The organism is Acinetobacter sp. 148 (assembly GCF_031196675.1).
Classification (GTDB): Bacteria; Pseudomonadota; Gammaproteobacteria; order Pseudomonadales; family Moraxellaceae; genus Acinetobacter; species Acinetobacter baumannii.
Genome location: NZ_JAVIMT010000083.1, coordinates 1 through 57,671 on the forward strand (window position 1 = coordinate 1; position 57,671 = coordinate 57,671).

Below are 57,671 nucleotides of genomic sequence, written 5' to 3' on the forward strand. Positions count from 1 at the left end.
CACAAAATAATTTACAGGCTCAGCTCTAGAGTTAAGGGTTGCTTCCCGATAAGCGCCGGGGCTAACACCTGTCCATTTTTTAAAAGCACGGTGAAATGCACTCGGGTCATGGAAATTTAAGTCTTCACTAATGTCTTGTATTGAATCATTGCTTTTGCTTAAACGTTCAATTGCAATATCACAGCGAATTTCATTTTTGATTTGTTGATAACTCACTCCTTCATGTTTAAGTCGGCGTTGAACGGTAGCTTCTGAAATATTGAGCTGCTGTGCGACATCTTTGAGTTCAGGCCATTCGGCTGGGTGAAGTTTCAATAAATGACGCCGAATAACAACACTTAATGCATTTTCATTTTTAAAGCGAACTAAAAGATTTTGTGGAGTTTGCTCTAAAAAATCGTAAAGCGCTTTTTTATCTTTTTTAATTTTTATATCTAAATAGTGCGCATCAAATTCAATCTGATTTATCTCGGCATTAAAGTCTATATCTTCACAAAAGCGTACCAAATAATCTTGAATATCGTTCGGTTTTGGACAACGTACCGCAATACTGTTTAAACTAATTCTTTGATCAACTAACCAACACATAAGCCCATGTACCAACATTAAAAAGGTTGCGTAGGTAAACATACGTTTGGGTTGTTCTTGATCATGAATCACCAAATAAGCTTTTTCTTGTTCTCGAATGAGTTCTCCTCGTATATCGTCAAGCACAAAATTAAAAAACTTCAAAATATCGTAGAGTGCTTTTTCTAAAGTTTCAGCCGTACTGACGAGTTTTGTAAGTAATTTATAACTACCACGGCGCATAGGGTGACTATCCATGCCAAAAAACTCGTCATCCATGGCATTGGCAAGCTCTATCCATAATTGTGCATATGTTGCTACCGGAACACGCGCTTTAGGTGTCATAAATAATTCAGCAGGAATGCCAGCTTTATTCAAAATAATTTGAGTATTTAGTCCTTTAGCATAAGCCGCACTTAATGCTTCATGTACCAGTGCAATCGAAATTGTTCCTTTACTTAAAGAAGATTGGACAACCATGACAAAGACTCATTTTTTACGTATTTCAAGTGAAATATTTCATATTCAAAATTTGGATTGATCAAAAGCTGCAAGCATTTTGAGGTTTTTTGAAATTGTATCGGAAAAAAACAACTTTTACTCTCACTACTAAGCTTAAAGAACATTTCTATAGGACATTACATAATGAAAATTCAAGGAAAACATTTCGTGATTACAGGTGGTGGCTCTGGTTTAGGAGCTGCAACGGCTGAATATTTAGTAAAGCAGGGTGCCTCAGTCACATTAGTAGACATGAATGTAGAAGCAGGTGAGCAGCAGGCGAAACAGTTAGGACCAAAAGCTGACTTTGTAAAACTTGATGTAACCGATGAAGCAGCTGCTGAGCAGTTCTTTAAAGATGTGTTGGTTAAACATGGTCATTTGCATGGTTTGGTTAATTGTGCCGGTATTGGCCCTTCTGCAAAAGTAGTTGGCCGTGAGGGCGTTCATGACTTGGGGTTATTTGCAAAGACTTTAAATATTAATGTCACAGGTACATTTAACATGTTGCGTTTTGCAGCAGATGCAATGAGCAAAAACACGGTTGAAGAAGGTGAAGAGGACCGTGGCATCATTGTGAACACTGCTTCTGTTGCAGCATTTGACGGTCAAATTGGACAGGCAGCTTATTCTGCATCAAAAGGCGCTATTGTGGCGATGACTTTGCCGATTGCTCGTGAGCTAGCACGACATGCCATTCGTATTATGACCATTGCACCGGGAATTATGGAAACTCCAATGCTTAAGGGTATGCCACAAAATGTACAAGATGCTTTGGGGCAAATGGTGCCGTACCCATCTCGTTTAGGAAAACCAGAAGAGTTTGCTCGTTTGGTTGCCCATATTGCTGAAAACTCTTACTTAAATGGTGAAGTCATCCGTTTAGATGGTGCAATTCGCATGGCAGCAAAATAATAAAATAAGGATGTTGAAATGATTCTAAATGCTGAACAAAGTATGGTTCAGGAGATGATGCGTAACTATGCGCAAAATCAGTTAAAACCAACTGCTGCACATCGCGATAAGACCCATGAATTTCCGGCTCAGGAACTAAAAGACTTAGGCGCCCTAGGCGCTATGGGGATGACTGTGCCCGATGAATGGGGCGGTGCCGGAATGGATTATGTATCTTTGGTACTCGCAATTGAGGAAATTGCCGCAGGCGATGGTGCTATTTCGACAATCGTAAGCGTACAAAACTCTTTGATTTGCGGTATTACACTGGCATACGGTTCAGAACAGCAAAAACAAACCTATTTGCCAAAATTTGCCTCTGGCGAATGGCTAGGATGCTTTTGTTTAACTGAGCCACATGTCGGTTCCGATGCGAGCGCGATTTTATGTAAAGCCGAGCGAGATGGCGACCATTGGATTCTCAATGGCGTAAAGCAATTTATTACCAGTGGTAAAAATGCTCAAGTGGCTTTGGTATTTGCGGTTACAGATAAACAGGCTGGCAAAAAAGGAATTTCGTGTTTTCTTGTACCCACGAATACACAAGGCTATTTGGTGACTCGTATTGAAGACAAAATGGGTCAACATGCTTCGGACACCGCAACCATTACGTTAGAGGACTGCCGGATTCCTTTAGAAAATTTGGTGGGACAAGAAGGTGAAGGTTATAAAATTGCGCTATCTAATTTAGCAGCTGGACGTATTGGTATTGCGGCTCAATCTGTCGGTATGGCAAGAGCGGCTTTTGATGCAGCCGTGCAATACGCAAATGAACGTAAGGCCTTTGGTGTAGAGCTGGTTCAGCATCAGGCGGTTGGTTTTCGCTTAGCCGATATGGCAACTCAGATTGAAGCGGCGCATCAGCTAGTATTGCATGCTGCAACTTTAAAAGATGCGGGACTACCTTGTTTAAAAGAGGCCTCAATGGCGAAACTCTTTGCATCAACTATGGCTGAGCGAGTATGTTCGGATGCAATCCAGATTCATGGCGGTTATGGATACGTCAGTGATTTCCCTGTTGAGAGAATTTATCGGGATGTTCGTGTAAGCCAGATTTATGAAGGTGCTTCTGATATTCAGCGCTTGGTGATTGCTCGTGAAGTGGCTCAAGTTTAGATCATAAGGTGTTGAGTTTTTAAACTTAAAACTGCAAGAAGCCGCACACTATGTGCGGTTTCTTGCAATTGAAATGATGCATTTTTGCTATTAGTTTTGTTTGAAATAGATGGAAAAGTTGAAGAAATATTCTTCAAGCTTTAGCTAAAACAATAACAGTCAGGACAGATTTTGTGGCCTTACACAAAATCAATCATCAAACGGAATGAAGGTGAGCATCATGAAAACTTTGGCAGAAGCTTATCAGCAATTTGATCTTACAAGGCTCATCGAAGAGCAACTTGTTGGGCATCCCCAAGCAATAAATGCTTATGTTGAGTGCTGTGAGCGTTATGTAGGAAAAAATAAAACAGCGCTTATCTGGGAAGGAAAAAACGGGCAGGCAGAGCACTATACGTTCGAACAACTTGCTGAACTTTCTGGAAAACTTGCTAACTTCTTTAAAGCACAAGGAATTCAAGCTGGAGATTGTATTGCAGGACTTCTACCAAGAACGCCTGAGTTATTAATTACAATTTTGGCAGCATGGCGTATAGGCGCTATTTATCAGCCTTTATTTACTGCCTTTGAAGCAAAATCGATTGATCACCGAATTACGACCGTTCAAACTAAATTGATTGTGACCAATGATGAACAGCGCCCTAAACTGAATACCTTGAATGTTCCAGTTATTGTAACTGTTCATCAAACAGGTCTTTTATCTGAGCATGACTTTGATTTTTGGCAATCTTTACAACGATATTCTGAGCAATGTGAGCCAGTAAATCGTAGCTTTGATGATGACTTTTTAATGATGTTTACCTCAGGCACAACTGGACTTGCGAAGTCTGTACCTGTTCCACTAAAAGCAATTTTGGCATTTAAAGGTTATATGACTCATGCTGTCGATTTGCGTGAAGAGGATATGTTCTGGAATCTGGCAGATCCGGGCTGGGCGTATGGATTGTATTATGGCATTACCGGGCCTTTAAGCTTGGGGCATAGCATTATTATGGATGAGCGTTCATTTAATGTAGATCAGGCAATAGAATTAATTAAAAAATATAAAGTAAGTAATTTAACAGGATCGCCTACAGCATTTCGCATGTTCTTTGGTTTTAAGGAAAAATTTGACCCTTCAATTAAACAACATTTACGCGTAGTGAGCAGTGCAGGTGAGCCATTAACTCCTGAGGTTGTGAACTGGTTTAAGCAGGATTTAGAGGTCAATATTTTTGATCAATATGGCCAAACTGAGCTAGGGATGGTGATTGCAAATCATCATGCTCTTGAGCATCCATTAAAAGTAGGTTCAGCTGGTTTTGCAATACCTGGACATCGTTTTGCGGTGTTAGACCAAAATTATCAAGAATTGCCAACTGGTGGTGTTGGTATTTTGGCAATGGACTCGGAGCAATCTCCATTGATGTGGTTTAAAGGTTATGGTGGCAATAATCGCAAAGCCTTTGTTGGCAAATACTATTTAACTGGTGACACGGTCACTTTAAACGAACATGGGGGCATTAATTTTGTGGGTCGTGCTGACGATGTCATTACAACTTCGGGCTATAGAGTTGGACCATTTGATGTTGAAAGTACTTTATTAGAGTGTGAGGCCGTATTAGAGTCAGCAGTAATTGGTAAGCCAGATCCGGAACGAACCGAAATAGTCAAAGCTTTTGTGGTACTTAAGCCTGCTTATCAAGCGTGTGAAACATTAAAAGATAAGTTACAGCAATATGTTCGTAACCGTTTATCTCGTCATGCTTATCCAAAGGAAATTGAGTTTGTGGACAGTCTACCGAAAACCACGAGCGGAAAAATTCAAAGAGGACTGTTGAAGCAGCAAGAAATTGCAAAAATGCAGCAAGCCTACGCAAGCTAATTTGAACAAAGGGAAATATTTAGAATTTCCCTTTATTCTTAGCCTAAGTAATACAGAAAAGGGATAGCTCTATTGTTGCAGAAAGCATGTGAGAAGTAATGTAATAGGGGATTAACCGAATAAAAAAGTTGTTTCCATTTTATAGCTTTCCTAATGACGAACTTAGTCATAAAATCACTTGGCTTCTAAGTGAAAGGATTAACGTGTGACCGAGCTTCAAGATATCGATTTTGTAGAGTTAAGTGATGAAGAAATGCATCTCTATAGCCGTCAGATTTTACTTGATGGATGGGATATTGAAGCTCAGGAAAAACTTAAACTCGCCAATGTATTAATTGTCGGTGCTGGCGGAATAGGTTGTAGTAGCGCGGAACTACTTGCACGAGCAGGAGTTGGGAAAATTACCCTCATTGATGCAGATACCATTGAGATAAGTAATTTACAACGTCAAATCGCATTTGGTCATGAAGATATTGGACGTTATAAAGCTGAAGTTTTAGCTAAACGGTTACAGAAAATTAACCCTTATATCTGTGTTGAATACTTTAACGAACGTTTAGACGAACATAACATTGATAAACTAGTTGAACATCAAGACGTCGTTTTAGATGGCTGTGATAACTTTACAACGCGTTATTTAGTGAATGCAGCTTGTAAAAAGCATCAAGTCGCATTAATTAGCGCTTCTGCAATTGGTTTTCAGGCGCAAATGTTTATGGTTGAAGGTGATTCAGCTTGTTATGAATGTTTGTTCCCGAAAGAACAACATGCCAATGAAGGGCTGCGATGTGCGGAATCTGGTGTGCTTGCGACTACACCTGTAATGATTGCGTCATTACAAGCACATCACACTTTATTGTATTTAGGACTAAACAGAACGCCGCTAAAACAAAAACTGTTACTTTGGGATGGGTTAAATATGATGCAACGTATTGTTAATTTTGATAAAGACATAAATTGTCCACTTTGTCAGGCAAGCTAATCAGCAAATAAACCAAAATTTGCTACACTTGATTTGAATATTCTGGTTTTAAAGAAATATGAAAAAAAATATTTTATTTGATGGATTGCGCTCTGTTGCCCGCATCGGTGAAACCGCAGTAGTTGCGGCTAAAGCCGGTATTAAGTATGCAACTGATAAGCCAAGTAATGCCAAACTTATGCGTGAGACTTTTGAGTCGCTTGGCTCAACATATATTAAGCTTGGTCAGTTTATCGCGAGTACCCCATCGCTATTCCCACGTGAGTATGTAGAAGAATTCCAAGGCTGTTTAGACCAGACCCCAACTTTACCTTTTAGCTATATTCAAGGTGTACTTGCGTCTGAGTTTGAAGGGCGTGATTTAAGCCAGATTTTTAGTTATATCGATGAAACACCACTAGCTTCTGCCTCAATTGCTCAGGTTCATGCGGCTAAACTAACTACTGGTGAAGATGTCGTTATTAAAGTACAAAAACCGGGCGTTGAAACCATTTTGTACACTGACCTAAATGTGGTGCATTGGGCCGCTAAATTACTTGAACGTGCGGTACCTAAAATTAAATTTGCCGCTCTTTCTGAAATTGTTGATGAAATTAAAACCCGTATGGTGCGTGAAGTCGATTTCATTGAAGAAGCACAAAATTTAGATGACTTTGTGGAATATTTAAATATTTCCCAAAACCAAGCTGCTACTGCACCTAAAGTTTATCATCAGTTTTCTACGCGCCGTGTTTTGACCATGCAGCGTTTATATGGGGTCCCTTTGACAGACTTTAGCGTGGTTAAACAATATGCTAAAGATCCATCGCAAGTACTCATTACTGCCATGAACACATGGTTTGGTAGCTTAATGCTATGCAAGAGCTTCCATGCGGACTTACATGCTGGAAATCTAATGCTGCTTGAAGATGGCCGTGTTGGTTTTATTGATTTCGGTATTGTAGGGCAGTTAAAGCCGGAAGTTTGGACAGCATGTATTGCATTTATGGATGCTTTACAAAAAACTGATTATCAGGCAATGGCTGAAAACATGCTCAAAATGGGTATGACCCATAATAAAATTGACGTTCAGGTTTTAGCACAAGACCTAGAGCGTTTATTTAATGGTGTGTTAATGGCCGATCCACAGCAGATTTTGGCTTCTAATCCAGCCGATTTAAACGACATCATGATGGATATGGTAGCTGTTGGTGAGCGTCATGGTATTAAATTCCCTCGAGATTTTGCCTTATTATTTAAGCAAATGCTTTATTTCGATCGTTTTATGCGCGTACTCGCACCTTATACTGATATTTATGCAGACCAACGTTTGAAAATGGTTCAAAATATGGAACCTGCTTCGTTGTTAAAGCACTAAGGTCAGTTTAAATTTATGGATGCCATTATTATTGAAGGCTTGAAGGTTGAGACAGTGATTGGCTGTTTCAACTGGGAAAGACAAATCATTCAACCTTTAATGTTGGATTTAACCATCCATAATGATTTGAGCCGAGCTGCAGCGTCTGACAAGCTTGAGGATACACTCAACTATGCCCAGATTTGTGAGTTATCGGCTCAAACCATTCAGAAAGCTAAGCCCGAATTAATCGAGCATGCAGCACATCTCGTTCTGCAATGTTTGTTTGAAACCTTTCCAACAATTGAAAAAATTACCATAACCATCCGTAAGCCAGCCATCATTGCAGAAGCAAACGCTGTAGGAATTCGTCTTGAACGCACCAGAAACAATTTTTGCGCTCGCCCTAGCGAGTAATTTAGACGCAGATCAGCACTTTACTTTTGCTTATACGCAATTAGCAACTTTGGGGAAAGTGCAGTTTTCATCTGTTTATCAAATTCCATGCCGAGATGGTATTGGAGATGATTACTGGAATTCAGCATGTCTATTAAGAAGTACTTTAGCCTGTGAACAAATTGAATCTTTTCTCAAAAAACTTGAGACAGATTCTGGACGTGTTCGTCCGTCGCATCATATTTCTTTAGATGTAGATTTGATTGCATGGGGAAGTGATCTCGACCATATGCAATTTAATTCTAAAAAACTACCTTTAGCACTCGATGTCAAAATCCCTTTATATGAGCTTTGGCATTGTGAAAGTTTAAAGGTTGATAGTCCGCTTTATCCGGTCGTCAATTTTAAAGTTTAAAAGCTTTCAAACTAGATTTTTACGCAAAATTTACGCGGCCTTTGAGTTCCTCAATAGAGAATTTACGAGCATTTTATCCATACTGAAATCCACTAAATTAGTGTTATTTCAGGACAATAAAGATGCTTATAAATTCTCAAATGCGCATCTTGCATCAGTCTGGCATTGTCTTATGCGGACTTAAAACAAATGATATTTCTCCATCTCTCCTTATTTCCAGTTTGGCAAATCAAGCCAACAAGGGGTATAGAGGAGAATAGCCATGTTAGAACTTATACTTGTTTTATTTATTGCTATTTTTCTAGCATGGTGCCTCAGTAAATATCTATCCAAAGTGATGGCAAGTCAGCCGATGTGGGGTGATGGATTATTTCGCTGGATTGAAAATCCTGTATATCGCTTGTTAGGTATATCTCCACAACAACAAATGAACTGGAAACAATATTCTCTAGCATTTGTTGTGAGCTGTATTTTTCTTGCAGTGGCTATTCTTGCTATTTTTATGACGCAAGCATGGCTACCATTAAACCCGAACCATGCACCAAATATGAGTTGGGATTTAGCATTACATACGGTTATTTCATTTTTAACTAATACCAATCAACAGCATTATTCTGGTCAAGCTCAATTATCTTATTTGTCGCAAATGACAGGTATTGTAGGTTTGCAAGTCATTACTCCAATGATGGGGCTGGCTTTGGTTATTGCGACATTAAGAGCTTTCTTTTATCAGCGTCCAAGCCATATTGCGGCCGATGTTGCCGAGCAGCCAGATCAAATTTTAATTGGTAATTATTGGGCAGATGTAATTCGTCCTACAGTTCGCTTTTTGCTTCCACTCTGTTTTGTCTGGTCATTATTGCTTAACAGCCAAGGCGTGCCAGCAACTTTCCAAGGCGGGCCAGAAGTACAGCTTATTGATAAAGCCAATAGCGTTGAAACTCAAAAAATTCCTTTAGGACCAGTTGCGCCAATGGTGGCGATTAAGCAATTAGGTAGTAACGGTGGTGGTTGGTACGGTCCAAATAGTTCTGTGCCTTTAGAAAATCCAACACCATTTTCTAATTTACTAGAAATGATTGCGATCTTACTTATTCCAATCACAGTCATTTTTATTGTCGGGCATTTTACTCAGCGTAAAAAGTTTGCTTACTTTGTGTTTGGTAGCATGCTTTTCATGTCGATTATTTCAGGTGCAGCGGCTGTCTGGTCTGAGAGTATGTCATCGACAGCATCTCAACTTGCCGTAATGGAAGGTAAAGAACAACGTTTTGGACCAGCAGCATCAGCAGTTTGGGCAGCGCTTACTACACAGGTAAATAACGGCTCGGTCAATATGATGCATGATTCTTCTGCGCCGCTTACTGGTTTAGTCGAACTCATCAACATGTTGATTAATGCGATTTGGGGTGGTGTGGGCTGTGGTCTGCAACAGTTTATGATTTATCTATTACTTGCCGTATTTATTGCAGGTTTAATGACAGGCCGTACCCCTGAATTGTTCGGGCGCAAGATTGAAGCAGCAGAAATTAAATTGCTCGCGATTATTATCTTGATTCAACCTTTAGTCATTCTTGCATTCACCGCATTAAGCCTCAGCGTTCCGGGCATATCTGGAATTAGTAATCCGGGACCACATGGTATTAGCCAAGTGTTCTACGAATATGTTTCTGCATTTGCCAACAATGGTTCAGGTTTTGAAGGTCTTGGAGACAACACTGTATGGTGGAATGTCACTTGTAGTATCGCTCTACTGTTAGGACGTTTCCCTACATTAATTTTGCCATTAATGATTGCCACACGTTTAGCACCAAAAAGAAAAGCACCCGAAACATCAGGTAGTCTTCAGGTTGAAACTCCAACCTTTGCTTTAACGCTGATTACGATAGTTGTGTTGCTTACCTTATTACAATTTATGCCAGTTCTTGTCCTTGGGCCTATTGCCGATCAACTTTTGTTGGTTAAAGGCTAAGGAGGCGAGTGAAAATGAATACACAAACTCATGTAAATAGCCATAAACAAACCATGGCAGTGCCAAATTTTGAAGTTTGGAAAAATGCATTTGTGAAACTGCTACCACAGCATGCAATTAAAAACCCTGTAATGGCAATTGTATGGCTTGGAACAGTGGTTACAGGCATTAGTACAATCTTAGGTTACACCACGCTGTTATTTGGTTTAGTGGTTACAGCAATTCTGTTTATTACCATTTTATTTGCTAACTATGCCGAAGCTGTTGCAGAGGCCAGAGGTCGTGGACAGGCATCTTCATTACGTGCAGCAAGAGAAAATTTAACGGCTCGAAGACTTAACTCTTTGACAGACCGTCAAGCGACTCAAGTTGCAGCGACCGAACTTCATTTAAATGATTTTATTGAAGTACATGCAGGTGAGCTTGTTCCAGCCGACGGTGAGATTGTAGAAGGCTTTGCAACTATTAACGAATCGGCTGTTACAGGTGAGTCAGCACCTGTGCTACGTGAAGCTGGAACAGACCGTTCAGGTGTTATTGGCGGAACCAAAGTACTTACAGATCGTATTGTTGTGCAAGTGACTGCTGAATCTGGTCAGAGTTTCTTAGACCGTATGATTGCTTTGGTCGAAGGCTCAAATCGCCAGAAAACTCCGAATGAGATTGCGCTTGGCTTCTTGTTAATGGTGATGACAATCACGTTTTTAATTGTCGTGATTAGCTTGCCATTTATTGCCAAGTATTTGCATATTGAACTTGATCCAGTCGTGCTCGTGGCGTTATTGGTCTGCTTGATTCCTACAACCATTGGTGGCTTGTTACCTGCGATTGGTATTGCGGGGATGAACCGTGCACTCAAAGCCAATGTTTTGGCAAAATCAGGTAAAGCTGTAGAAGTCGCGGGTGACATTGATGTGCTTTTACTCGATAAAACAGGGACCATTACTCATGGTGACCGTCAAGCGACTTCATTTTATCCCTTAACTTCGGTAACCGAGTCAGAGTTGAGAGCTGCTGCTTGGATAAGTTCACTTGCCGACCCAACACCAGAAGGGAAATCGATTGTTAAGTTAGCAAAAGAGCAAGGTCTAAAACAGCAAGAACCTGAGCAAGCCGAATTTATCTCTTTTAGTGCTTCGACTCGAATTTCTGGCGTGAATTTACCGAATGGTGACCAAATTCGTAAAGGTGCATTAGATGCAATCTTAAAGTTTGTAGATGAAGATTATTCGCAAGATTTGGAATTAAAAGCGCGTGTTGAACAAGTTGCCAAAAAAGGAGCAACACCTTTAGTCGTCGCTAATCAACATCATGTATTGGGCGTGATTGAGCTTTCAGATGTGATTAAACAAGGCATTAAAGAACGTTTTGCTCGTTTAAGAGAAATGGGCATCAAAACCGTTATGGTTACAGGTGATAACCCATTAACTGCGGCCGCGATTGCTGCTGAAGCAGGGGTAGATGACTATATTGCCGAAGCAAAACCAGAAGACAAATTGGCTTGTATTCGCACCGAACAACAACGAGGTCGTTTAGTTGCAATGGTCGGTGACGGAACCAACGATGCGCCGGCATTAGCACAAGCTGATATTGGTCTAGCCATGAACTCGGGTACACAAGCTGCAAAAGAAGCCGGCAACATGGTTGATTTAGACTCAGATCCAACCAAACTACTCGCTGTCATTGAGATTGGGAAACAACAGCTGATTACCCGTGGTGCTTTAACAACATTTTCGTTAGCAAACGACGTCTCTAAATACTTTGCCATCTTGCCTGCATTGTTCGCTGCTGCGATTCCACAAATGCAAGTATTGAATGTGATGCACTTAGCAAGTCCAAACAGCGCGATTTTATCTGCATTAATTTTTAACGCGATTATTATCCCGCTATTAATTCCAATCGCACTCCGAGGCGTCAAATTTAAACCTTCAACTGCAACTCAGTTACTACGTCGAAATATGTTGATTTATGGAGTGGGTGGTGTGGTTCTACCATTTATTGCCATCAAAGCGATTGATGTAGTGATTGTTCAATTATTTGGTTTGTAATCTGGAGTTTGAAATGAAAACTTATGCACAAAATTCAGAAGCAAATTTGGGTCAGACCTTAAGAGCATCTTTGGGATTATTAATTTTTACTCTGGTGGGTTGCGGTGCTATTTATAGTGCGATCGCTACAGGTGCGGGACAGGTGTTATTCAAAAATCAAGCAAATGGTAGTTTGATTGAAATAGACCATAAAGTTTTAGGGTCAAAATTAGTTGCTCAGCCATTTGTTGGAGAGGCTTATTTTCATCCACGTCCTTCAGCAGTCGCTTATGACCCGATGGCGATGGCAGGTACAAACTTAGCGCGTACTAATCCTGAGCTACAGCAACAAATTGATGCTCAGATTCTTGCTGTGAAAAAACAAGATCACACGGGCAATACACCTATACCAAGTGATTTGGTGACTAAATCTGGTAGTGGTATTGATCCGCATATTAGTCCTGAATCTGCTCAGTTACAGGTTGCTAGAGTGGCTCAAGCGCGTCATTTAGACCCTAAGGTTGTGGAAGAGCTTTTGCAAAAGTATGTTGAACCGAAGCAGTTTGGTGTATTGGGGCAAGCTCGTGTTAATGTATTAGAGCTAAATATTGCCTTAGATCAATTACAATCTACACATTAACTTAAAAATAAAGTTGTTAGTTTACCGGATGATATCAAGTGCAAAGCAATCGCGAAAATCAGGCTGAGGCCTTATTAAATCATGTCAACAGATATCAAGCCGGTCGACTAACGGTCTTTCTTGGTGCGGCACCTGGTGTAGGAAAAACTTATGCCATGCTCGCCCGCGCCAAAGAATTATTTCAACAGGGCACAGATGTCGTTGTTGGTATTGTTGAAACCCACGGAAGAATCGAAACTCTAAAAATTTTGGAAGGGTTGCCTCAGATTGCTAGAAAGGAAATGCAATATCAGGGGCATACTTTAGAAGAAATGGACTTGGATGCTATTTTACTTAGGCATCCGCAAATCGTTTTGGTTGATGAGTTGGCTCATCGCAACGTCCCAAATAGTCGTCATGAACGACGGTGGCAAGACGTCAATGAATTGCTAGACGCAGGTATTGATGTATTTACGACCATAAATATTCAACATTTAGAAAGCCTGAATGATGTGGTGTACCAGATTACGGGCATTCGAGTAAATGAAACGGTACCAGATCGGGTATTTGATCGTATTCGAGACATCCGCTTAATTGATTTACCCGTCAGTGAGCTCATTGAAAGGCTCCACCAAGGAAAAGTCTATGTGCCAGAGCAAGCAAATCTGGCATTACAAGGCTTTTTTAGCATTTCAAATTTAACGGCATTACGTGAACTGGCAATGCAATGCGTTGCTGAACATGTCGATTCAGATTTAAAAGAGAGCTATGCCTCTAAAGGTTTGAAGTCTATCTCGTTGCAAAATGAATTGATGATTGCGATAGATGGGCAAGGCTCTTCTGAATATTTAGTGCGAGCAGGCTGTCGTTTAGCAGAACGTAATGGTGCTACATGGACTGTAGTAAATGTTGCTAAAAGTTTGGACTTTGGACAGAGTTCAGTGAGTTCTTATAAAAAAGAATATATTGAGATTGACCGTGCGTTTGAGTTGGCTCGACAACTAGGTGGTCGAACTGAAGTTTTATATGGGCCGCGAGTTGCATCAGTGTTAATGGATGCCGCTGTTGATCGAGGTATTTCAAATCTGGTGATTGGCAAAAGTATTTCACCGTGGTGGTTAAAGTTATTTAAGAAAAATTTAGCTCAGCAATTATTAAATCAAGAAAACTCGATTGCTTTAACCATTTTGCATCCAGAACAAGGCACTAAAAAGACAACTCAACTTGAAAAGCCATCATTTTTATCATTAAAAGAAAGCATTTTTGTTTTAGCTGTGACGTGCGGTAGCATTTTTATAGCTCACTTCGCCGAAGTTCTATTTGGTATTGAAGACTTCTCTGTCATTTTTATTATTTCTGTTTTAATTGTTGCAACGAAAACCCGAATGTTAGCTGCCGTAGTGGCAGCCTTAATATGTTTCTTGGCCTATAATTTTTTCTTTATTGCCCCGCGTTATACCTTTCAGATTTCAGCACACCAAGGGGTGGTCACCGTTGTTGCTTTTTTTGCAGCAGCTTTAATTGCTGGGCGTTTGGCTTCTCAGTTACGCCAGCAAGTTTTATCTTTAAAAGCTGCCAATGCCTACACTACGGTAATGCAAGACTTGGCACGTAAGCTTTCTAGTGCAGTGAATCTTGAAGAAGTCATGCAAACAGGATGTATGACTTTAGAAACACAACTTCAAACTAAAGTGTGGATTTCTATTCGAGATAAAATAATTTCATCTGATATTGAGCTAAACGATAAAGAAAAAGTAGCCGCAGAATGGTGTTTGAAACACAAGCAGCCGTGCGGGCGTTTTACCGATACACTTAGTCAATCAAACTGGTGGTTTTTACCTCTTTTAGAGCAGAAAAATAGCCTAGGTATAGTGGGAATTTACTTTAAGGATGAAGTGGTTTCCTTAAATTTTGAGCAAAAAAAATTGACTGAAAGTATAATTGAGTACATTGCACAGGCAGCACTTCGAACCCAATTGGTAAATGAGCTTGAACAAGCAAAAGTCACCAGTGAAACAGAGCGCTTACGTTCTGCTTTATTATCTTCGGTATCGCATGATTTACGCTCGCCACTCGCTTCTATTATTGGAGCAGCAGACACACTTGCCAATTTTAAAGCTGAAATGACAGAACAAGACCAACAAGATCTGCTTGAAACAATTCATTTAGAAGGTGAGCGCTTAGACCGTTATATTCAAAACTTGCTTGATATGACCCGTTTGGGACACGAAGGTCTAACTTTAAAAAGGGACTGGATTGGGGTGGATGAATTAATTGGTTCGGCAACCCGCCGTTTAAAGCGTTATAAACCAGATACGGAAGTGGTCGTTCAGTTACCTGAGCAACCGATTAGTTTGTATGTCCACCCAGCACTGGTAGAGCAAGCTATTTTTGATGTTTTAGAAAATGCGGCAAACTTTTCACCTCCAGATGAGCCAGTCATGATCCGTACTCATCTTTTGTCAGAAGATGAAGTAAAAATAGAAATTGAAGATAAAGGTGTAGGCATCCCTGAAGACGAAAGACATCGCATTTTCGATATGTTTTATACTATGGAGCGTGGAGACCGTGGAAAATTCGGTACAGGTTTAGGGCTAACAATTGTAAAAGCGATTATTGGTGCTCATATGGGTACAATAGAAGCATTTTCAGGGCGCCAAAATAAAGGTACTTTAATTCAAATCAAATTACCCCTTCGTCCAGTAAAAGAATAAGTTGTAAATTCATGATAAGTTCAGAAACATCACCTGTAGAAACACGTATTGTGATTATTGATGATGAGCCTCAAATCCGTAAATTTTTAGACATTGCTTTAAGAACTCAAAAATACAAAACCACGCTCTGTGAAACGGGTTACAAAGGCCTAGAGGCATTAGCAACCCAAGGGGCTGATTTGGTGATTCTAGACTTAGGCTTACCCGATTTAGATGGAAGAGAAGTGCTTCAAGAATTACGTAGCTGGTCGAATGTTCCCGTTATTGTGCTATCTGTACGTGCTGATGAATATGAAAAAGTTGCTTTGCTCGATGCTGGCGCAAATGATTACATGACCAAGCCTTTTAGTGTGCAAGAGCTTCTGGCACGCATACGTGTCATTCTAAGAAATCAACCGATTCAGCAAGAAGCTCATGTGTATGACGATGGTTATCTCAAGGTTGATGTCATGCAACGTTTAGTTTGGATCGAGCAACAGCCAATTACTTTAACTCGAAAAGAGTTTCAACTTTTGACCTTATTAATGCGCTATCAAGGGCAGCTTTTAACACAGCCTCAGCTCTTAAAAGAGCTATGGGGACCCACCCATCAGGAAGATACGCACTATTTACGTATTTTAGTGGGTAAGCTGCGAAGCAAACTGGGGGATAACGCAATTCAGCCACGTTATATTGCTACTGAACCAGGTGTTGGGTTACGTTTTTTAGCTAAACAGAAAAATCATTAATTAGATATAAAAAAACCTTAGGGTATTTCTCCCTAAGGGTTTGCAAAGTAGTTTATAGTTTTTTTGCTTTTTTTATTTATATATCCCAATGTTGTTCTGCTTCAGTCATTTGACTGTAAATATTTTGATATTCAGCTTGCTTAACTGTGTACCAATGTTCGACAAAGTCAGCGCCTAAATATCCTTTTAAAATCAGACTTCCTTTAAATATTTTTAAGGCTTCTGGTTGGTTGTTAGCTAATAAAATGTGCTCGTCTGGAAATTTTAAAAGATGAGCAGGTTTTGGTAGCGGTAACTTATGAGATAAGCCATAAGACGCGCCCGCTAAAATAGTCGCTGTTACTAGATAGGGATTACAGTCCGCACCAGCAACACGATATTCTAAGCGTTGATTTTGTACGTCTGAGCATGGAATTCGGATTGCAACATTTCGGTTGTTAGTATCCCAATTGGCTTCTAATGGCACATGATGACCAATTTTAAAACGTCTATAAGAATTAATATTAGGCGCTAAAATCGCCATAGATGCAGGCATTAACTCAATTAGGCCACTAATCGCGCTCAATAATTTGGCTGAAAGCTCATCTTTTTCTTCTGAGCTAAATATATTTTGATGGTATTGATTCAGCATGCTCATATGAAAATGCATGCCACTACCAGCCTTTGCCAAGTTTGGTTTCGCCATGAAACAAGCGGTTAAGTCATGCTTTCTTGCGACTTGTTTTACAATTCTTTTTAAAGCATTAATTTGATCGCAGAGTTTTAAAATGTCATGGCTGTGTTGAAGATTTAATTCGTATTGTCCAGGGGATGATTCCGCAACAATTGCGGTAATTTCAATTGATTGTAGTAAGGCTGCTTTTTCAACTTCATCTAGGACTTGTTGATAGTTATTTGGCGCATCTATATCAAAACATTGGTTTTCTGAACATGTCTCGAATTGATGCTGAGGTGAGAAAAGATAAAACTCTAGCTCGGCAGCCATGACAGGGAAATAATTATTAGCATGTAACTGATTTAATAGTTTTTTTAATATATTACGTGGTTCATAGCGACAGCCAGAACCATCTTCTTCTTGCATGGATAGGTAAAGCTGAGCATTTAATTCTGGGGATAAGGCACTGGGTTGCAAGCTGCCTAAAATGGGCAGGCAAAGTCTATCTGGTTCACCAATATATTTTCCCAGTCCTGTTTCTTCAATCACTTTTCCATCAAGGCTCATGGCATAAACAGAAAGAGGAAAATAACAACCATTAGATAGATTTTTGAGGCTCTTAACATCAATACGTTTGCCACGAATATGCCCGTTTAAGTCATGTAGACAAATATCAATGTGCTGAGTGTGAGGATATAAACTTAAATATTCATCAACTTCTTTTAAAAAAAGATCTGCGTTGAAAGTATGATCTTGTGTCGGTGGAATAAAATCATCTGATATTTTAAATGCCTTAAAGTGAGGATCTTTTAAGTTTAAATTTGGGTAAATAAGCGTACTCATTATAAAAAACCTTGGTGGTTATTTAGCTCAAATCCTACCGTAGCCTTTGGCGTTAATCCCGTAAAAAAACAGTAAAATAATAAATAGTTTATTTATAAGTGAATTTAGTTTTTTATATTAATAATCAATAAGTTAATTGTTGTTTTTGTGGTAAGGTTTTAAAGTAAAATTAACGTATAAGGGCCATCAAAGAGTTGTCTGATCGTTCATGATTTCGCTTTTAAAATTAAACATAATTAGGAATTGTGATCCTTAAATTTGGTGAGATGGTCAAACTGCTTTAAACTTAAAATCTTATCCAGTTAAACATTTATGTATAAATCTTGAATTGAGCAAGACTTATATAGTGTATGTACTGGAATTTTATTTTTTGCGTTTTTTTTAATTTTTATTTTTGAGTTCTCTTAATATGAAAAATATCGGTTTAGCCATTTTAGCAATCAGCCTTTCAGGTTGTGCTGCAATGAGCGTAGAAGAATGTAAGACTGCAAATTGGTCATTAGTGGGTGAGAAAGATGGTTCGAAAGGTTCTTCACCACGTTTAGATCAATATTACAAAGCATGTGGAAAAGCCAATATTGTTCCAGATCAAAAGTCATATGAACGTGGGTATAAAGAAGGCCTAGGTTATTATTGCCAGCCATCAAATATTTTTTATAACGCTTTAGAGGGTAACGGCAATATTAATGTATGCCCAGTTGAGCAGCGTAATCGTTTAAGACCTTATTATCGAGCAGCTTCCGATTACTACAATGCAAAAGCTGAATATGATCGTTATGACGAAAAGTTTAAGCAGTATTCCGATAATGCTTACAACGAAAAATTAAAGCCAGAAGAGCGTGAACGTTATCGTAAGCTTTTAAGAGAATTACAAATTGATCGTGACCGTATTAACAGAAACTATTGGAACTCAATTCGAGATATCGAACGTTTTAAATATGATCATGGATTAAAATAATATTTTAAAAAAGGATTGATCTGAATGAGATCAATCCTTTGTTTTTTTAAAGATAATAACTCGTTTTTGTCATTAACTTTGAAATAGCAGTCATTGTGATTTTTACTGCATAGGGTAATTCAACACCACCTGCTTCAAGTGCAGTATGACGGTGATGCAATTCATCTTCATTCATTTGCTCTAGAATTTTGCGCGAGCGTTCATCTTGTGCTGGTAACTGATTTAAGTGATCTTGTAAATGTAGACTAACCTGACGTTCAGTTTCAGCAACAAAACCTAAGCTATATTTATCACCTGCAATACCGGCAAGAGCACCCATACCATATGAAAGGCCATACCAAATCGGGTTCAATAAACTTGTATGACTATTTAGCTCTTTTAAACGGTCTTCACACCAAGCTAAATGATCTTGTTCTTCAATCGCTGCCTGTTGCATTTCGCGGCGTACATTTGGCAATTTCGCTGTCAATGCTTGCCCATGATAAAGTGCTTGAGCACACACTTCACCACTATGGTTAACACGCATTAAACCTGCAACATGGCGAGCATCTTCTACACCAAGTTTTGCTTCTACTGTTTCAGCTGGATTTTGGCGCTGTGCTGCTGTTGCACCCGGAACAAGACTACGTAATGCTTGATCAAAAGAGTTAATAAGTTGATCAATTCCAGTATAGTGGCGCATAAATTAGTCCTCCAAAGAAAGATGTGCTGTGGCAAGCATTGGTTTTAGTCGGGCAAGAAGCCATTTACTAAAGATTGCACTAAGTACAGCTGTAATAATAAATAGTATTTTAATATCAATTTTTAAAACACTTAAGATTAAGATTGAGAAAATTGCAGAAGAAACCATAAAAACGGCATTTAAGATGTTATTTGCTGCAACCACTCGGGCACGATGTGAACGTGGTGAGTAAGCCTGCATCATGGCATATAGAGGAACAATATAAAAACCGCCACTAATACCCAATAAAGTCACAGCAATCATGACATGGTAGTAAACCCAGCCTTGGGTAAAAACATCTTTTAAAGTCAGTAATGCTCCAGTTCTTTCTGGTACAAAAGCTAAACTGGCAGCAAGGTAAAGCGCAAAAACAGTAAGACCAACTGCACCGATTGGTACCATTTTAATATTAATTTCTGAACCACCGATTTTGCGGCAAAGAAGAGAACCCACACCAATACCGACTGAAAAGAAAGTGAGTAATAGGCTAACCACATTTTCCGATGCATGAAGGTTTTGCTGAGTCAACTGCGGAATTTGGGTTAAATAAGTTGCTCCATAAAACCAGTACCATGAATTACCTAACAAAATTGTAAACACTAACGGTAAGCTTTTGGCATATTTAATAGTTTGAAAGCTTGTACGAATAAAGTTCCAGTCAATATCTAAATCAGGTGCGGCAACTTTTTGTGGCAAGATGAAACGGCTGAATAAATAACCTATGCAAGCAATCGCTACTACAGTAATACTAATCCACAATAAGTTTCCATCTGATGATGCAATTACGGCACCACCCAAGATCATTCCGAATAAGATGGCCATGGATGTACCAGACTGAAACAGGGCATTGCCAGACATGAGTTCATGTGGTTTTAAGATTTCTGGCAAAATGGCATATTTAATGGGACCAAAGAAAGTTGAATGTGTGCCCATCAAAAATAGGGCTAAAAGAAGCAACCATAAATGCCCCAATAAAAAACCGGCAGAACCGATGAGCATAATAATGATTTCTAAAATTTTTATGCCACGGACAAGTTGTGAACGTTCATACTTATCAGCAATTTGTCCGGCAGTTGCTGAAAAAAAGAAATATGGCAAAATAAACAACAATGCTGCTAAATTATTGAGTGTGCTTACTGGGGCAGATTGTTGCTGAATCCAACCATAAGTAATGACTAACAATAAAGCTTGCTTATAAACATTGTCATTTAATGCGCCAAAAAACTGGGTAAAAAACATCGGTACAAACCGACGTGATGTCATCAGGGATTCATCTTGTTTCATCATGTGCAAGCTTCATTGAGTTTTATAAAAAAATGTGACGGAGTGTTAATTTGCATCTAAAACCATGTATGATATTTTTAACGCTTGATTAAATGAAAAATCAATGGTTTTGAGTGAGTTTTGTCCTCATATTGGTGCGTTTATTAAAAAATAAGTTTAGAGTTTTTCATGCCTTCTAAAATTAAGTTTAAACAGTCAACTCTTTCTCACTCTATGCATTTAATCTTAAAAATGCAGAGTATACCTAAACTTATTTGTAGCAGCTTATTATTAAGTTTATGTGTTACTCCTTGTTATGCTCAAAGTTCGGCTGAGACCGTTACACCAGAAGCAAACCAGACGGTAACAGATTCATTGGTACAACAAACTAATACAAATAACCCAAGTGATGTTCCAATTACCGATGTCGCTACTCTTGTAACTCAAGCACAGCAACAACAAGATAGCTTGGCTATATTGCAACAACAAGAACAATTTCCGAATCAGATTGAAGAATTTAAGCCAATTACGCTTGATAATCTTGAAGACTTACCTGTTATGCCTGTTGACCAGAATATGGCAAATGAAATTTATCGGGTAGCAGAAGAGGCAAAAAACGAGGCTCAAAACTTCCAAAATGGTACGCAAAAACAACCAGAAATGGTGGTGAATGACGCATCACAAGCAGAATTACATGAAATTAATCAGGCCCCTGTAAATATTGACCAGCTCATGCATGAGATTCAATCTGATAGTAAGATTGTGGTTGAAGCCAATGAAACAGGAAAAACTTTACCTGAGCTTACTGCTGCCGTTGAAGAGCCACCCGAAGAAAAAGGCTTCTTTAGACGTATATTCAATAAAATCCGTCCACCGCGGGTAATTCCAATGGAGCAGATACCCCGTATTACTGCTGAGGTTACGGGTGCGCCAGATGATTTAGCTAAAAATATCAAAGGTAAATTATCTACATTTACCCAAGAATCATTTGAAGATTTTAATGCAGCGCTACCGCAACTTAGGAGCTTAAGTAACCAAGCTGCTCAAGCTGTAGGCTATTACAATGCCGAGTTTCGTTTTGAAAAGTTAAGTGCCAGTCGCGTACGCGTTAATGTAACGCCAAATGAACCAGTACGGATTAATGAACAAAACATTGAATTTACTGGTGCTGGTGCAAAACAGCCACAATTTCAGGTCATACGTTTAGTTCCTGACCAAGATGTAGGTGATATTTTTAATCATGGCCTTTACGAAACCACTAAAAGCCGAATTGTCGATGCTGCATCAAATAATGGTTATTTTGATGCGTATTGGCGTTTACATGACGTAAAAGTGAGCCAACCTGAAAATAAAGCAGATATTAACCTCAAGTATGAGACGGGTGAGCGTTATAAGCTTGGTAAGGTTGAGTTTCGCATGAGCGATCCATCAAAACCATTACCTTTAAATATGAATATTCTTGAAAGCATGGCACCGTGGAAAGAGGGTGATGACTATGCTTTTTGGCGTGTAAATGTTTTAGCAAATAACCTGACTAACTCACGCTATTTTAACTATACCTTGGTTGATTCAATTAAACCCGACCCAATTGAAAAACCACTTGAGTTACCACCCGATTTACAAGCGTTAGTCGATCAGCAGAATGTTGATATTGACGAATCGAAGCTGCTTCCTTTAGAGCAACAACAACTTGCCAAAGCACGCCAGTTGGCTTCCTCAAGTAAAGAAGTGACACAAAATGTGGTAGATGAAAAACAATTTGCCGGAACTGAAAGTGTACAAGCCGCACCCGCATCTTTAAAAGCTGCAACTGTACAGCATGAAGAACAAGAGTCTGAACAAGACCGTTTACAGGCTCAAGCTCGGGAAGAAAAACGTATACCAGTGATTGTGACGTTAAATGCCGATAAACTAAATAGTCTGGAAACAGGTATTGGTTATGGTACCGACACTGGCGCCCGTTTACGTAGTCAATATAGACGTTCGATTGTAAATAAATACGGTCATTCATTTGATGCAAACTTGGAGCTTTCCCAAATTCGTCAATCTATAGATGGGCGCTATAGTATTCCTTATAAACATCCGTTAAATGATTACTTTAATATTGTGGGTGGTTACGAACGTGAGACGAGAGATGATATTGGTCCGGATGTAAGCTTACTTACAGAATCGGCAGTTTTAGGGGGTGAGCGAGTTATTAAAAAACCACTCGGAAACTGGCAACATACTATTGGGGTACGTTATCGTCTCGACCGCCTAACTCAAAAGGGGAATGTGGATATCTCTGAGCTACCAGATGCATTTAAAACTGCTGCATCAGAGCAAGAAGCATTATTATTTAGTTATGAGACCTCTAAAACTTCAAGTAATACACGCTTAAACCCGACCAAAGCTTTTAAACAAACTTATAAATTAGAATTAGGTAGCGAAAGTTTACTTTCAGATGCCAATATGGCGATTGCCACAGCGGGCTGGAGATTTATTTATTCTTTAGGTGAAAATGATGACCATCAGTTTGTTGGGCGGTCCGATTTTAGTTATATTTTTACCGATGAGTTTGATAAAGTTCCATACAATTTAAGATTCTTTACTGGTGGTGACCAGACAATTCGTGGTTTTGATTATAAAAGTCTTTCACCAGAAGATAATGGATATAAGATTGGTGGACAGGCTCTAGCAGTAAGCTCTTTAGAATATAACTATCAATTCAAAGAGGGTTGGCGAGCAGCTGTTTTTTCTGATTTTGGTAATGCTTACGATAAGAGTTTTAGTAATCCGACGGCCTATAGTGTGGGTGTTGGTATTCGTTGGAAGTCCCCAATTGGACCAATTCGTTTAGACGTGGCTTCTGGTATTTCTGATGATAACCATCCGATTCGTTTGCATTTCTTTATTGGTCCACAACTTTAAAAATAAAATTTTATTAGGTTTATTTTATGGCGGAAGTAGAACAGCAGCCCACTTCGGCACCTAGCTCTCCTAAGAAGCGACGTATTTTGCGTAGCTTCTTGCTGACAATCTTGATCATACTTTTATTACTTGTTGCTTCCATCATTATTATGATGTCGACTGACCGTGGAAGCCGTTTTTTATTAGATCGTGTTTTACAAGCTCAGCAAGTCATTAAATATGAATATGAGGGGGGTAATTTACTCAGGGGAATTATTCTTAAAAATATTATTGTTCAGTTAAAAGAAGTTGACGTTACTTTAGATAGAGCTGATGTCCGTTTAGGGTGGCGTTCTTTAATATTAGAAAAAGAAGTGCATTTGAGCAATGCAGATGTCCGTAACCTAGTTATTATTAACAAAGCTCCGCCATCGGATAAGCCATTTGAGTTTAAACCCATTAAATTACCATTTGTGCTTCGTGTAGATGTTGGAGATGTTGATCATTTAGAAATTAAAAATTCAGGTTCTGTCGTAAATTTCCATGATGTTCATCTAAATGATGCTTTGTGGTCAGAGACAAAACTGAAATTTGAAAATTCAAGTATGGATATGGGATATCTTTCTGTTCATAACGCAACAGGAAATATGGACTTTAGCGGTAAATATCCACTGAATGCGACTGCAGATTTAAGAGTTCCTTCTTTAAAAAGTTTAAACATCCAAAATATTAAGGTGGCAGCGCGAGGTAGCTTAGATACCTTGCAAGCCGGTGTAGCAACGACAACACCAGATTTATTAACAGGTTGGGTTGTTTTACATCCTGTTCGTCATGAAGTGCCTATGCAAGGTGCATTGTTACTCAAAAATTATCACTTGCCTTTATTGGTTGAGCAAAAATTATTTGCTAAAAACGGTGTAATTAAATTTCAGGGTGATATTAAGCAACTCAACTTAGCACTTGAGACAGATTTAAAAGGGGAGAATTTACCTGAAGGCCAGTACAACGCCTTAATGAATACTGATCTGGTTCATCAGTTGAATATTACTGATTTTAACGGTCAGGTCATGAAGGGTGCAGTTAATCTTAAAGGATTAGTGAACTGGAAAGATCATGTCACTTGGGACATCAAAGGTCGCCTAGATCATGTTAATCCTAAAGACAAAGCTATTCCACAGGTCGTTCAGGATTTCTTGCCGCCAAGTCTAGATGCAGCCGTTTCTTCAACTGGCTCTTTGGAAAAAGGTACGGAAGTATTTGCCAATGTAGACTTTGACCGCTATGAATCTTGGAAACTTAAACTAACCCAAGCACCTGAAAAGAATAAGAAGCCACAACCAATGTTTATGAATGTGGCTTGGGCAAATATAGATCGTGCTATGCCATATATAGGTTGGTTAAGTAGTGATAGTGGTCAAGTTGATTTGACTTTGCGAGATGGTCAGCAAGATATTAAAGTTTCGACAAAAGTATATCAGCATGAACAGACCTTATTACCGGCTGGACAATATTTAGCAACTTTGAATGTTAAAGATAATATTCTTAATGTTCCTAGTTTTAGTTTTGCGGCTCAAAAGGGTAGCCTCACAGGTCAGGCCAAAGTCTTATTACCAAGTGAAAAACGTCAGCTGGCATGGAATGCATTATTAAATGCAAAAGACTTTAATCCACAAAGTATACATACAGCGGCGCCTGTTAACTTGCTCAACGGATCAATTAAAGCCAGCGGTTTTGCAAAGCCAAATCAACAAATTATTCAGCTTGAAAAAATTGATTTAAAAGGTCGCTTGGCTCAAGCAGGTCAAGAAATGGTTGCGCTAGCTGGAAAAAGTACAGCAGCTTTATTATTTAATGGTGTTAAAGCAGGTGGCGGTTTTAAAGGCTTTGCGGTCAATTATGACGGATCTTTAAAAGCGCTTAATCAAGCCAATGGACTATTAAAGTTTTCTATTGCAGGCACCCCAGAATTTATCCGAATTAGTCAGTTACAACATGATGGTGTTGCTGGGAAAATCTATGCGACTGGGTCATTAAATTTAAAAGACCGTATTGCTTGGGATATTAATAGCTCGTTAGTACGCTTTAAACCTCAATATTTTGCCTCTAGTGTAAAAGGTGAAATTTCAGGAAATGTAAAAACACAAGGCATCTGGTCTGACAAGTTAAAGCGTATTGATATTCAACAATTGAACCTTGCGGGTTATTTGAATAATAAGCCAGTCAGAGGTAAAGGTAACTTATCCATACTTATGGATTCGAACCAAAAAGGCTTTTTACCTCAGCAATTTGAAGCAAATAATCTATTTTTAGTTTATGCGCAAAATCAGTTGCAGGCGACTGGTAATGCACAGAATTTAAAAATTAAGCTGAATGCACCTGCACTTTATGAGTTGTATCCGGGTTTAAGTGGGCGTGCATATGGAGACTTGAGTGTCCAATCTCAACCGCGTTTGAAAGCTACGGCGAACATTGCGGTTGATAATTTTGCATTTAATACATTAGTCAGTATTAAAAAACTTCGTATCCAGGGTGAATTGCCTACTTCCGAAACAACACCAACTCAGTTAACAGCAAAATTAGACAATTTACGTAGTGGTAGCCGTCAAATTCAGTCTGCTGAGGTGAATTTAACAGGAACAAGAAAAGCACATTTATTAAAAGTGCAAGGAAATAATAATGTTTCTAAATTCTATGTTCAATTAGCAGGTGGATTTAATGCGAAGAATGATTGGTTAGGGCAAATTCAAAAAGGAAGTTTTGATTCACGCCGAATTCGTCTAGCACAAAATCAAAATGCACCAGTTGTTTTCTCATCGGCACGTTCTGAGTTATATGTTGGGCAACATTGCTGGCAAAGTACAAATAGCCAGTTGTGTCTTGACCAGCCTGTGCGTGTGAGTAAAGCACAAGGTAATATTTCATTTGTTACTCAGAATCTAGATTTAGGTGATTTTGCTGCGTTCATGCCGGAAGGTTTGGCTATAACAGGCCAACTTAATGGTTATGCTAAAGCTTCTTGGGTAAATGGTGGGCATCCTAAGCTTGATGCACGCTTAATGACCAGAAAAGGTGAACTGGGCCTAGCAGCGGAAGATCCGCAAGATCCACCGACTACTTTGGCTTATGATGAACTGAGTGTAATTGCAAAAAGTATTTCAGAAGGCTTATTGTTCCGTGTCGATGTAAAAACACCTGATATTGGTACAGGATATGCGAATATTATTATTAATCCATACCAATCATCTATGCCGATGCATGGAGAGGTAGCTTTTAACGATGTACAGTTAAAAGTGTTAAAACCATTCATTCAAGATGTACGTTCAATGAGTGGTACCTTAGCCTTAGCTGGCAAAGTGAATGGTACTTTGACCCAGCCACAGTTTACGGGCGAAATGCGTTTGAAAAATGGGGCGATCAGTATGATTTCCCTGCCGGTTAATTTAACCAATGTACAGGTGTATTCATCTATTCGTCAGGACATGGCAACAATTGATGGTGCATTCAATAGTGGACAAGGTGTAGGGTTACTTAAAGGTAGTTTTGACTGGAAAAATGCACCGCGTCTACAGTTAAACTTAAAAGGCGATAACTTACTTGTACGTCAAGCTCCATTAATTACGGCTATTGCAAATCCGAATTTGACACTTGATATGTATCCTTTTGATAAGCGTTTAAGCTTGAAAGGATCAGTAGATGTTCCTCGTGCACGTATTTCAATGCCTGAAACAACTGCACCAGTGGTTAACACATCTTCAGATGTTCGTATTGTTCGCCAAGGTCAGGACCCACTTGCAATTTTACGTGCGGCAAAACCGTGGGATATCCGTGCAGATATCTCGGTAAATATTGGCAATCAAGTCATCTTCCAAGGCTTTAACAGTAATATACCTTTAGTGGGGCGTTTGAATTTAACCCAACGCGGTTATGAAACAGCAATGCGAGCAATGGGTGCTATTGGTGTAAGTCAAAAAGTGAAAATTGAGGCCTATGGTCAAAGCCTAGATTTAAACCGTGCAATTGCCCGTTTTAATGGTCCATTAGCAAACCCGACGTTAGATATTGATGCGAATAAAAATGTTCAGGGTAGTATGGTTGGGGTTCGTGTCACTGGTACTGCTTCATCACCAAACATTCAAGTTTATAATGATGCAGGCCTTTCTGAGCAAGAGGCATTAAATGCACTCGTGACAGGGCGTATTAATGAAGGTGCAAGTGGTTTAAGTAATGCAGAAGGCTTTAAATCTGATGTGAACAATACAATTGCTGCTGCCGGTATTAGTATGGGCTTGGGTGGTACTCGTGCTTTAACGAATCAAATTGGACGTACTTTTGGTTTGAGTGGTCTTGCATTAGATGCTCAAGGTACAGGGGATGATACTCAAGTAAGCTTAACTGGTTACATTACACCTGATTTATTTATTCGTTATGGTGTAGGTGTATTTACCCCGGTCAATAAACTGACGTTGCGTTATCAAATGAACCGACGTTTGTATTTGGAAGCAAGTCAATCTTTAGAACGAGCAATAGATTTATTCTACAATTGGCGCTTCTAAAGGTTTGAAGAACACTAAAAACCGAGATGAAAACATCTCGGTTTTTTATTGAATATTGGGCAAAAATAAAGACATATAAGTAGAATTTTTGCAAAGTCTGTCAGATTCAGTATGATGTGGGCAGCATAGTCTGTGTAGAGTAATGATGAAAAAAGTTTTATTTGTTTTAATGGGCATGTTAATAGTCGGCTGTACAGAAAAAAAGCCTTTAACACCTGAAGAGCAATGGCATGGCTATTGTACAAGTGTGGGAAATGCAGCAAGAAGTATTCTATTTGACCGTCAGCAAGCAATTGAGAAGTCTCAAGCTATTGAGCATGCTAATAAAATTGAAGACGAAATTACGAAAAAATTCATCTTTAATATTATTGAAAAAGTTTACGCTATTCCACAAGACGAATTAAAAACGAATCCAGAAGCCTTACAAGAAAAGATTAGAAAACAAATGACAGATGAGTGTTTGGTTACCCCACATGACAAAATGCCAAACTACAAAAAATTCTAAGTGTATAAGACATCGTCAAACACTCCACTAAGGTGGAGTGTTCTTTTAACTTAAAATACCGCATGATAAATCCATCATTAAGATCATTATTTATACACGGGTATTTAGTTACAAAATAATGGGCATCACGGAGAAACACCCCGCGCTCATTAACTTTTGGCTTGAACTCTAGTAAAATTTTGTAGTCCATATTACTTGTGAAGCTTTGTGAAAGCTGGAATTTACAAGTAATTTTTTAAAAAAAGAGGAATGAACACCGTGCTAGAAGCTTACCGCCAACACGTTGCTGAACGTGCCGCACTCGGAGTCCCACCGAAGCCACTTGATGATGCTCAAACTGCTCAACTTGTTGAGTTATTAAAAAACCCACCGGCAGGTGAAGAAGCATTCTTGGTTGATTTGCTTGAAAACCGTGTTCCTGCAGGTGTTGACCAAGCAGCTTACGTAAAAGCAGCTTTCTTGGCAGCGATTGCAAAAGGCGAAGCGACATCTCCGCTAGTTTCTAAAGAACGTGCAGTTTATTTACTAGGTACGATGCTTGGTGGTTATAACGTAGCGCCTTTAGTTGAGCTTCTGGATGATGCTGAATTAGGTAGCTTGGCTGCTGAAGCTTTGAAAAAAACATTACTTGTATTTGATGCGTTCCATGACGTAGCTGATAAAGCTAAAGCTGGCAATGCAAATGCAAAAGCTGTTTTACAATCTTGGGCTGATGCTGAATGGTTCACTAGTCGTAAAGATGTACCAGAAGAAATCAAAATCACTGTGTTCAAAGTAACAGGTGAAACAAACACTGATGACTTGTCTCCAGCTCAAGACGCATGGAGCCGTCCAGACATCCCATTGCATGCAAATGCAATGTTGAAAAATGAGCGTGATGGTATCAACCCTGAAAAACCAGGTGAAGTTGGTCCATTAAGCCAAATTAAAGAACTCATTGCTAAGGGTAACCAAGTTGCTTATGTTGGTGACGTTGTTGGTACAGGTTCATCTCGTAAATCTGCAACAAACTCTGTTCTTTGGTTCTTTGGTGATGAAATCGCTCACATTCCAAACAAAAAAGACGGTGGTGTGTGTTTAGGCGGTAAAATTGCTCCGATCTTCTTTAACACAATGGAAGATGCTGGTGCATTACCAGTAGAGATCGATGTTTCTAACATGAACATGGGTGACGAAGTTACTCTTAAAATCGATCATGCTGCTGCAAAAGTTACTGCGTTCAAAAATGGCGAACAAATCGCTGAGTCTGAACTTAAAACTCCAGTACTTTTAGATGAAGTACGTGCTGGTGGTCGTATTAACTTGATTATTGGTCGTGGCTTAACTGCTAAAGCGCGTGAAGCTTTAGGTTTAGCTCCATCTACATTATTCCGTACTCCAGTACAACCAGCTGACACTGGCAAAGGTTTCACTTTAGCTCAGAAGATGGTTGGTCGCGCATGTGGTCTTCCAGAAGGTCAAGGTATCCGTCCAGGTACTTACTGTGAGCCTAAAATGACTACAGTTGGTTCTCAAGATACAACTGGTCCTATGACTCGTGATGAGTTAAAAGACTTAGCTTGCTTGGGCTTCTCTGCTGACTTAGTAATGCAGTCTTTCTGTCACACTGCTGCTTATCCAAAGCCAGTTGACGTACAAATGCAACATACACTTCCAGACTTCATCATGAACCGTGGTGGTGTATCTTTACGTCCAGGTGACGGTATTATCCACTCTTGGTTAAACCGTATGCTTCTTCCAGATACAGTAGGTACTGGTGGTGACTCGCATACTCGTTTCCCAATTGGTATTTCATTCCCAGCAGGTTCTGGTCTTGTAGCTTTCGCTGCTGCAACTGGTGTAATGCCACTTGATATGCCTGAATCAGTTCTTGTTAAGTTTAAAGGTAAAATGCAGCCTGGTATCACTTTACGTGACCTTGTACATGCGATTCCTTACTATGCAATCAAAGAAGGCGATCTTACTGTTGAGAAAAAAGGTAAGAAAAACATCTTCTCTGGTCGTATCTTAGAAATCGACTTAACAGAAATGGAAACTGACTTAACAGTTGAGCAAGCATTCGAACTTTCTGATGCTTCTGCTGAACGTTCAGCTGCTGGTTGTGCAATCACACTTTCAGAAGAGAAAGTTGCTGAGTACTTACGTTCTAACATCACAATGCTTAAGTGGATGATTTCACAAGGCTATGGTGATGCACGTACGATGGCTCGCCGTGTTGAAAACATGGAAAAATGGTTAGCAAACCCAAGCTTACTTAAAGCTGATGCTGATGCTGAATACACTAAAGTGTATGAAATTGACTTGTCAGAAATCAAAGAACCTATCCTTTGCTGCCCGAACGATCCAGATGATGCAAAACTTCTTTCTGACGTTCAAGGCGACAAAATTGATGAAGTATTCATCGGTTCTTGTATGACTAACATTGGTCACTTCCGTGCTGCTGGTCAGTTACTTGAGAAAGTACCAAGCGGTTCATTAACAACTCGTTTATGGTTGGCTCCACCAACACGTATGGACGAACATCAGTTAATGGAAGAAGGCTTCTATAACACTTATGGCCGTGCTGGTGCGCGTACTGAAATGCCTGGTTGTTCATTATGTATGGGTAACCAAGCACGTGTTGCGCCGAACACAACTGTTGTATCGACTTCTACACGTAACTTCCCTAACCGTTTAGGTCAAGGTTCTAACGTTTACTTAGCGTCTGCTGAGCTTGCATCTGTTGCTGCTGTACTTGGTAAATTGCCAACTCCAGAAGAATACCAACAATATGCAGCTCAAATTGACAGTATGTCTGCTGACATCTACAAATATTTGAATTTCGACCAAATGGGCGAATATACAAATGCTGCTGATAAAGTAGATACTAAGAAAATTGCTGCTGCTCAGTTGACTTAATAGGTCGATTTAGTACAAAAAAGGAGCTGATTATTCAGCTCCTTTTTATTTTAATGAGAATTGGTACATATTTTAATTATTAAAATAATAAATTAATCATGTTTTATTCTAATAAAATGTAAAAATAAATATAACGCTAGATATTAAAGAAGATTTTGCTTTAAAATATTTGTATGAACTTAAAAATAATTAAAAAGAACATGGGTATTTTATATATGGAATTTAAAAATGCTAAAGACAATTGTTGAATTTAAATTTGATGATTATCAGCTATATGATCAAAATTTATCAGCAGAAGACGGGAATACTTTAGTACAGAAAACTGAAGATATTGCACAATATATTTATAGTATATTAAAAAATAGATATCACTTAAATATTGAGTTAAATGCTGAGCGTTGGGGCTGGGAAATAGAAGTGCCATTACCTGAGATTACGATGTATATCGGTATTAGCGTTTATGAAGAATACAGTAATGGTTTTGCAATATTCATTTCACCAAATACGCCAATTTTAAGAAGATTTCTTTTTAGAAAGTTAGATATTACTCACCATATTATGTTGCTACAAAATTATATTAATGTCATTTTGAAGTCCCATGCCGGTATATATGATGTGCAATGGTGGGAGGAAAATGAGTTTAGATATGTTGCAGCGCATTAAAATATAATTAGTAAATATGAAATATTATTTATGATTGTTTAGCTAATACAATTAATAAAATATTTTATTGGCCGCTATAGTGGTGAATTTACGTATGTGAGCTTAATATATGTTCAATATAACGTGGTTCAGATCCGTATGCGAATTTTAGCATGGAAGACAGTACGTCGGTTCTTCTATAACAACCTTCATAATCATGATTACGAAACGGCAGTAAGTAGATGTATTAACTACTTTTTAGTTTTCTTAATTATTGGGAATGTAGTTGCTGTATTACTAGAAACAGTAAATGATCTGTATTACAGCTACCGTATATGGTTTGACTACTTTGAAAATGTCTCAATTGCAATTTTCAGTGTTGAATATCTCTTACGGCTCTGGAGTATAGTCGAGCGTGATCCGACACAAGCTGCATGGAAGCAACGTTTAGCATGGATGAAAAGTGGTGAAGCACTGATTGACCTCATGGCAATTTTGCCTGCGTATCTAAATTTCTTTGTACGAATAGATCTTCGTATGTTAAGAATTTTACGATTACTTCGACTATTAAAATTAACTCGCTATTTCATCTCATTGCAAATATTGCTATGTGTGATTAAGCGAGAAAAAGGTTCCTTTCAGGCAGTGATTTTTATTTTAATCATTATGATTATTATGACTGCCTCTGGTATTTATGTCGTTGAGAATAAAGCACAACCGGAAGCTTTTAGCTCTATTCCTAAAGCAATGTGGTGGGCGGTTGTGACTTTAACTACAGTCGGATATGGCGATGTCACACCAGTAACTAGTCTAGGAAAATTATTGGGAGCCTTAATTACAATTCTAGGGGTAGGGATTGCTGCTTTACCAGCTGGTATTTTAGCTTCTGGTTTGGCCAATGAACTTAACCAGCGTAATCAGCGCCTTGAACAAGAGTTCCGTGAGTTACTTCAAGTGCGTGGTATTGATATCATGCATGATGAAGTTGAAATAGAACGTATTCGACAAAAAGTAGGGCTACCAAAAGAACAAGCGCATAATCTGATTATCCAAATTATGCGCGAAAAAGTATTAGAAGAGAAAGAAGCTGTTAGAGAGAAGAAATGTTATTGCCCGCACTGTGGTGAAAAGTTAACAGATTAGAGACTCAACGAAAGCCTGATCATACTCAGGCTTTTTGAGTTGCTTTTTCTACAGCAAATGCAATAAGTAAGATAATAAGGCCACCAAGGCTCAGTACAAAACCTACCCAGATTGGTGCAATCCAACCCATCTGATGGCTCAGTACCCAACCACCTAAAAAAGCGCCTAATGCATTAGCAAGATTAAAGGCGGAGTGGTTAAGTGAAGCTGCTAGCGTTTGCGCATCACCTGCAACATCCATGAGGCGCGTCTGTAAAGCCCCACCTAAACCCATAACGGTTAGGCCAATTAAGAATAAAGAGCCAATTGCGCTATAGATATTACTCATTAGAAAGCTTGCGACTACAAATGCGATCGCTGAGCTGATGAGTACGCCTACAATAGTTTTATTGAGGTTTTTATCTGCAAGCCAACCCGCAGCTAAACCACCAATCACCATCCCGATGCCCCACAGCGCTAATGCAATAGGAACAATCTGGATATTAACTTTAGTGTATTCAGTGAGAATTGGTGAGACATAGCTATATACCGAGAACATACCCCCAAAGCCAATTGCGCCGACTGCAAGGGTTAACCACATATTTATATTTTTAAGCCCAGCTAATTCTGTTTTTATGCTGGCAGTAGCTTGAACTGGAATATTCGGTACAAAGCAAGCTACAGCAATTAAAGTAAAGAATGCGATCGTTGCTGAAAATTCAAAACCTGCTCTCCAGCCAAAATGTTGACCTAACCATGTTGCTAAGGGTACGCCAATAACGGTAGCAACGGTCAGTCCCATCATCATTTGCGCAACTGCTGAAGCTCTTCGTGAAGGGCCTGCGAGTTCAGCCGCGACTAAAGCGCCGACACCAAAATATGCGCCATGAGGTAAACCTGCAATAAAACGAGAGACTAAAACGGTTTCTGGGGTATGTGCTAAAGCTGTACATGCATTGGCAATACCATAAAACAGCATGAGGCAAAGCAATAAGGTCTTTCTAGGCACTTTGGCACCCAAAATGGCAATAATAGGGGCACCAATAACAACACCTAATGCATAAGCACTAATAAAATGCCCAGCTTCAGGTACTGTAATCTTTAAATTGTGTGCAATTTCCTGAATAAGACCCATTGCGACAAATTCTGTAGTGCCAATACAGAAACCGCCTACTGCGAGAGAAAAAATTGCCAAGAAGAGTGAGTAATGTCGAGGGGAAGATGAAGGGGATTGGGGTGACGCCATAATAAATTAATAAAAGGAAACTCAAAAAAGAAAGTATAAGGGAAAAGAGACCAAAATAATAAAAAACTAGAATCTCGAGAGGAAGTTTGCATATTTAAAACCGGAATATTTTATCTTTATATTGAATAATTTATCGAATTCTTTTATCAAATTGGATATGATGAGCGCGTAATACTTTAAGCATTACAATAAGTTGTATAAATACTTAAGAAATAGAGAAGTTAAATCGTGAGAAAATTATGTATTGCCTGCCTTATTGGTATGGCTATGTTATCTATGTCTGGTTGTGCCGTATTTATGGCTGGTAATCAACCAAGTAAAAAAAATTTAAATGTTTTAAATCCGGGTAGCTCTCGTAATTATGTTATTGCAGAGTTTGGGGCACCTGTATTGTCTGAGTACCGTGATGGGACAAGAGTTGAAATCTATACATTCCAGCAAGGCTATTCAAAGTGGGTGAAAGTAGGTCGTGCATTTGGGCATGGGGTTGCAGATGTTGCCTCAATAGGTTTATGGGAAGTATTTGGAACTCCAGCTGAAGCATACTTTAATGGTAAAGAAACAACTTATGAAGTGACTTATGGCGAAGATGATTTAGTAAAAAGTTATAAGCTTATTGACTTTAATCAAGCTTTTCCAAAAGTAAAAGAACAATGAGGTAATGAAAGAGGCCACTTGGCCTTTTTCTTTTTATATAAAAATCTTTAACTTAAATTTATTAATGATAATAAGAATTATTTTTATTTGTGTATAATACATTTGCTTATGATTTGTCTGTAAAAATTTAAATTTTCCTAATTAGGATTGAGAAATAATGAATAGATTATTAGTAACATCACTTGTTTTTGTATGTAGTTACAGCCTTGCTCATGAACCTTATATTGCGCCATTAGCGTATAAAACTGAGCAGACACAAGTACCGGTAGTAGCTGGTTATGCTGAAGAAGCACTAAATAGTGAATACGCTTTAAAAGATGCCAAGCTTACCGTCATTACCCCTAAACATGATCCTAAAGTTATTAATGCTGAAGCTCTACATAAATCTGTAACTGTTTTCGATGTTGCTTTACCGGAAGACGGTACATATATTCTGCAAACTCAGGCAAGTTACCCTTTAAAATATGTATATGATCAAAAGGAGTGGCATTTATTTTTTGATTTACCAGCAGATAAAGCTCCGCCAAAAAAAGAGCGTGACTATTTAATTCCTGCTGATCTTAAAACTAAAAAGATTAAAACAGAGGAAGTAACAAGAGAATGGGTATTACAAAGTTATCTTTCAAAAGGTAAAGTTTCAGATATTCAACTTCCAAATACACCAATTAAAGTTAATTTTTCTGTTCATCCTAACCAGCTTAAAGTTACTCAAGCAGTTCAGCTAACCATAAGTGAAAAAGGCCAGAACCTACCTTATGCTGAAATTAATTTAAGAGAAAAAGGTGCAACTGATAAACAAGTATTACATTTTAAAGCTGATGATAAAGGACAAGTTGAACTTAAATTTCCAAAAGCTGGAGAATATTTAATGGAAGTCACAGCTCCAGTAGATTTAAAGTTAAAGCCTAAAAATCAAAATTATACGATTGTTAGCTTACAAGTGACCGAGTAAGAATATTTTCATTTTATAAAAAATAGATCTGAATGGGTCTATTTTTTATTTGTTAGTAAAGTCCATATGTAATTAACAAAAACTTATGTTGAGACAAATTAATTAATTTTGTGATAAGATGAATGGTATTCATTAGTGATGATTTATCTCCGTAACTCTGTTTAGTAATAAACAAGAGATAACTTAAAAATTTATAGATAAATTTATGTATTCAGGCTTGTGCCCATGTTAGAAATTCGACACCTTAAAACTTTAGTTGCTTTACGTGAACATGGTTCACTGGTCGCTGCAGCTAATGACCTATGCTTAACGCCCTCGGCTATTTCTCACCAATTAAAAGAATTAGATCATTGGTATGGGGTAGAGGTGGTTAATCGCCGCAGTCGTCCTGTTAGTTTTTCTAATGTAGGACAACGCCTACTTAAGTTAGCTGATGATGTATTGCCGCAAATTCAGATTACTCAGAGTGATATTACACGTATTGTGCACGGACAAACGGGCAGAATTATTTTTTCATCTGAATGTCATAGCTGTTTTGACTGGCTAATGCCTTTACTCAATCAGTACCGTCAGCAATATCCAGACGTCGATTTAGACTTTGCTTCGGGGTTCGAAGCGAACCCACATGAACTTTTACAAAATGCTGAGTTTGATTTACTTATTACAGCCGATCCGATCGCACTAAAAGGAATCGAATACTTCCCGATTTTTGAATATGAGTCGCGTTTGGTTTTATCAAATACTCATCGATTGGTTCGTGCTGAAAATATTACTGTTCAGGATCTCGCAGAAGAGGTTCTTATTACTTACCCGGTTGATAAGCATCGTTTAGATATCATGTCGAAACTGTTTATACCTGCAAATATTCAACCAAAACAAATCCGAACAACAGACTTAACGCAAATGCTTATTCAACTTGTTGCGAGTGGCCGAGGTATTGCTGCTTTGCCAGATTGGGTAGTCAATGAATACGAACAAAAGGGTTGGGTGACTAGCCGCCGTCTAGATTGTGTTTCTCCAGCGGGTTTAAGACGTACATTGTATGCAGGTTATCGAACTGAAGAAAAAGAGAAGAGCTACTTTGAAGGTTTCTTAAAGCAGCTAGAAAAGTTTTCTTTAAAACGCACTTCTTACTATTCAGGTTAAAAGTACTTATTTAGCCTAAGCATTTATTAAAAGGTGCCTTCGGGTGCCTTTTATTTACCTATAAATAAAGATAATAGACCTGCTGCAATCAGTGGGCCAACAGGTACACCACGGAGTAAAGCTACACCTGCAACCGTACCAATAAGTAAGCCTGCCACAACATCAGGTTGGCTCGACATAAGTTTTACACCACGACCACCTAGCCACGCGACGAGCAGACCAATTGCAATAGCGACCAAAGATTTAAAACTAATAAAGGATTTTAAAATACTCTCTCCACTAAGCTTGCCACTTGCAATAGGGGTGAGTACGCCAATTGTTAGAATAAGTATGCCTAAGTTTAGGCCATGGGCCTGAATATAAGGAAAAAATTGATTTAAGGGCGTGATTTTTATGACGATTAAAACGCCTGCTGCGATAGTTACAGCTGCATTTTGACTTAGTAAACCGCAGATAAGTAAAACTAATAAAACAACTAAATTAACATCAAATTGGGCAAGCATGAGAAGCGGCAAGAAAAGCAAATAATTTGAATTGTATAATAATTGAGAGCCAAAATGTCAGAGCTTTTAAGGTTAAAAAAGATCAAACAAAGGCTTTTTAGTGGAAATTTTCTTGTATATGACTCAATGATAAAGAGTTTTATCTGTGGTTACGCTTGGAAACAATGTTATATAAATTAACAACTTAAAAAGTATTCTTTTGAGATAGTGTGATATAAAAATAATCACTACTCATGAGTACAGGATTAATCTTATGGATATTATAGATATCAAGATCAAAGACCAATTTGATCAAATTCATGATGCGAAAGCTCAATTAAAGAAGAATTTAGTTGAACATGAAAATGAGCCTTTAAAGCTAAGTCAGCGTATCGAACATATTATTGTAGATAATGAGGTGATCTTACCCACTACAGAATTGCTATTTGAAAGTGAACAAAACGAAAAAATTTATCGTGTCATTGAAGAATAATTCAAAGTTAATGAAGTTAAATGCGAAGATGATAAAGCAGAAGGTAATAAAACACTAAAATTACGTTAAAATAATGGTTTCGTTTTAAAGAGAAAGCTTTATGCTGCTGGAAAAAATTTTACAATCACAAGGGTTTGGTTCACGTAAATATTGTCAGCAGTTAATAAAAAATGGTTCAGTAAGTATTGATGGGGAGGTTGTGAGTGATCTCAAAAAGCAGTTCTCCCCAGAAAATTTTGAGTTTTCCGTTTTTGGTCAAAATTATCAATATAGAGAAAAAATTTATATTGCTCTAAGAAAACCTCAAGGTTTTGAGTGTTCTCATCATCCTCAGCATCATCAAAGTGTTTTTAGCCTACTGCCTGAGACCATGATTCATCGTGGTGTGCAGGCGGTTGGACGCTTGGATCAAGACACAACGGGTCTGCTTTTACTTACTGATGATGGTAAATATCTACAAGCTTTAACTCATCCTCGTAAACATGTACCAAAGGTTTATCACGTTACAACTTACGACCCCGTAACCCCTGAGCAAATTGAAATGCTTACTCAGGGTGTTAATTTACACCAAGAAAAGGGGGTATTTGCTGCCACAGATGTAGCACTACTAGGAACTCATCAATTAACGATGACTATTCATCAAGGTGTTTATCATCAAGTTAAAAGAATGATTGCAGCCGTAGGCAATAAAGTCGAGAAGTTACATCGACATCAAATTGGTCAATTGGTTTTACCTGAAATTGAGGAAGGGGGCTGGGTATATTTGTCGGAGCAGGAAAAACAACTCGCTCAAAATATTATTTAAGAAAACAATGAAATGTCTGAAACTCACTGTCTCGGATGAACCCCATTTTTTCATAGAGGCGGTGAGATTCATGATTATTCGATTGGGTTTCTAGGCTAATACGTAAAGCATTTTCTTGTTTTGCAAATAAAATCGCTGTATCAATGAGCTGTTTTGCCGAGCCTTGACGACGGAATAGGGGGGTAACATATACATCATCTAAGATGTAGTAAGTTGAACAAGCAACTGAAGAAAAACCTAAATAAAGCAATACGAACCCAGTAATTTTTTCGTCCTTAATATGGATAAAAAATACGCTCTCTTTATTCTCAAAACGTTGTTTTAAAAAATGATGGGATTCTTCGAGATTAGAAGATGCACCATAAAATTGACGGTATTCATCAAATAGGACAGCGAGTTGGCTTAGATCTTCATAGGTCGCTCGTCTTACAATCATTAGGCGCTCCTTGTATTTATGTTTATATTTTTACAAAGAGAGCATAACTAAAAAAGAAGCGAATTGACGTTAAAAGTTGTTTAAAAATGCAACACCGTTAAGTTTTGTCACTTTCACCTAATAGTGCATTTAACTCTTCAAATAAATCTTCATGGTCATCATCTTCATTTAAAGTTGAAGCGTTCTGATTTAATGAAGATACTTTTGCTTTTCTCAGTTTTAATAATTGTTCCATATTAATATTCTGGTTTTCGATCGCAAAAGGAATAGATTTGGTTAAGACGACTTGTTTAAAGAACAGTCGCACTGCTTGGGCAGGGGTAATCCCCAATTGTTTAAAAACAGCAAAAGCCTGTTTTTTCTCTTGGGAGTCAAGTCGAACCTGATAAACTTCTGTTTTTCGCATGAATAACAAAACCAAATGATTTTTAATTTTTAGGGATTTATTTTAAACCATCGGAATGTAATTTCAATGTCTTTCAGCATAAAAAATAATCTTTTTGTCATTACGATGAGATTACAGTGTCAATTCAAGTTGTGAATTGAAAACCATTTCCTGTTTTGTTAGCGGGTCTATAAAAGAAATTTGCTTAGCTAGAAGCTGTAAGGGCTGAGAAAAATCATCATCGGCTTTATGTTGAACTATTGGATAAAACGGATCATTTTTAATCGGAATTCCCAAATGATTTAAATGGACGCGGAGTTGATGCTGTTTTCCGGTGGATGGCGTTAAACAATATTTAGCCCATGAGTGATTATGTTCAATCAGCTCAATTTTAGTTTCGGTATTGGTTTTTGTATGTGCAATTACCTGCATTGTATAAAAGGGTGTACCTTTATCTAAATACAATTTTAAATTCTGAGGAAATTTTAATTCAGCTTTATATGCAGCGATTGCATGGTAAATCTTATTGACTTGACGATCTGCAAATAACTGTTGGTAAATTCCACGTGACTGTGGTCGTTTGCAAAATAAAACGACACCGGCAGTTTCACGGTCTAATCGATGGATCGGGGTTAAAAACTCATTGCCAGTTTGCTTTTTTAATCGGACTAATAAAGTTTCTTGTACATATTGCCCTGTTGGGCTAATCGTTAAAAAATGGGGTTTATCTACAACAAGCAAGTCATCATTTTCAAATAAAATCTGATGCTCAAAGGGAACATGTACTTCGTTAGCAAGGAATCGGTAATAAAAAATATGTGTGTTTGCTATATAAGAGTTGTTTAATGTTAATTTTTCGCCATTTGCCGCGTAAATAAGCCCATCTTGAAAACGCTGCTGCCACTCTGTTGCTTTTATATGAGGAAAATTTTCGCAAAGAAATTGATAGATGGTTTGTGCTGTCGTTTGTGGAGGAAGATAGACTTGGCTTGCGCTTACGCCATCCATCATAGGTGGGAAAAATTCAATCGGGCTAGACATAAAAGTGTGTCAATATTTAATAAATGTGATGTAAAAAAAGCCAACTTTAAGCACTTAAGTAGGCTTTAAAGCAGGGCAATGGTATCATATCGATTATTTTGAATCATGTTATGTGTGTTATGTCGTATTCATTGAAAATGGTCTTAAATCATGAAGAAGATACCCAGCGTTTAGCTCAGGCATTGGCGCAGCATGTTCAAGCTGGTGTGATTTATCTGATTGGAGATTTGGGCGCCGGTAAAACGACATTGACCCGTTATTTTTTGCAAGCTCTAGGGCATAAAGGCTCGGTTAAAAGTCCGACGTATACGTTGGTTGAACCATATAAAATCAATAATAAAGAAATTTTTCATTTTGACTTATATCGTCTCAATGATCCGTACGAACTTGAATTAATGGGAATCCGTGATTATCTAGATATTCAGGATGCACTATTTTTATTTGAGTGGCCATCGAAAGGTGGAGACGAAATCCCTGAAGCAGATATCGTCATTGATATTCAAAAATCAGATGATGAACTCAATCGTTTCGTCACCTTAACTTTACCAACAGAGCATTTGTACCAGACTTTGCAGGAACAGCTTCATGACTGATGAAAAGCTAACACAACGTCGTATTCATACATTAGACGCCGCGTTAGCCAACCAGATTGCTGCTGGTGAGGTGATTGAACGTCCCTCATCGGTCGTAAAAGAATTATTAGAAAACTCAATTGATGCGGGTGCAACCGAATTAATTGTGCGGATTGCACAAGGCGGCTCAACATTAATCGAGATTATTGACAATGGACATGGGATTCATCCTGATGATTTACCATTGGCAGTGATGCGCCATGCAACCAGTAAAATTAAAACAGCAGAAGATTTACACGCGATTGTTAGCTTAGGTTTCCGTGGTGAAGCACTTGCTTCTATTGCAGCAGTTTCACGATTGACTTTAACCAGTAGCCAAGATGAAAGCGGAATTGGTCATCAGGTTGAGGTGAATGGTACCGCGTTTGATCATCAACAAGTCCAAGCTGTTGCTGCACAAAAGGGCACCCATATTCGAGTTCAGGACTTGTTTTTTAATGTGCCCGCTCGCCGTAAATTTTTAAAAAAACCAACCACTGAATTTGGGCATATTGAAGAAATTGTACGCCGTTTAGCTTTAACGCATTTTGATATACGTTTTGTACTTGAGCATAACGATAATATTCGAATTAATTTACCAATAGCAGATAGCGGTGAATTAAGATTTCAGCGTGTACAGCAATTATTGGGTCAACAGTTTGTTCAAAATGCTTACTGGATCGATGCCGAAAGTATTAACATGCGTTTGTCAGGTTGGCTAGGGCATCCTTCAGATGCACGTGCCCAAGCAGACTTACAATATGTGTATGTAAATGGCCGAATTGTGAAAGATAAAACCATTTCACATGCTTTAAGAATGGCATATGACGGTATTTTACATGGCCATCAGCATTCATCTTATTTACTTTTCTTAGAAGTCGATCCTGAAAATATTGATGTTAACGTTCACCCGACGAAACATGAGATTCGTTTTCTAAATCAACGTGAAGTACATGAGTTTGTAAGACATTATGCTAAAGAAACGCTAGCACAATTTCAGACAGCTAGTGCTGATTTAGCACAAGCCATGAAAGTGGACGATACTCAAAATCTTTCGGTACAACCTCAGCCTAAATACCAAGAACAATTTACATTGCACCGTACAGCGCAAGCCGCTGATACAGCAGTAGACAAGCCAAATGGTTATCAGCCTTCTACTGAGCTTTTAACTGATTTTAATAATAGTCGTCCCCAAGCTGTTCATTATGCGGAACAAACTCCAAAATATAATGGTTCTGCGCAGTTAAATAATGCATTAAAGACTTACTTGGCTCCATTACGTGATCAACCTGCTAATTTTTCAGTTGATGAAAATATTGAGCCTGTCGCTAAGGTAGATGAATTTCCATTAGGTATCGCAATTGCCCAGCTTCATGGAATTTATATTTTGGCGCAAAATACTGAAGGCTTGATTATTGTTGATATGCATGCAGCACATGAGCGTATTTTGTTGCAACAAATGAAAAATGCTTGGGATAAACCTGAGTTTTGGACATCTCAACAGTTGCTTATCCCTAAAGTGATCTCAATTAGTCGTATGCAAGCTGTTCGTGTTGAGGACTTAAAACCTCAGCTTGAACGCTTAGGGTTAGAGATTGATTTATATGGCGATGAGCAAGTCATTGTGCGTGGTGTGCCGGCTATTTTGCAAAAAGCGGATTTTGAAAATCTTATTCCCGAACTTCTCAATGACTTAGATCCAAATGATGAAGCACAAGGTTTATTGCAAAAGCGTGATGAACTGTTAGCAGGTATGGCGTGTCATGGTGCAGTACGTGCTCATCGACAACTTAGTCTCTCAGAAATGAATGCTTTACTTCGCCAAATGGAACAAACCGAATTTGCGAGCCAATGTAACCATGGTCGCCCAACTTGGCGTGTATTTCCATTATCTCAACTAGATAAATTATTTGCTCGAGGAGAGTAGTTTTACATGTCAAACCAATTGCCCGTCATCAATTTAATGGGACCGACTGCAAGCGGAAAAACCGCTTTGGCATGTGAACTCTATGAACGTGGAAATTTTGAATTAATTTCAGTTGATTCTGCACTTGTATATAAAGATATGGATATTGGTACGGCTAAGCCAACACGTGAAGAGCAGGAGCTATATCCACATCATTTAATTGATATTATTACTCCACTTGAGGTCTATTCGGCTGCTCAGTTTGTTGAAGATGCTTGTGCTTTAATTGATGAGATGCATTCACGTGGCAAAACTCCTATTTTGGTAGGAGGAACCATGCTGTATTTCAAAGCTCTCTTAGAAGGATTATCAAGTAACTTGCCAAGTGCAGATACAAATGTTCGCGCAGCAATTGAAGAAAAAGCAGCAAATGAAGGGTGGCAAGCTGTTTATGATGAGCTGGTGGCAGTAGATCCGGCGGCTGGAGTGAAGTTTAAGGTTTCTGATAAACAAAGAATTATTCGGGCGTTGGAAGTTTACCGTATTACAGGTCAACCAATTACCAAATTGCAGGCAGAACAACCAAAAAATGTACCATATCGATACACATTTCATAACTACGCTTTACTTCCAGATCGGTTAGAATTACATCAACGCATTGAGCAAAGATTAAGCAAAATGTGGGATATCGGTTTTTTGAGTGAAGTCGAGTCTCTAATTGAAAAATACGATTTAGATGAAAATTTACCCTCTATGCGTTCTGTTGGTTATCGACAAGCTCTAGAATTTCTATTAAAAAGTGATATGAGTCTCAAAAAAAAGCAGGAAATGGAGGATAAAGCCTTATTTGCAACACGACAACTTGCCAAACGTCAATATACGTGGTTACGTTCTTTGCAAGAAATACACGATTTTAAAACTTACTTGACGATAAAGCAGGCGAAAGAAGACTTGCGAAACTCTTATGGATAAAGCAAAATTTGCACACTGTCTTTTTATAATTTTTAGTTGAAAAATAAAGATAGTTTTTTTGCGCTGATTTAAAAATTTTTTTTGGAGTTAAAAATGTCTAAAGGTCAAACTTTACAAGATCCGTTCTTAAATTCTCTCCGTAAAGAACGCATCCCAGTTTCTATTTTCCTTGTTAACGGTATTAAATTACAAGGTCATATTGAATCTTTTGACCAATATGTTGTTTTATTAAAAAATACTGTAAGTCAAATGGTTTACAAACACGCAATTTCTACAGTTGTTCCAGCTCGTAACCCACGTCCAGCAGGTGCACAAGGTGCAGGTTTCCCAGCTCAGGGTGGTAGTCAAGGTGGCTTCGGTGGTCAAGGCGCTGGCTTTGGTGGTGCTCAAGGTGCTGGCTTCGGTGGCCAAGGCGGCTTCGGTGGTCAAGGTGGCTTCGGTGGTCAAGGTGGCTTCGGTGGTCAAGGCGGCTTCGGTGGTCAGGGCGGCTTCGGTGGTCAAGGCGGCTTCGGTGGTCAAGGCGGCTTCGGCGGACATCAAGGCGGTTTTGATAACGATTCTAAATTTGAAGATGGTCAAGATGACGAAAACAATCGTTAATTGATTAGCTTGAAAAAAAACCAGTCAGTGATGACTGGTTTTTTTATGGCTTTAAAAATATAAAAAAGCATATTAAAGCTACCTGCGGTCCATCTCTGTTTCTTAAAATTTAAATTAATAGGTTCTTTGCAAATGGTATTAATATTTGCTGCAGCATTGTGCAGTGTTCTGGTTTCTGTACTACTTAAAAATTTAAAGAAAAAGGGATATCAACCCATGCAAATGATTGCATGGAATTACGCAAGTGCCAGCTTGCTATGTTATCTGTGGTTTAAGCCAGATATTCAGCATATTTCTATACAACATACACCTTGGTGGCTAATAGTGGCTTTAGGCGTCATTCTACCGAGTATTTTTTTGTGCCTTGCTAAATCTTTAGAGTACGCAGGTATTGTCAAAACCGAAATTGCTCAGCGGCTGTCCGTGGTACTTTCTTTATTAGCGGCTTATTTCTTTTTTCAAGAGCAGTTTAATTCTCTTAAATTATTAGGGATAGGTTTGGGAATTTTTGCTGTTCTCTTAATTTTATTAGGTCATTTTAACGAGTCTTCCGGATCTCAATCAAAAAAAGCAATTTTTGCTTTGATGAGTGTCTGGTTTGGATATGCCGCTGTAGATATCTTGTTAAAATATACGAGTAGCTTAGGCCTACAGTTTACTTTGACTTTAAATCTAATTTTTATAACGGCCTTTGTTTTATCGATTATTTATTTAATATTTCAAAAAAATTCAGCATGGCAGTTTAAAAATACTTTTGCTGGGTTAATGCTAGGCGTACTAAATTTTTCAAACATTGCCCTATACGTTAAAGCGCATATTTTACTCAAAGATTCTCCAGCCATTGTCTTTGCGAGTATGAATATTTTGGTTGTGTTACTTGGAATAGTTTGTGGCGTAGTTTTATATAAAGAAAAATTAAAACTCCCAACGATTTTAGGAACGATTTTGGGAATAAGTGGATTGGTTTGTTTAGCCTTAGCTATGAAATAGGAGTTCAAAAGACTGTTCTTTTGAACTCCACTGAATTCTTATAAATGTGTAAAAATAATTTCATCCGGCAGACGAGATTTTGGCAATTTCGCATTGAAGTCATTTTCGCTTCTATAACCCAGTGAAACAATTACAGAGCTACGCAAACCTTTTTCTTTTAAGCCAAATTCTTCATTTAAAACATCTTCGTCAAAGCCACCCATTGGAGTTGCATCTATACCTTCAAGACCAGCTGCAAACAGTAGTTGTCCTAAAGCGATAAAAGTTTGATTTTCCATCCAGCCGAATAAGTTCTTTTGCTCATTACGGTAAAACTCAACATAGCCATGACGAGTATCCTTTTGACCAAGTTTGGCTTTCTCATCTTTAAAACGGCCACTTAAATCATCTTGTTCAAGTAACTGGTTTAAATATTCGGGTGAAATATCTGTTCTTGTACAAAATACAAGGGTATGTGATGACTCAAGAACCTTGGGTGCATTGTAGGCATATCGTCCTGTTAAGGCTTTGGCAATGCGTTCTTTAGCAGTAGGATTGTCTGCAACCAAGAAATGCCAAGGTTGAATATTCACTGAAGAAGGGGTAAAGCGTAAAATTTCTAATAACTTATTGAATTTTACTTGAGGAATTTTTTTCTCAGGATCGTACGCTTTGGTTGTGTAGCGACTTTTAACCGTATTTAATAAATCCATACTTTACTCCATATCAATCTTATTACAATGGAAGGGTTCTAATCTTTGGCATCATACGCGATTTTAGAGAAAAACATCTGCATTTTAATGTGATAAAGAAATATAATACTTATATAAATTTTTTACTAATTTATTGAAAATGTTTGAATTAATATCAATTAATCGAAAAAGTAGGCTGCGAGAAATTAGAATTATTAAAGCCTTTTTAATTTTTGCATTTGTATTGTGTCTTTTAATTTTATATATCGAATATCAAAAGTATGTACATATAAACTGGAAATTTGTATTTATTACCTGTCTATGTATGATTTGGGATTTTGATTTAAATAAACAAGCTAAGATTTTGAAAAATAACTGAATATTAATTAATAATACCAATCAGTTAGTTTGATTTGCTGCAGATGTGAAGAGGAATTAATTTCTAAAATTTGTGCATGATCTTCACGCCAATCGCCAAGAACAATCCGCTGTTTATGTTGTAATTGATGAATTGCTGGACGGTGAGTGTGTCCATGAATAAGTATATCTACATCTGTGAGGGCAGAGAGAACAGCTTGTTCATTTACATCCATAATTTCATAACTTTTTTGCTGTTTGTCTGAATGACTTCTTTTGCGAAAACCATTGACCAGTTTTGTACGGAAACTCAAGGGGGTACGGCGTAAAAAAGCAACTAGGAAGGGATTTCGGATAATTTTTTTAAATCTTTGATAGGAAATATCATCAGTACATAACGCATCGCCATGTTCCAAACGGTATTGGTGACCTGCAATGTTGAGATAATAAATATCAGGAAGTAATACACCATTAAACTTATCTAGGAAAACCTGATTTAAAGCAAAGTCTCGGTTACCCACTTGGAAATAAACGCGATTACCTTTTTGGTTAAATACTTTTAAAGCCTCGACAATTTCGTCGAGCCAAGGCGCTGAATAGTCATCACCAATCCAAGCATTAAACCAATCACCTAAAATATAAAGCTGTGTTTGTTTATTTTGATAATGCACCAACAAGTCTAAAAACCCTCGAACGAGTCGAGGGTGTTCAGGTGACAAATGTAAATCTGAAATAAACAGATAAGTCACAGCTTTATCCTAAAATTATTCAGAAATAATTTTAGCAGATTCGATAACAACGTTTTCTAAAGGAACGTCAGCGTGATAACCACGGTTACCTGTACGTACGCCTTTGATTGCTTCTACAACGTCCATACCCTCAACAACTTTACCGAATACAGCATAACCCCAACCTTGTGCAGTTTTTGAAGTATGGTTCAGGAAAGAGTTATTTTTTACGTTGATGAAGAATTGTGCAGAAGCAGAGTGTGGAGCTTGAGTACGTGCCATTGCAATGGTACCTACATCGTTGCTTAAACCGTTGTCAGCTTCGTTTTCAATCGCATCACGAGTTGCTTTTTCTTTGAAGTTTTCGTCAAAGCCACCACCTTGGATCATGAAACCGTCAATAACGCGGTGGAAAATCACGCCATCATAGAAACCGTCACGTACATATTCTAGAAAATTAGCAGCCGTTTTCGGTGCTTTTTCAGTGTTAAGCTCAAGAACAATACGACCTTTGTTGGTGTTTAATTCGACTTGAGGAAAACTCATTACATTAATCTCCTAAACATGGGCAAATTGACCATGGGTTTTTGGTTGAGAGAAGCATAAGCAAACTGTAAACTACAAGGCAAGTAAAAAACGTTAAAATCTTTGTGAAAAATGAAGATAGCGTTTATTTTTTCGAAAATTTATCTACAAAGAAGTGATTGATACACTATGAAGCCTAATGATGTTGTCTCGAACCTGCCAAACAACCCGACACCGAATACTCATGCCTCTGTCGATTCTGCGCAGCAAGAACAACAGGCTGGATTAGATTTTGTTCGCCAAGTCATTACCGATGATTTAGCTGCCGGACGTGCCAAACAAATCGTAACGCGTTTCCCGCCAGAACCAAATGGTTATTTACATATTGGTCACGTAAAAGCAATTTGCCTCAACTTTGGCGTTGCTGAAGAGTTTAATGGTCTTTGTAATTTACGTTTTGACGATACTAACCCGGATGCGGAAGAACAAGAGTATGTTGATGGTATCGCCAATGATGTGAAATGGCTTGGATTTAGCTGGAATGGCGAACCACGTTATGCTTCCGGTTATTTTGATCAGCTTTATGCTTGGGCAATTCAGTTGATTGAACAAGGCGATGCATATGTTGATTTGCAGTCTCCAGAAGAAATCAAATTAAATCGTGGTAGCTTTGTTGAGCCAGGTAAAAATTCGCCATATCGTGATGCTTCTGTTGAAGAAAACCTTGCTCGTTTTGAAAAAATGCGCAATGGTGAACTTAAAGAGGGTGAAGCTGTTTTACGCGCCAAAATTGATATGGCAAGCCCGAATGTACATATGCGTGACCCAATTTTGTATCGTGTTTTACATTCAGAGCATCACCAAACAGGCGATAAGTGGAAAATCTACCCAATGTATGACTATGCTCATCCATTGTCTGATGCGATCGAAGGAATCACACATTCACTTTGTACATTAGAGTTCCAAGACCACCGTCCGTTTTATGACTGGATTGTTGAAAAAGTTAAGTCTAAAGCTGTGCCGCACCAGTATGAATCTTCTCGTTTAAACGTAGATTACACCATTACGTCTAAACGTAAATTACGTAAATTGGTTGAAGGCGGTTATGTGAATGGATGGGATGATCCTCGGATGCCAACGGTTGTCGGTATGCGTCGCCGTGGTTTCACACCAGAAGGCCTACGTGATTTCTGTAAACGTGTAGGTGTGTCTAAAACTGACGGTATTGTGGATGTCGCAATGCTTGAGTTCTGTATTCGTCAATCTTTAGAGAATACGGCAGCGCGCGGTATGGCAGTGTTAAATCCATTAAAAGTAACACTTACGAACTTACCGGAAGATTTAGACCTTACCCATGCTCGTCATCCTAATGTCGATATGGGTGAGCGCGTGATTCCATTGACTAAAGAAATCTATATTGACCGTAAAGATTTTGAAGAAGTACCGCCAAAAGGCTTTAAACGTTTAATTCCTGATGGTGAAGTTCGTTTACGCCATGCATATGTGATTAAGTGTGATGAAGTCATTAAAGATGCAAACGGTGAAGTCGTTGAGCTGAAGTGCTCAATCGATCCGGATACTTTAGGTAAAAATCCTGAAGGCCGCAAAGTAAAAGGCGTAATTCACTGGGTATCTGCAACTAAAGGTATTCCTGCTGAGGTACGTATTTATGATCGATTGTTTACAGAAGCTGACCCTGAAACTGGTGATGATTTCTTAGCAAACTTAAATCCAGATTCCTTGAAAGTGGTTCAAGCTGTAATCGAACCTGCTTTAGCTCAAGCGAAGCCAGAAGATCGCTTCCAGTTTGAACGCGAAGGTTATTTCGTTGCTGATCAATACGATCATACTCCTGAGAAGCCTGTGTTTAACCGTGTTCTTGACTTAAAAGACAGCTTCAAGCCTGAGAAAAAGTAAGAGATTGATTATCTCTTACTTTTTCGCAAGATGAATACCATGTGGTGAGTAAACAGCAGATATAAAAAAGCCCAACTGTAAAGTTGGGCTTTTTATTTAGGTGTCTTCTCATATTTTCTTTTTCTTTATGATTAACGTCCTTGGCAAAGTAGCTTAGGCCGGGTTAATCACATAAAAATAAAGAACTAATAGTATGAGAAGCATAGTTGAAAGCATTAAATAAGTATTAACCGTATTAAAGCTTTTAATAAACTTCCAGATATCCATAGTAAATCAGCGTATATTTTATGTTACAAATTAATAATACACTGAAATTTTTCTGAAATGTTTCTAAAAATAAAATATAAAGCTTTTTTTGTTTAAAAAACAATCAAAAAATACGAGGTAGTAAAAAGCTATATTTAATGCGGATTAAAAAATCACTCATTTAAGCACTATATCCAATTCTTTTTAAGAATTTTTGAATGATTTCAAATGCAGCTTGCTCAAGTGCAGGGGCATATTCAATATTTTGCTCACGCAGTTTTGGAATTGAAATTTTGGCATTACGAAGTTCACATGTATGGCCAATCAGCCATTTCTCAAAATTTTCTTCTGTCGTTTCAATATGAAACTGCAAGGCAAGAATATTATTTCCAACTTCAAATGCCTGATTAGTATAAATCTCTGAACTAGCTAATAACACTGCGTTTTCAGGCAGGTCAAAAGTGTCGCCATGCCAGTGTAAAACATGCACATTATTAAGCAAAGGTGATAATACCTGATTAGGACGTAAACTTAAGCTTAAGGTTCCCCAGCCAATTTCTTTTTGATGGCCTGCATATACTTTGGCCCCAAGTGCATGAGCAATAAGCTGTGCGCCTAGGCAAATACCAAGTGTAGGTTTATCTGCTGCCAAGCGTTGTTTAAGTAAAGCGATTTCATCTTTTAAAAACGGATAATCTTCGGTTTCATAAACTCCGATTGGGCCGCCTAAAATAATAGTTAAACCGTCATGTGTAAAAGCAGGGGTTAAATCATCCACACCTGCTTCAAAATAGCGGACACGAAACCCAAGTTGATAAAAAACATCTTCTAATGAACCTAGGTCTTCGAAAGCAAGATGCTGAATGGCATAAATAGTTTTAGGGAAGGCGTTTGTTGTGTTCATACAAATGATTTAGAGAAGATCAATAGGTGGAGTATAGCGATAAATATAAAGAAGAAAATATCCATACAAATCGTCAATACCTGAAAATTGCTATTTTTCGTTAAGATAATCTTGTTACGCATAAATATTTTGTAGGGAAGAAATATCTACGCGTAACCTGCTATTTAAAATAAAAGCTTTGCGTTTTCATTATGGTCGATATTTGAAAGTTGATGTTCATCTTTTAAATTCACTCCTGAAAAGCCAAGCTGTTTTGATTTTCTCATTAATGCCATTAAACGTTGTACAGCAACCGGAATACTTAAACCTGCTGAGCGAACATTTGAAATACAGTTGCGTTTGGAATCGAGACAGCCTGAATATGCATTCCATGTGTAGTAAATCCCCATACTGTCAGGAGAGCTTAAACCAGGGCGTTCTCCAATCAGCATGACTAACATGGATGCTTTAAAAATTTCTGCAACTTCATCGCCTAAAGCAACTCTGCTTCCTGTTGCAAGTACAATCGGGGCAAGGCTCCAATTTTCTTGCTGAATTTGTTCACTTAGCGCTGCAATAAATACGATAGCATTTGCTTCAATCGCTCTTGCAGAGAGACCGTCACCTACCACAATACATACATCATACTGTTGCGGGTTTTCTGCATACTTCTTAATTAAGGTATCTTTTGATGGATTTGAAAGTTGGCGCCCCAAATCTGGACGTTTAAGATAAATTTCTTTATTAGGTGCATTACTTTGTATATGAAAACTTTGCAGCTGCTGCTGTGCTAATTGCTCCGAGAGGTAGGAAACATCCATCTCTTGATAAACTGCATCTTTTGCTTGTGCATGAGACAACTGAAACTCAAGTAAGGCGCGTGTTGGGATACTACAACCTGCACGACCCAGAGCAATGCGGGCATCGGTAAACTGTTTGAGCTTTTCCCACTGATCCTGATGGGTAGAGGATGGATATTGAATATCACGATTAAGTTTCATGGTGTTCTCCCTAGTTCATAAGCAGACGAGAGAATTGGTCAGGCATATGGTCTGCCCAACAAATTTGAGAGTTTTGCTGTTTAAAAATCCCTTGTTGTTCAAGCCAAGCGGAGAACTCAGGAGCGGGTTTTAAACCTAAGAGTTGTCTTAAATAGAGAGCATCATGAAAGGAAGTGGTTTGATAGTTAAGCATGACATCGTCTGAACCCGGAATCCCCATAATAAAGTTAATGCCTGCGGCGCCAAATAGAGTAAGAAGTACATCCATATCATTTTGGTCGGCATCGGCATGGTTGGTATAACAAATGTCGCAGCCCATTGGCACGCCAAGTAACTTACCGCAGAAGTGATCTTCCAGTCCCGCACGTATAATTTGTTTACCGTTAAAGAGATATTCGGGGCCAATAAAACCAACCACTGTATTCACTAAAAGCGGATTGTATTTACGGGCCACCGCATAGGCACGAGTTTCTAATGTTTGTTGGTCAACGCCGTGATGAGCATTGCTTGATAGGGCACTGCCTTGACCCGTTTCAAAGTACATGACGTTTTGTCCAATGGTTCCGCGCTTGAGTGAGAGGGTGGCTTCATATCCTTCTTGTAGTAAATCAAGTGAAATTCCAAAACCTTCATTAGCCAGTTGGGTGCCGGCAATTGATTGGAACATTAAATCAATCGGTACATTTTTTTCAGCCAGTTGAATGCCTGAGCTGATATGCGTAAGTACACAAGATTGCGTTGGAATTTGATATTCCTGAATGACATGATCAAGCAATTTCAGTAGCTCTGACAAATTATGCAGGTTATCCGTGGCAGGGTTAATGCCAATTACGGCATCGCCATTGCCATACATCAAACCATCTAAAATACTGGCTGAAATACCGAGCACATCATCGGTAGGGTGGTTGGGTTGTAAACGGGTAGAAAGATGTCCTTTTAAACCAATTGTGTTGCGAAATTGTGTGACCACTTCACATTTGCTGGCGACATAAATCAAATCTTGATTGCGCATAATTTTGCTGACAGCAGCCACCATTTCTGGAGTTAAACCCGATGCTAATGCTTTTAAGCTTTGGGCAGTGGCATCTTCTCCAAGTAGCCAATTTCTAAAATCGCCTACTGTAAAGTGTGAAATAGGGGTAAAGGCTGCCAGATCATGTTCATCAATAATCAGTCGTGTAATTTCATCAGTTTCATAATCGATTACAACTTCATTTAAAAAGGTTTTTAATGGCACATCAGCCAAAGTCATTTGCGCCGCAACATGTTCGGTTGCATCTCTGGCAGCTACACCGGCTAACTCATCGCCTGAACGTAATGGTGTAGCTTTGGCCATTAACGTTTTTAGGTCAGCAAAGTGATACTGTTGATTGGCGACAATATTGCGATAACTCATAGTTACATCCTTTTATTTATAGTTCTTGTTCTGCGGCTTTAATATTTGCAAACTCTTCTTCTGGTGTTCCTTTCACTAAATGATAGCGGCTGTAGAACAAAAAGTAAGCAATAAATACGACATAGATACCGGCAGCAATAAACCACACTTTCGGATTAACAACAAAACCTGCGACCACAGCAGCGACCGCTAAAACTAGTGCAATGCTTGAAGTGATGATTCCTCCTGGAGTTTTATAAGGACGAGGCATATCGGGTTTAGATAAGCGCAGTTTGATGTGGGATAAAAGAATCAGCACATAAGAAATAGTTGCACCAAAAACCGCGATTAAAATGAGTGAATCGCCTTCTTTTGTGAGTGAAAGTAAGAACCCGATAATGCCCGGAATAATAATTGCAAGATAAGGAGCTTTATTTTTATTGGTTAAAGAGAGTGAAGTAGGTAAGTAGCCAGCTCGTGACAATGCAAAGATTTGACGGGAATAGGCATAGATAATTGAGAAGAAACTTGCGATTAAACCAGCTAAACCCACAAAGTTTACGAATGTCGCAAGCCAAGTGTTGGTGCCATAAACTTTAACCAAAGCATCTACCAGAGGGGCGCCTGAGTTTTGTAAAGTACTTGCACCTGCTGCGCCTGCACCCAAGAACAAAATAAGCATGGCAAATGCTGTTAAGATGAGCATTGCACCGATTAAACCGCGTGGCAGAGATTTGGCTGGATCTTTTGCTTCTTCTGCTGCTAACGGAACACCTTCTACTGCAAGAAAAAACCAGATAGCAAAAGGAACCGCGGCCCAGATGCCCAAGTAGCCATGAGGTAAAAAAAGACTTGCGCCAACACCTGTACTAACTGGAATATCAAATAAATTTTGTGCATTAAAGTGTGGAATCATTGCCCCAATAAACACGACAAGGGCAACAGCGGCGACAAGTGTAATCGCAAACATGATTTTTAAAGCTTCGCCAGCACCTTTGAGATGTATACCCATAAAAATGGCGTAACAGGCGAGGTAAATCATCCAGCCATTAATACCAAATAGAGATTCGCAATAACCACCAATAAATACGGCAATAGCAGCAGGCGCAATTGCGTATTCAATTAAAATCGCTGTGCCTGTTAAATAACCACCAAAAGGCCCAAAGGCAGCACGGGCAAAACTATAACCGCCACCTGCTGTCGGCATCATGGTGGACATTTCTGACATAGAAAGACATAGGCACAGGTACATCAAGGCAGCAAGAGCAGTGGCAATAAACATACCACCCCAACCACCTTGAGCAATACCAAAGTTCCAGCCGGCAAAATCACCTGATATCACATACGCTACGCCTAAACCAATCAGGAGTAACCAACCCACGGTACCTTGTTTAAGTTGGCGCTGAGCAAAATATTCTGTTGATGAGACTTCTGCGCTTGAAGAAATAGCGGAAGCTGTTTCTGGTTGATTCATACAATACTCCTGCGAGTTGGTTTGTATGAATGAATGCAAAAGCAATGCCTAAATGATGTGCTTTAAATATTAGATGATGCTTTTTTATTCCAGATAGTAAAAATCTGAGAGCTGACTGTACTAAATAAAAAAGCCAGCAATCTAAATTACCGGCTTCTTATATAATTAATGAGCTTGTTTCCTAATAGCGTTTATAGTTTGGTATCAACTTGGTGCGAAACTTAGAAGAAGCCCATTGGTTTGGTTGAATAACTCACCAACAAGTTTTTGGTTTGTTGGTAGTGATCCAGCATCATCTTATGGTTTTCACGACCAATACCAGACTTCTTGTAACCACCAAATGCAGCATGCGCAGGATAGATATTATAGCAGTTTGTCCAGACACGACCCGCCTCAATAGCACGACCAGCACGGTAAGAAATATGGGCTGAACGTGACCATACACCTGCACCTAAACCATACATAGTGTCGTTGGCAATTTTGATTGCATCGTCAAAGTCTTTAAATGTTGTCACAGCCAGTACAGGACCAAAAATTTCTTCTTGGAAAACTTGCATGTTATTGTGGCCTTTAAAAATAGTCGGATCAACATAGAAACCATCACCTACTTCTTTACGGCCACTACCACCAAGTAAGAGTTCTGCACCTTCTTCTCGGCCCGTATTAATACAACGTAAGATTTTCTCTTGTTGTTGCAAAGATGCTTGAGCACCAATCATGGTTTCAGTATCGAGAGGATGACCAGTTTTAATACGTTTTACACGTTCGACGGCCAACTCTAAGAATTGATCAGCAATACTTTCTTGTACTAAAGCACGAGAAGGGCAAGTACATACTTCACCTTGGTTTAAGGCAAACATGGCAAAACCTTCCAGCGTTTTTTCTAAGAAGTCATCTTCTTTATCCATGATGTCTTCAAAGAAAAGGTTCGGTGACTTGCCGCCAAGCTCTAGCGTGACTGGAATAATATTTTCGGTCGCATATTGCATCACCATTTGCCCAGTTTGAGTTGAACCTGTGAACGCAATTTTTGCAATACGTGGGCTTGTCGCTAACGGACGGCCAACCTCTGCACCGAAACCATTCACAATATTAAGTACGCCCGGCGGTAAGATATCTTGGATGAGTTCGGCAACCAACAAAATACCTACCGGAGTTTGCTCAGCTGGCTTAATCACCACACAGTTACCAGCCGCTAAAGCTGGTGCAAGCTTCCATGCAGCCATTAAAATCGGGAAGTTCCATGGAATGATTTGACCAACCACACCTAGCGGTTCATGGAAATGGTAGGCAATGGTATCTTCATCAATTTCAGAGATGCCGCCTTCTTGAGCACGAATACATCCTGCGAAATAACGGAAATGGTCGATTGCAAGTGGAAGGTCAGCTGCTAAAGTTTCACGAACTGCTTTACCGTTGTCCCAAGTTTCTGCAACCGCAAGCATTTCAAGATTTGCTTCTAAACGATCAGCAATTTTTAAAAGTATATTAGAACGTGTAGTCGGTGAAGATTTATTCCATGAAGCTTTCGCTTTGTGTGCTGCATCTAAAGCAAGTTCAATATCTTCAGCACTAGAGCGTGGAATGCGTGTGAAAGCTTTTCCATCCACTGGTGACACATTATCAAAATATTCACCCTTTAGAGGTGCAACCCATTCACCGCCAATAAAATTTTCATATTGTGATTTAAATTGAACTTTTGAGCCTGGTTGATTTGGATCGATATAGCGCATATAAATATTCCTTTGCTTTTTTAGGACTAAAGACTAACAAGAACCCTGTCAGTAAGTACTTTCGTACTTTGTATAATTAGGATATAAAGAAGAAGGTTGGAGAAAGGTTGGAATAGAAATGTGAATATATAAGGAATTTACAAATGTTCACAAAAAAGGATTTATTGCAGCAACGGATGTTGATTGATCAACTGCGCACGCAAAATAGTCTCTCTCCTCAGAACGCTGCCAAACTCGGCCAAAGTATTGCAAGCTCGTGGGAACGATCAGCTTCTGCTGCGATTCCTAAAGAACGATTTGCAGCACCTCTACTTGAAAGAAAATCTGCTTCACAAAATGCTTTAGATCTGGCACTAAGCCAGTGTGCTGATGACTTACGTCATATTGCAGAGCAATCTTCTATGGTCATTGCTGTGGGTGACATTGGTAGTACCATTATCTGGACAGCTTCCAGTGCTCAAATGCAGAGTGCTGCTGAACGTGTACATTTTGTACAAGGTGGTCAATGGCGTGAAGAATTTGTAGGTACGAATGCATTGGCGTTATCTTTAAAAACTCAACAATCAAGCTGTGTTTTTTCCAATGAACATTATATGGAGTCGATTCACGATTGGGTTTGTTATGCGGCACCCATTATCGATCCATACTCAAAACAAACCTTGGGCGTGGTAGATTTATCAACCACATGGAAAAACCATAATACCTTGGGCATTTTGGCCGCTGAGCGTTGTGCCTCCATTATTCAATCTGCCTTGTTAGAACAACAGCGCCAGCACTTACACATCCGGGCATTTTCGAC

The 57,671-nt window shown here is 38.7% G+C and carries 49 protein-coding genes (1 of these 49 running past the window's edge); 32 read left to right on the top strand and 17 right to left on the bottom strand.

From position 1 onward, the window contains the following. Positions 1-1,047 (bottom strand): AraC family transcriptional regulator (locus RFX69_RS14900; RefSeq protein WP_289332478.1); only part of this gene is annotated, 1,047 nt, incomplete at its 3' end. Between the two features lie 165 nt (positions 1,048-1,212). On the opposite strand from RFX69_RS14900, the gene RFX69_RS14905 reads away from it, so the two are divergent. The 12 genes from RFX69_RS14905 to RFX69_RS14960 all read left to right on the top strand — a co-directional run bounded on the left by RFX69_RS14905 (position 1,213) and on the right by RFX69_RS14960 (position 16,191). Further along, a complete protein-coding gene (locus RFX69_RS14905) occupies positions 1,213-1,983 on the top strand; it encodes a 3-hydroxyacyl-CoA dehydrogenase (RefSeq protein WP_000701535.1) in 771 nt (256 codons plus the stop codon). Positions 1,984-2,001: 18 nt separating this feature from the next. Beyond that, on the top strand, positions 2,002-3,138 hold the full coding sequence (locus RFX69_RS14910) for an acyl-CoA dehydrogenase family protein (RefSeq protein ID WP_000602459.1): 1,137 nt from the start codon (positions 2,002-2,004) through the stop codon (positions 3,136-3,138). A 220-nt stretch (positions 3,139-3,358) separates the two neighbouring features. Then, positions 3,359-5,002, top strand: coding sequence for an AMP-binding protein (locus RFX69_RS14915; RefSeq protein ID WP_032009759.1), 1,644 nt, complete (start codon positions 3,359-3,361; stop codon positions 5,000-5,002). Positions 5,003-5,207: 205 nt separating this feature from the next. Next, positions 5,208-5,984 (top strand): HesA/MoeB/ThiF family protein, encoded by a 777-nt coding sequence (locus tag RFX69_RS14920; RefSeq protein ID WP_000137898.1) that lies wholly within the window; start codon positions 5,208-5,210, stop codon positions 5,982-5,984. Positions 5,985-6,042: 58 nt separating this feature from the next. Next, a complete protein-coding gene (locus RFX69_RS14925) occupies positions 6,043-7,341 on the top strand; it encodes an AarF/ABC1/UbiB kinase family protein (protein WP_002132053.1) in 1,299 nt (432 codons plus the stop codon). Positions 7,342-7,356: 15 nt separating this feature from the next. Further along, positions 7,357-7,737, top strand: coding sequence for a dihydroneopterin aldolase (gene folB / locus RFX69_RS14930; RefSeq protein WP_000338779.1), 381 nt, complete (start codon positions 7,357-7,359; stop codon positions 7,735-7,737). Beyond that, positions 7,694-8,131, top strand: coding sequence for a 2-amino-4-hydroxy-6-hydroxymethyldihydropteridine diphosphokinase (locus RFX69_RS14935; protein ID WP_000993407.1), 438 nt, complete (start codon positions 7,694-7,696; stop codon positions 8,129-8,131). Before folB ends, RFX69_RS14935 begins: the two co-directional genes overlap by 44 nt. 262 nt (positions 8,132-8,393) lie before the next feature. Further along, positions 8,394-10,103, top strand: coding sequence for a potassium-transporting ATPase subunit KdpA (kdpA, locus tag RFX69_RS14940; RefSeq protein ID WP_162283359.1), 1,710 nt, complete (start codon positions 8,394-8,396; stop codon positions 10,101-10,103). Positions 10,104-10,111: 8 nt separating this feature from the next. Further along, positions 10,112-12,151: a potassium-transporting ATPase subunit KdpB gene (gene kdpB, locus RFX69_RS14945; protein ID WP_162283358.1), complete on the top strand. Its 2,040-nt coding sequence runs from the start codon at positions 10,112-10,114 to the stop codon at positions 12,149-12,151. Between the two features lie 13 nt (positions 12,152-12,164). Beyond that, on the top strand, positions 12,165-12,770 hold the full coding sequence (gene kdpC / locus RFX69_RS14950; RefSeq protein WP_005128362.1) for a potassium-transporting ATPase subunit KdpC: 606 nt from the start codon (positions 12,165-12,167) through the stop codon (positions 12,768-12,770). 38 nt (positions 12,771-12,808) lie between these two features. Then, positions 12,809-15,463, top strand: coding sequence for a sensor histidine kinase KdpD (locus tag RFX69_RS14955; protein WP_309169482.1), 2,655 nt, complete (start codon positions 12,809-12,811; stop codon positions 15,461-15,463). A gap of 11 nt (positions 15,464-15,474) precedes the next feature. Continuing rightward, entirely contained in the window at positions 15,475-16,191 is a 717-nt protein-coding gene (locus RFX69_RS14960; protein WP_245148946.1) for a response regulator, read from the top strand. Positions 16,192-16,267: 76 nt separating this feature from the next. Here the strand turns inward: RFX69_RS14960 and RFX69_RS14965 are convergent, their stop codons facing one another. Beyond that, positions 16,268-17,689: a glutamine synthetase family protein gene (locus RFX69_RS14965; RefSeq protein ID WP_032001311.1), complete on the bottom strand. Its 1,422-nt coding sequence runs from the start codon at positions 17,687-17,689 to the stop codon at positions 16,268-16,270. A gap of 409 nt (positions 17,690-18,098) precedes the next feature. Here RFX69_RS14965 and RFX69_RS14970 point away from each other — a divergent pair, with 409 nt between their 5' ends. Then, positions 18,099-18,647 (top strand): DUF2799 domain-containing protein, encoded by a 549-nt coding sequence (locus tag RFX69_RS14970; RefSeq protein WP_002132149.1) that lies wholly within the window; start codon positions 18,099-18,101, stop codon positions 18,645-18,647. A 46-nt stretch (positions 18,648-18,693) separates the two neighbouring features. Here the strand turns inward: RFX69_RS14970 and coq7 are convergent, their stop codons facing one another. Continuing rightward, positions 18,694-19,329, bottom strand: coding sequence for a 2-polyprenyl-3-methyl-6-methoxy-1,4-benzoquinone monooxygenase (coq7, locus tag RFX69_RS14975; protein ID WP_001216787.1), 636 nt, complete (start codon positions 19,327-19,329; stop codon positions 18,694-18,696). A 3-nt stretch (positions 19,330-19,332) separates the two neighbouring features. Next, the gene (locus RFX69_RS14980; protein ID WP_005128373.1) at positions 19,333-20,655 is read right to left on the bottom strand and encodes an MFS transporter; all 1,323 of its coding nucleotides are present in this window, start codon (positions 20,653-20,655) and stop codon (positions 19,333-19,335) included. 165 nt (positions 20,656-20,820) lie between these two features. Between RFX69_RS14980 and RFX69_RS14985 the strand changes: the two genes are divergently transcribed. From RFX69_RS14985 to RFX69_RS15010, 6 genes are all read left to right on the top strand, one after another. Next, positions 20,821-23,541 (top strand): autotransporter assembly complex family protein, encoded by a 2,721-nt coding sequence (locus tag RFX69_RS14985; protein WP_271055734.1) that lies wholly within the window; start codon positions 20,821-20,823, stop codon positions 23,539-23,541. A gap of 26 nt (positions 23,542-23,567) precedes the next feature. Beyond that, complete coding sequence (locus RFX69_RS14990) at positions 23,568-28,073, top strand: translocation/assembly module TamB domain-containing protein (RefSeq protein WP_271055733.1); 4,506 nt, start codon at positions 23,568-23,570, stop codon at positions 28,071-28,073. A 142-nt stretch (positions 28,074-28,215) separates the two neighbouring features. Beyond that, the gene (locus RFX69_RS14995) at positions 28,216-28,578 is read left to right on the top strand and encodes a hypothetical protein (protein WP_000976734.1); all 363 of its coding nucleotides are present in this window, start codon (positions 28,216-28,218) and stop codon (positions 28,576-28,578) included. A gap of 258 nt (positions 28,579-28,836) precedes the next feature. After that, a complete protein-coding gene (locus tag RFX69_RS15000; RefSeq protein WP_000888596.1) occupies positions 28,837-31,476 on the top strand; it encodes a bifunctional aconitate hydratase 2/2-methylisocitrate dehydratase in 2,640 nt (879 codons plus the stop codon). Between the two features lie 228 nt (positions 31,477-31,704). Then, a complete protein-coding gene (locus RFX69_RS15005) occupies positions 31,705-32,139 on the top strand; it encodes a hypothetical protein (RefSeq protein ID WP_000920881.1) in 435 nt (144 codons plus the stop codon). Positions 32,140-32,277: 138 nt separating this feature from the next. Next, positions 32,278-33,261 carry an ion transporter gene (locus RFX69_RS15010; RefSeq protein WP_001221030.1) on the top strand — a complete coding sequence of 328 codons (984 nt, stop codon included), beginning with the start codon at positions 32,278-32,280 and terminating at the stop codon, positions 33,259-33,261. A gap of 25 nt (positions 33,262-33,286) precedes the next feature. Here the strand turns inward: RFX69_RS15010 and RFX69_RS15015 are convergent, their stop codons facing one another. Next, positions 33,287-34,486 (bottom strand): MFS transporter, encoded by a 1,200-nt coding sequence (locus tag RFX69_RS15015; RefSeq protein ID WP_002014361.1) that lies wholly within the window; start codon positions 34,484-34,486, stop codon positions 33,287-33,289. Between the two features lie 228 nt (positions 34,487-34,714). On the opposite strand from RFX69_RS15015, the gene RFX69_RS15020 reads away from it, so the two are divergent. From RFX69_RS15020 to RFX69_RS15030, 3 genes are all read left to right on the top strand, one after another. Further along, positions 34,715-35,143 (top strand): membrane protein, encoded by a 429-nt coding sequence (locus RFX69_RS15020; protein WP_001228338.1) that lies wholly within the window; start codon positions 34,715-34,717, stop codon positions 35,141-35,143. Between the two features lie 157 nt (positions 35,144-35,300). Next, a complete protein-coding gene (locus tag RFX69_RS15025) occupies positions 35,301-36,095 on the top strand; it encodes a DUF4198 domain-containing protein (protein ID WP_271055732.1) in 795 nt (264 codons plus the stop codon). A 225-nt stretch (positions 36,096-36,320) separates the two neighbouring features. Continuing rightward, complete coding sequence (locus RFX69_RS15030) at positions 36,321-37,241, top strand: LysR family transcriptional regulator (protein ID WP_000890088.1); 921 nt, start codon at positions 36,321-36,323, stop codon at positions 37,239-37,241. Positions 37,242-37,291: 50 nt separating this feature from the next. On the opposite strand, the gene RFX69_RS15035 is transcribed toward RFX69_RS15030, so the two are convergent. Then, positions 37,292-37,744: a DUF441 domain-containing protein gene (locus tag RFX69_RS15035; protein ID WP_000880863.1), complete on the bottom strand. Its 453-nt coding sequence runs from the start codon at positions 37,742-37,744 to the stop codon at positions 37,292-37,294. 253 nt (positions 37,745-37,997) lie between these two features. Between RFX69_RS15035 and RFX69_RS15040 the strand changes: the two genes are divergently transcribed. Together RFX69_RS15040 and RFX69_RS15045 are read left to right on the top strand one after the other, a co-directional pair. After that, on the top strand, positions 37,998-38,216 hold the full coding sequence (locus tag RFX69_RS15040; protein WP_000351255.1) for a hypothetical protein: 219 nt from the start codon (positions 37,998-38,000) through the stop codon (positions 38,214-38,216). A gap of 100 nt (positions 38,217-38,316) precedes the next feature. Next, positions 38,317-39,021: a pseudouridine synthase gene (locus tag RFX69_RS15045; protein WP_000923643.1), complete on the top strand. Its 705-nt coding sequence runs from the start codon at positions 38,317-38,319 to the stop codon at positions 39,019-39,021. Here RFX69_RS15045 and RFX69_RS15050 read toward each other — a convergent pair. The 3 genes from RFX69_RS15050 to RFX69_RS15060 all read right to left on the bottom strand — a co-directional run bounded on the left by RFX69_RS15050 (position 39,014) and on the right by RFX69_RS15060 (position 40,883). Further along, positions 39,014-39,457, bottom strand: coding sequence for a GNAT family N-acetyltransferase (locus RFX69_RS15050; RefSeq protein ID WP_000637089.1), 444 nt, complete (start codon positions 39,455-39,457; stop codon positions 39,014-39,016). The two genes, RFX69_RS15045 and RFX69_RS15050, sit on opposite strands and share 8 nt — an antisense overlap. Positions 39,458-39,554: 97 nt before the next feature. Then, a complete protein-coding gene (locus tag RFX69_RS15055; RefSeq protein ID WP_032043902.1) occupies positions 39,555-39,863 on the bottom strand; it encodes a type II toxin-antitoxin system RelB/DinJ family antitoxin in 309 nt (102 codons plus the stop codon). Positions 39,864-39,974: 111 nt separating this feature from the next. Then, positions 39,975-40,883 (bottom strand): pseudouridine synthase, encoded by a 909-nt coding sequence (locus tag RFX69_RS15060; RefSeq protein ID WP_272383611.1) that lies wholly within the window; start codon positions 40,881-40,883, stop codon positions 39,975-39,977. Positions 40,884-41,002: 119 nt separating this feature from the next. Here RFX69_RS15060 and tsaE point away from each other — a divergent pair, with 119 nt between their 5' ends. The 5 genes from tsaE to RFX69_RS15085 all read left to right on the top strand — a co-directional run bounded on the left by tsaE (position 41,003) and on the right by RFX69_RS15085 (position 45,962). Continuing rightward, positions 41,003-41,476 carry a tRNA (adenosine(37)-N6)-threonylcarbamoyltransferase complex ATPase subunit type 1 TsaE gene (tsaE, locus tag RFX69_RS15065; RefSeq protein WP_002049012.1) on the top strand — a complete coding sequence of 158 codons (474 nt, stop codon included), beginning with the start codon at positions 41,003-41,005 and terminating at the stop codon, positions 41,474-41,476. Beyond that, positions 41,469-43,421 (top strand): DNA mismatch repair endonuclease MutL, encoded by a 1,953-nt coding sequence (gene mutL / locus RFX69_RS15070; RefSeq protein ID WP_289332480.1) that lies wholly within the window; start codon positions 41,469-41,471, stop codon positions 43,419-43,421. Before tsaE ends, mutL begins: the two co-directional genes overlap by 8 nt. 6 nt (positions 43,422-43,427) lie before the next feature. Further along, the gene (gene miaA, locus RFX69_RS15075) at positions 43,428-44,372 is read left to right on the top strand and encodes a tRNA (adenosine(37)-N6)-dimethylallyltransferase MiaA (RefSeq protein WP_002046992.1); all 945 of its coding nucleotides are present in this window, start codon (positions 43,428-43,430) and stop codon (positions 44,370-44,372) included. A 93-nt stretch (positions 44,373-44,465) separates the two neighbouring features. Beyond that, positions 44,466-44,972: an RNA chaperone Hfq gene (gene hfq, locus RFX69_RS15080; RefSeq protein ID WP_000033651.1), complete on the top strand. Its 507-nt coding sequence runs from the start codon at positions 44,466-44,468 to the stop codon at positions 44,970-44,972. 132 nt (positions 44,973-45,104) lie between these two features. Beyond that, positions 45,105-45,962: a DMT family transporter gene (locus tag RFX69_RS15085; protein ID WP_005128392.1), complete on the top strand. Its 858-nt coding sequence runs from the start codon at positions 45,105-45,107 to the stop codon at positions 45,960-45,962. A gap of 38 nt (positions 45,963-46,000) precedes the next feature. Here the strand turns inward: RFX69_RS15085 and nfsB are convergent, their stop codons facing one another. Then, positions 46,001-46,654 carry an oxygen-insensitive NAD(P)H nitroreductase gene (gene nfsB, locus RFX69_RS15090; protein ID WP_005128393.1) on the bottom strand — a complete coding sequence of 218 codons (654 nt, stop codon included), beginning with the start codon at positions 46,652-46,654 and terminating at the stop codon, positions 46,001-46,003. 139 nt (positions 46,655-46,793) lie between these two features. On the opposite strand from nfsB, the gene RFX69_RS15095 reads away from it, so the two are divergent. After that, positions 46,794-47,012: a hypothetical protein gene (locus RFX69_RS15095; RefSeq protein WP_005128394.1), complete on the top strand. Its 219-nt coding sequence runs from the start codon at positions 46,794-46,796 to the stop codon at positions 47,010-47,012. A 7-nt stretch (positions 47,013-47,019) separates the two neighbouring features. On the opposite strand, the gene RFX69_RS15100 is transcribed toward RFX69_RS15095, so the two are convergent. Both RFX69_RS15100 and RFX69_RS15105 read right to left on the bottom strand, forming a co-directional pair. After that, positions 47,020-47,739 (bottom strand): UDP-2,3-diacylglucosamine diphosphatase, encoded by a 720-nt coding sequence (locus tag RFX69_RS15100; protein WP_005128397.1) that lies wholly within the window; start codon positions 47,737-47,739, stop codon positions 47,020-47,022. A gap of 15 nt (positions 47,740-47,754) precedes the next feature. Then, positions 47,755-48,264 (bottom strand): peptidylprolyl isomerase, encoded by a 510-nt coding sequence (locus RFX69_RS15105; RefSeq protein ID WP_000009660.1) that lies wholly within the window; start codon positions 48,262-48,264, stop codon positions 47,755-47,757. Between the two features lie 168 nt (positions 48,265-48,432). Between RFX69_RS15105 and RFX69_RS15110 the strand changes: the two genes are divergently transcribed. Then, a complete protein-coding gene (locus tag RFX69_RS15110; RefSeq protein ID WP_000803938.1) occupies positions 48,433-50,160 on the top strand; it encodes a glutamine--tRNA ligase/YqeY domain fusion protein in 1,728 nt (575 codons plus the stop codon). Positions 50,161-50,587: 427 nt separating this feature from the next. Here RFX69_RS15110 and RFX69_RS15115 read toward each other — a convergent pair whose 3' ends face one another. The 5 genes from RFX69_RS15115 to RFX69_RS15135 all read right to left on the bottom strand — a co-directional run bounded on the left by RFX69_RS15115 (position 50,588) and on the right by RFX69_RS15135 (position 56,872). Continuing rightward, positions 50,588-51,310 (bottom strand): glutamine amidotransferase, encoded by a 723-nt coding sequence (locus tag RFX69_RS15115; RefSeq protein WP_049068502.1) that lies wholly within the window; start codon positions 51,308-51,310, stop codon positions 50,588-50,590. Positions 51,311-51,474: 164 nt separating this feature from the next. Continuing rightward, on the bottom strand, positions 51,475-52,290 hold the full coding sequence (gene eutC / locus RFX69_RS15120) for an ethanolamine ammonia-lyase subunit EutC (RefSeq protein ID WP_000774021.1): 816 nt from the start codon (positions 52,288-52,290) through the stop codon (positions 51,475-51,477). Between the two features lie 10 nt (positions 52,291-52,300). Further along, positions 52,301-53,686, bottom strand: a complete 1,386-nt coding sequence (locus RFX69_RS15125; protein ID WP_272302526.1) for an ethanolamine ammonia-lyase subunit EutB — start codon at positions 53,684-53,686, stop codon at positions 52,301-52,303. A 16-nt stretch (positions 53,687-53,702) separates the two neighbouring features. After that, positions 53,703-55,139, bottom strand: a complete 1,437-nt coding sequence (eat, locus tag RFX69_RS15130; RefSeq protein WP_032018417.1) for an ethanolamine permease — start codon at positions 55,137-55,139, stop codon at positions 53,703-53,705. 221 nt (positions 55,140-55,360) lie between these two features. After that, the gene (locus tag RFX69_RS15135) at positions 55,361-56,872 is read right to left on the bottom strand and encodes an aldehyde dehydrogenase family protein (RefSeq protein WP_289332481.1); all 1,512 of its coding nucleotides are present in this window, start codon (positions 56,870-56,872) and stop codon (positions 55,361-55,363) included. A gap of 143 nt (positions 56,873-57,015) precedes the next feature. On the opposite strand from RFX69_RS15135, the gene RFX69_RS15140 reads away from it, so the two are divergent. Then, positions 57,016-57,671 carry the 5' portion of a helix-turn-helix domain-containing protein gene (locus tag RFX69_RS15140; RefSeq protein ID WP_000494374.1) on the top strand. 535 nt of this gene lie beyond the right edge of the window, so only the first 656 of its 1,191 coding nucleotides appear in the window; it begins with the start codon at positions 57,016-57,018; the stop codon falls past the right edge of the window.

Coding starts and splice junctions, on each gene's coding strand:
- RFX69_RS15135 (WP_289332481.1), bottom strand. CDS start 56,872: ATGCGCTATATCGATCCAAATCAACCAGGCTCAAAAGTTCAATTTAAA.
- RFX69_RS15035 (WP_000880863.1), bottom strand. CDS start 37,744: ATGCTTGCCCAATTTGATGTTAATTTAGTTGTTTTATTAGTTTTACTT.
- RFX69_RS15050 (WP_000637089.1), bottom strand. CDS start 39,457: ATGATTGTAAGACGAGCGACCTATGAAGATCTAAGCCAACTCGCTGTC.
- nfsB (WP_005128393.1), bottom strand. CDS start 46,654: ATGGATTTATTAAATACGGTTAAAAGTCGCTACACAACCAAAGCGTAC.
- RFX69_RS15040 (WP_000351255.1), top strand. CDS start 37,998: ATGGATATTATAGATATCAAGATCAAAGACCAATTTGATCAAATTCAT.
- RFX69_RS14960 (WP_245148946.1), top strand. CDS start 15,475: ATGATAAGTTCAGAAACATCACCTGTAGAAACACGTATTGTGATTATT.
- kdpC (WP_005128362.1), top strand. CDS start 12,165: ATGAAAACTTATGCACAAAATTCAGAAGCAAATTTGGGTCAGACCTTA.
- RFX69_RS14990 (WP_271055733.1), top strand. CDS start 23,568: ATGGCGGAAGTAGAACAGCAGCCCACTTCGGCACCTAGCTCTCCTAAG.
- RFX69_RS14985 (WP_271055734.1), top strand. CDS start 20,821: ATGCCTTCTAAAATTAAGTTTAAACAGTCAACTCTTTCTCACTCTATG.
- RFX69_RS15115 (WP_049068502.1), bottom strand. CDS start 51,310: ATGAACACAACAAACGCCTTCCCTAAAACTATTTATGCCATTCAGCAT.
- RFX69_RS14915 (WP_032009759.1), top strand. CDS start 3,359: ATGAAAACTTTGGCAGAAGCTTATCAGCAATTTGATCTTACAAGGCTC.
- coq7 (WP_001216787.1), bottom strand. CDS start 19,329: ATGCGCCACTATACTGGAATTGATCAACTTATTAACTCTTTTGATCAA.
- hfq (WP_000033651.1), top strand. CDS start 44,466: ATGTCTAAAGGTCAAACTTTACAAGATCCGTTCTTAAATTCTCTCCGT.
- folB (WP_000338779.1), top strand. CDS start 7,357: ATGGATGCCATTATTATTGAAGGCTTGAAGGTTGAGACAGTGATTGGC.
- RFX69_RS14995 (WP_000976734.1), top strand. CDS start 28,216: ATGATGAAAAAAGTTTTATTTGTTTTAATGGGCATGTTAATAGTCGGC.
- RFX69_RS15030 (WP_000890088.1), top strand. CDS start 36,321: ATGTTAGAAATTCGACACCTTAAAACTTTAGTTGCTTTACGTGAACAT.
- RFX69_RS15010 (WP_001221030.1), top strand. CDS start 32,278: ATGCGAATTTTAGCATGGAAGACAGTACGTCGGTTCTTCTATAACAAC.
- RFX69_RS15055 (WP_032043902.1), bottom strand. CDS start 39,863: ATGCGAAAAACAGAAGTTTATCAGGTTCGACTTGACTCCCAAGAGAAA.
- eutC (WP_000774021.1), bottom strand. CDS start 52,290: ATGAAACTTAATCGTGATATTCAATATCCATCCTCTACCCATCAGGAT.
- tsaE (WP_002049012.1), top strand. CDS start 41,003: ATGTCGTATTCATTGAAAATGGTCTTAAATCATGAAGAAGATACCCAG.
- RFX69_RS15015 (WP_002014361.1), bottom strand. CDS start 34,486: ATGGCGTCACCCCAATCCCCTTCATCTTCCCCTCGACATTACTCACTC.
- RFX69_RS15025 (WP_271055732.1), top strand. CDS start 35,301: ATGAATAGATTATTAGTAACATCACTTGTTTTTGTATGTAGTTACAGC.
- RFX69_RS15105 (WP_000009660.1), bottom strand. CDS start 48,264: ATGAGTTTTCCTCAAGTCGAATTAAACACCAACAAAGGTCGTATTGTT.
- RFX69_RS14965 (WP_032001311.1), bottom strand. CDS start 17,689: ATGAGTACGCTTATTTACCCAAATTTAAACTTAAAAGATCCTCACTTT.
- RFX69_RS15045 (WP_000923643.1), top strand. CDS start 38,317: ATGCTGCTGGAAAAAATTTTACAATCACAAGGGTTTGGTTCACGTAAA.
- RFX69_RS15085 (WP_005128392.1), top strand. CDS start 45,105: ATGGTATTAATATTTGCTGCAGCATTGTGCAGTGTTCTGGTTTCTGTA.
- RFX69_RS15060 (WP_272383611.1), bottom strand. CDS start 40,883: ATGTCTAGCCCGATTGAATTTTTCCCACCTATGATGGATGGCGTAAGC.
- RFX69_RS15110 (WP_000803938.1), top strand. CDS start 48,433: ATGAAGCCTAATGATGTTGTCTCGAACCTGCCAAACAACCCGACACCG.
- RFX69_RS14910 (WP_000602459.1), top strand. CDS start 2,002: ATGATTCTAAATGCTGAACAAAGTATGGTTCAGGAGATGATGCGTAAC.
- RFX69_RS15095 (WP_005128394.1), top strand. CDS start 46,794: ATGTTTGAATTAATATCAATTAATCGAAAAAGTAGGCTGCGAGAAATT.
- RFX69_RS14905 (WP_000701535.1), top strand. CDS start 1,213: ATGAAAATTCAAGGAAAACATTTCGTGATTACAGGTGGTGGCTCTGGT.
- RFX69_RS15005 (WP_000920881.1), top strand. CDS start 31,705: ATGCTAAAGACAATTGTTGAATTTAAATTTGATGATTATCAGCTATAT.
- RFX69_RS14925 (WP_002132053.1), top strand. CDS start 6,043: ATGAAAAAAAATATTTTATTTGATGGATTGCGCTCTGTTGCCCGCATC.
- RFX69_RS14970 (WP_002132149.1), top strand. CDS start 18,099: ATGAAAAATATCGGTTTAGCCATTTTAGCAATCAGCCTTTCAGGTTGT.
- miaA (WP_002046992.1), top strand. CDS start 43,428: ATGTCAAACCAATTGCCCGTCATCAATTTAATGGGACCGACTGCAAGC.
- eat (WP_032018417.1), bottom strand. CDS start 55,139: ATGAATCAACCAGAAACAGCTTCCGCTATTTCTTCAAGCGCAGAAGTC.
- RFX69_RS15125 (WP_272302526.1), bottom strand. CDS start 53,686: ATGAGTTATCGCAATATTGTCGCCAATCAACAGTATCACTTTGCTGAC.
- kdpA (WP_162283359.1), top strand. CDS start 8,394: ATGTTAGAACTTATACTTGTTTTATTTATTGCTATTTTTCTAGCATGG.
- mutL (WP_289332480.1), top strand. CDS start 41,469: ATGACTGATGAAAAGCTAACACAACGTCGTATTCATACATTAGACGCC.
- RFX69_RS14980 (WP_005128373.1), bottom strand. CDS start 20,655: ATGATGAAACAAGATGAATCCCTGATGACATCACGTCGGTTTGTACCG.